The sequence below is a fragment of the Rhodococcus sp. P3_B8 genome (assembly GCF_056402775.1).
This window is the reverse complement of the sequence record NZ_JBFUGT010000043.1, coordinates 1-42,377: the sequence shown is the minus strand read 5'-3', so window position 1 is coordinate 42,377 and position 42,377 is coordinate 1. Positions and strand designations below refer to the sequence as shown.

55 protein-coding genes and 1 pseudogene are annotated in these 42,377 nt (G+C 65.9%); 11 read left to right on the top strand and 45 right to left on the bottom strand.

Features of this window, described 5'->3' with window-relative positions:
* Positions 1-24 precede the first annotated feature (24 nt).
* From rpsD to infA, 5 genes are all read right to left on the bottom strand, one after another.
* The gene (rpsD, locus tag AC1D1G_RS17010) at positions 25-630 is read right to left on the bottom strand and encodes a 30S ribosomal protein S4 (protein ID WP_005239683.1); all 606 of its coding nucleotides are present in this window, start codon (positions 628-630) and stop codon (positions 25-27) included.
* A 22-nt stretch (positions 631-652) separates the two neighbouring features.
* Positions 653-1,066 (bottom strand): 30S ribosomal protein S11, encoded by a 414-nt coding sequence (gene rpsK, locus AC1D1G_RS17005; RefSeq protein ID WP_005239680.1) that lies wholly within the window; start codon positions 1,064-1,066, stop codon positions 653-655.
* A complete protein-coding gene (gene rpsM, locus AC1D1G_RS17000; protein WP_005239677.1) occupies positions 1,066-1,440 on the bottom strand; it encodes a 30S ribosomal protein S13 in 375 nt (124 codons plus the stop codon). Before rpsM ends, rpsK begins: the two co-directional genes overlap by 1 nt.
* Positions 1,441-1,661: 221 nt before the next feature.
* Positions 1,662-1,775, bottom strand: a complete 114-nt coding sequence (rpmJ, locus tag AC1D1G_RS16995) for a 50S ribosomal protein L36 (protein WP_003938068.1) — start codon at positions 1,773-1,775, stop codon at positions 1,662-1,664.
* 86 nt (positions 1,776-1,861) lie between these two features.
* On the bottom strand, positions 1,862-2,083 hold the full coding sequence (gene infA / locus AC1D1G_RS16990) for a translation initiation factor IF-1 (RefSeq protein ID WP_003418601.1): 222 nt from the start codon (positions 2,081-2,083) through the stop codon (positions 1,862-1,864).
* Positions 2,084-2,347: 264 nt separating this feature from the next.
* On the opposite strand from infA, the gene dtd reads away from it, so the two are divergent.
* Positions 2,348-2,785, top strand: a complete 438-nt coding sequence (gene dtd / locus AC1D1G_RS16985) for a D-aminoacyl-tRNA deacylase (protein WP_280782639.1) — start codon at positions 2,348-2,350, stop codon at positions 2,783-2,785.
* A 21-nt stretch (positions 2,786-2,806) separates the two neighbouring features.
* Here the strand turns inward: dtd and map are convergent, their stop codons facing one another.
* The 24 genes from map to rpsJ form a co-directional block, all read right to left on the bottom strand.
* Positions 2,807-3,604 (bottom strand): type I methionyl aminopeptidase, encoded by a 798-nt coding sequence (gene map / locus AC1D1G_RS16980; RefSeq protein ID WP_280782638.1) that lies wholly within the window; start codon positions 3,602-3,604, stop codon positions 2,807-2,809.
* Complete coding sequence (locus AC1D1G_RS16975; RefSeq protein ID WP_009479373.1) at positions 3,604-4,149, bottom strand: adenylate kinase; 546 nt, start codon at positions 4,147-4,149, stop codon at positions 3,604-3,606. Before AC1D1G_RS16975 ends, map begins: the two co-directional genes overlap by 1 nt.
* Positions 4,146-5,459, bottom strand: a complete 1,314-nt coding sequence (secY, locus tag AC1D1G_RS16970; protein WP_005239668.1) for a preprotein translocase subunit SecY — start codon at positions 5,457-5,459, stop codon at positions 4,146-4,148. Before secY ends, AC1D1G_RS16975 begins: the two co-directional genes overlap by 4 nt.
* Before the next feature lie 190 nt (positions 5,460-5,649).
* Positions 5,650-6,093 (bottom strand): 50S ribosomal protein L15, encoded by a 444-nt coding sequence (gene rplO / locus AC1D1G_RS16965; RefSeq protein ID WP_280782637.1) that lies wholly within the window; start codon positions 6,091-6,093, stop codon positions 5,650-5,652.
* A 2-nt stretch (positions 6,094-6,095) separates the two neighbouring features.
* On the bottom strand, positions 6,096-6,275 hold the full coding sequence (gene rpmD, locus AC1D1G_RS16960; RefSeq protein WP_005239665.1) for a 50S ribosomal protein L30: 180 nt from the start codon (positions 6,273-6,275) through the stop codon (positions 6,096-6,098).
* Positions 6,275-6,931 carry a 30S ribosomal protein S5 gene (gene rpsE / locus AC1D1G_RS16955; RefSeq protein ID WP_477952978.1) on the bottom strand — a complete coding sequence of 219 codons (657 nt, stop codon included), beginning with the start codon at positions 6,929-6,931 and terminating at the stop codon, positions 6,275-6,277. The genes rpmD and rpsE overlap by 1 nt, the downstream gene beginning before the upstream one ends.
* A 31-nt stretch (positions 6,932-6,962) precedes the next feature.
* Positions 6,963-7,370 carry a 50S ribosomal protein L18 gene (gene rplR / locus AC1D1G_RS16950; protein ID WP_072945701.1) on the bottom strand — a complete coding sequence of 136 codons (408 nt, stop codon included), beginning with the start codon at positions 7,368-7,370 and terminating at the stop codon, positions 6,963-6,965.
* Position 7,371: 1 nt separating this feature from the next.
* A complete protein-coding gene (gene rplF / locus AC1D1G_RS16945) occupies positions 7,372-7,911 on the bottom strand; it encodes a 50S ribosomal protein L6 (protein WP_009479371.1) in 540 nt (179 codons plus the stop codon).
* A gap of 14 nt (positions 7,912-7,925) precedes the next feature.
* On the bottom strand, positions 7,926-8,324 hold the full coding sequence (rpsH, locus tag AC1D1G_RS16940) for a 30S ribosomal protein S8 (protein WP_477952976.1): 399 nt from the start codon (positions 8,322-8,324) through the stop codon (positions 7,926-7,928).
* Positions 8,325-8,472: 148 nt separating this feature from the next.
* Positions 8,473-8,658 carry a type Z 30S ribosomal protein S14 gene (locus AC1D1G_RS16935; RefSeq protein ID WP_005239644.1) on the bottom strand — a complete coding sequence of 62 codons (186 nt, stop codon included), beginning with the start codon at positions 8,656-8,658 and terminating at the stop codon, positions 8,473-8,475.
* 4 nt (positions 8,659-8,662) lie between these two features.
* Positions 8,663-9,229 carry a 50S ribosomal protein L5 gene (gene rplE, locus AC1D1G_RS16930; protein WP_005239642.1) on the bottom strand — a complete coding sequence of 189 codons (567 nt, stop codon included), beginning with the start codon at positions 9,227-9,229 and terminating at the stop codon, positions 8,663-8,665.
* Position 9,230: 1 nt separating this feature from the next.
* Positions 9,231-9,548 carry a 50S ribosomal protein L24 gene (gene rplX, locus AC1D1G_RS16925; protein WP_005239640.1) on the bottom strand — a complete coding sequence of 106 codons (318 nt, stop codon included), beginning with the start codon at positions 9,546-9,548 and terminating at the stop codon, positions 9,231-9,233.
* On the bottom strand, positions 9,548-9,916 hold the full coding sequence (gene rplN, locus AC1D1G_RS16920; RefSeq protein WP_005239639.1) for a 50S ribosomal protein L14: 369 nt from the start codon (positions 9,914-9,916) through the stop codon (positions 9,548-9,550). Before rplN ends, rplX begins: the two co-directional genes overlap by 1 nt.
* Positions 9,917-10,086: 170 nt before the next feature.
* Positions 10,087-10,368 (bottom strand): 30S ribosomal protein S17, encoded by a 282-nt coding sequence (gene rpsQ / locus AC1D1G_RS16915; protein ID WP_477952975.1) that lies wholly within the window; start codon positions 10,366-10,368, stop codon positions 10,087-10,089.
* A complete protein-coding gene (gene rpmC, locus AC1D1G_RS16910) occupies positions 10,365-10,601 on the bottom strand; it encodes a 50S ribosomal protein L29 (RefSeq protein ID WP_005239637.1) in 237 nt (78 codons plus the stop codon). The genes rpsQ and rpmC overlap by 4 nt, the downstream gene beginning before the upstream one ends.
* Complete coding sequence (gene rplP / locus AC1D1G_RS16905; RefSeq protein ID WP_005239636.1) at positions 10,601-11,017, bottom strand: 50S ribosomal protein L16; 417 nt, start codon at positions 11,015-11,017, stop codon at positions 10,601-10,603. Before rplP ends, rpmC begins: the two co-directional genes overlap by 1 nt.
* Before the next feature lie 3 nt (positions 11,018-11,020).
* On the bottom strand, positions 11,021-11,827 hold the full coding sequence (rpsC, locus tag AC1D1G_RS16900) for a 30S ribosomal protein S3 (protein ID WP_317569220.1): 807 nt from the start codon (positions 11,825-11,827) through the stop codon (positions 11,021-11,023).
* Positions 11,827-12,231, bottom strand: coding sequence for a 50S ribosomal protein L22 (gene rplV / locus AC1D1G_RS16895; protein WP_005239634.1), 405 nt, complete (start codon positions 12,229-12,231; stop codon positions 11,827-11,829). The genes rpsC and rplV overlap by 1 nt, the downstream gene beginning before the upstream one ends.
* Positions 12,228-12,509, bottom strand: coding sequence for a 30S ribosomal protein S19 (rpsS, locus tag AC1D1G_RS16890; protein ID WP_003940820.1), 282 nt, complete (start codon positions 12,507-12,509; stop codon positions 12,228-12,230). The genes rplV and rpsS overlap by 4 nt, the downstream gene beginning before the upstream one ends.
* 13 nt (positions 12,510-12,522) lie before the next feature.
* A complete protein-coding gene (rplB, locus tag AC1D1G_RS16885; protein WP_280782635.1) occupies positions 12,523-13,359 on the bottom strand; it encodes a 50S ribosomal protein L2 in 837 nt (278 codons plus the stop codon).
* A 40-nt stretch (positions 13,360-13,399) separates the two neighbouring features.
* Entirely contained in the window at positions 13,400-13,705 is a 306-nt protein-coding gene (rplW, locus tag AC1D1G_RS16880) for a 50S ribosomal protein L23 (protein WP_005239632.1), read from the bottom strand.
* Positions 13,702-14,391 (bottom strand): 50S ribosomal protein L4, encoded by a 690-nt coding sequence (rplD, locus tag AC1D1G_RS16875; protein WP_105412648.1) that lies wholly within the window; start codon positions 14,389-14,391, stop codon positions 13,702-13,704. The genes rplW and rplD overlap by 4 nt, the downstream gene beginning before the upstream one ends.
* Positions 14,388-15,044, bottom strand: coding sequence for a 50S ribosomal protein L3 (gene rplC, locus AC1D1G_RS16870; RefSeq protein ID WP_009479366.1), 657 nt, complete (start codon positions 15,042-15,044; stop codon positions 14,388-14,390). Before rplC ends, rplD begins: the two co-directional genes overlap by 4 nt.
* Positions 15,045-15,064: 20 nt before the next feature.
* Positions 15,065-15,370, bottom strand: coding sequence for a 30S ribosomal protein S10 (gene rpsJ / locus AC1D1G_RS16865; protein WP_003938093.1), 306 nt, complete (start codon positions 15,368-15,370; stop codon positions 15,065-15,067).
* A 466-nt stretch (positions 15,371-15,836) separates the two neighbouring features.
* On the opposite strand from rpsJ, the gene AC1D1G_RS16860 reads away from it, so the two are divergent.
* The 4 genes from AC1D1G_RS16860 (at position 15,837) to AC1D1G_RS16845 (ending at position 19,227) form a co-directional block, all read left to right on the top strand.
* On the top strand, positions 15,837-16,313 hold the full coding sequence (locus AC1D1G_RS16860; protein ID WP_280782634.1) for a hotdog fold domain-containing protein: 477 nt from the start codon (positions 15,837-15,839) through the stop codon (positions 16,311-16,313).
* A 288-nt stretch (positions 16,314-16,601) separates the two neighbouring features.
* Complete coding sequence (locus tag AC1D1G_RS16855; RefSeq protein ID WP_105412650.1) at positions 16,602-17,570, top strand: ATP-binding cassette domain-containing protein; 969 nt, start codon at positions 16,602-16,604, stop codon at positions 17,568-17,570.
* Complete coding sequence (locus tag AC1D1G_RS16850) at positions 17,567-18,382, top strand: ABC transporter permease (RefSeq protein ID WP_105412651.1); 816 nt, start codon at positions 17,567-17,569, stop codon at positions 18,380-18,382. Before AC1D1G_RS16855 ends, AC1D1G_RS16850 begins: the two co-directional genes overlap by 4 nt.
* Positions 18,379-19,227 carry an ABC transporter permease gene (locus AC1D1G_RS16845; protein WP_317569219.1) on the top strand — a complete coding sequence of 283 codons (849 nt, stop codon included), beginning with the start codon at positions 18,379-18,381 and terminating at the stop codon, positions 19,225-19,227. Before AC1D1G_RS16850 ends, AC1D1G_RS16845 begins: the two co-directional genes overlap by 4 nt.
* 18 nt (positions 19,228-19,245) lie before the next feature.
* On the opposite strand, the gene AC1D1G_RS16840 is transcribed toward AC1D1G_RS16845, so the two are convergent.
* The 13 genes and pseudogenes from AC1D1G_RS16840 to AC1D1G_RS16780 form a co-directional block, all read right to left on the bottom strand.
* Positions 19,246-19,620, bottom strand: coding sequence for a hypothetical protein (locus AC1D1G_RS16840; RefSeq protein ID WP_283332979.1), 375 nt, complete (start codon positions 19,618-19,620; stop codon positions 19,246-19,248).
* Between the two features lie 30 nt (positions 19,621-19,650).
* Complete coding sequence (locus tag AC1D1G_RS16835) at positions 19,651-20,838, bottom strand: MlaD family protein (protein ID WP_477952973.1); 1,188 nt, start codon at positions 20,836-20,838, stop codon at positions 19,651-19,653.
* A complete protein-coding gene (locus AC1D1G_RS16830) occupies positions 20,835-21,884 on the bottom strand; it encodes an MCE family protein (protein ID WP_477952972.1) in 1,050 nt (349 codons plus the stop codon). Before AC1D1G_RS16830 ends, AC1D1G_RS16835 begins: the two co-directional genes overlap by 4 nt.
* Positions 21,881-22,972 carry an MCE family protein gene (locus AC1D1G_RS16825; protein ID WP_477952971.1) on the bottom strand — a complete coding sequence of 364 codons (1,092 nt, stop codon included), beginning with the start codon at positions 22,970-22,972 and terminating at the stop codon, positions 21,881-21,883. The genes AC1D1G_RS16830 and AC1D1G_RS16825 overlap by 4 nt, the downstream gene beginning before the upstream one ends.
* Positions 22,969-24,009, bottom strand: a complete 1,041-nt coding sequence (locus tag AC1D1G_RS16820) for an MCE family protein (RefSeq protein WP_317569215.1) — start codon at positions 24,007-24,009, stop codon at positions 22,969-22,971. The genes AC1D1G_RS16825 and AC1D1G_RS16820 overlap by 4 nt, the downstream gene beginning before the upstream one ends.
* Complete coding sequence (locus AC1D1G_RS16815) at positions 24,006-25,022, bottom strand: MCE family protein (RefSeq protein WP_280782626.1); 1,017 nt, start codon at positions 25,020-25,022, stop codon at positions 24,006-24,008. The genes AC1D1G_RS16820 and AC1D1G_RS16815 overlap by 4 nt, the downstream gene beginning before the upstream one ends.
* The gene (locus tag AC1D1G_RS16810; RefSeq protein ID WP_317569213.1) at positions 25,019-26,071 is read right to left on the bottom strand and encodes an MCE family protein; all 1,053 of its coding nucleotides are present in this window, start codon (positions 26,069-26,071) and stop codon (positions 25,019-25,021) included. The genes AC1D1G_RS16815 and AC1D1G_RS16810 overlap by 4 nt, the downstream gene beginning before the upstream one ends.
* A complete protein-coding gene (locus AC1D1G_RS16805; RefSeq protein WP_009479359.1) occupies positions 26,071-26,931 on the bottom strand; it encodes an MlaE family ABC transporter permease in 861 nt (286 codons plus the stop codon). Before AC1D1G_RS16805 ends, AC1D1G_RS16810 begins: the two co-directional genes overlap by 1 nt.
* On the bottom strand, positions 26,931-27,740 hold the full coding sequence (locus tag AC1D1G_RS16800) for an MlaE family ABC transporter permease (protein ID WP_105412661.1): 810 nt from the start codon (positions 27,738-27,740) through the stop codon (positions 26,931-26,933). The genes AC1D1G_RS16805 and AC1D1G_RS16800 overlap by 1 nt, the downstream gene beginning before the upstream one ends.
* A gap of 64 nt (positions 27,741-27,804) precedes the next feature.
* A complete protein-coding gene (gene fadD5, locus AC1D1G_RS16795) occupies positions 27,805-29,397 on the bottom strand; it encodes a fatty-acid--CoA ligase FadD5 (protein WP_317569211.1) in 1,593 nt (530 codons plus the stop codon).
* 126 nt (positions 29,398-29,523) lie between these two features.
* Positions 29,524-30,306 (bottom strand): enoyl-CoA hydratase, encoded by a 783-nt coding sequence (locus tag AC1D1G_RS16790; protein WP_477952970.1) that lies wholly within the window; start codon positions 30,304-30,306, stop codon positions 29,524-29,526.
* Positions 30,303-31,292 carry an NAD(P)H-dependent flavin oxidoreductase gene (locus tag AC1D1G_RS16785; RefSeq protein ID WP_317569209.1) on the bottom strand — a complete coding sequence of 330 codons (990 nt, stop codon included), beginning with the start codon at positions 31,290-31,292 and terminating at the stop codon, positions 30,303-30,305. Before AC1D1G_RS16785 ends, AC1D1G_RS16790 begins: the two co-directional genes overlap by 4 nt.
* A 1-nt stretch (position 31,293) precedes the next feature.
* A pseudogene (locus tag AC1D1G_RS16780) lies at positions 31,294-31,719 on the bottom strand (3-hydroxyacyl-CoA dehydrogenase); the annotation flags it as partial.
* A 437-nt stretch (positions 31,720-32,156) separates the two neighbouring features.
* Between AC1D1G_RS16780 and AC1D1G_RS16775 the strand changes: the two are divergent.
* Entirely contained in the window at positions 32,157-33,395 is a 1,239-nt protein-coding gene (locus AC1D1G_RS16775) for a TetR/AcrR family transcriptional regulator (protein WP_283332970.1), read from the top strand.
* A gap of 38 nt (positions 33,396-33,433) precedes the next feature.
* Here the strand turns inward: AC1D1G_RS16775 and AC1D1G_RS16770 are convergent, their stop codons facing one another.
* A complete protein-coding gene (locus tag AC1D1G_RS16770) occupies positions 33,434-34,366 on the bottom strand; it encodes an oxygenase MpaB family protein (protein ID WP_477952967.1) in 933 nt (310 codons plus the stop codon).
* A gap of 23 nt (positions 34,367-34,389) precedes the next feature.
* Complete coding sequence (locus tag AC1D1G_RS16765) at positions 34,390-35,922, bottom strand: aldehyde dehydrogenase family protein (protein WP_477952966.1); 1,533 nt, start codon at positions 35,920-35,922, stop codon at positions 34,390-34,392.
* 156 nt (positions 35,923-36,078) lie between these two features.
* Between AC1D1G_RS16765 and AC1D1G_RS16760 the strand changes: the two genes are divergently transcribed.
* Positions 36,079-37,221 carry an acyl-CoA dehydrogenase family protein gene (locus tag AC1D1G_RS16760; protein ID WP_477952964.1) on the top strand — a complete coding sequence of 381 codons (1,143 nt, stop codon included), beginning with the start codon at positions 36,079-36,081 and terminating at the stop codon, positions 37,219-37,221.
* Between the two features lie 47 nt (positions 37,222-37,268).
* A complete protein-coding gene (locus tag AC1D1G_RS16755) occupies positions 37,269-37,964 on the top strand; it encodes a GntR family transcriptional regulator (protein WP_418342633.1) in 696 nt (231 codons plus the stop codon).
* Positions 37,965-37,991: 27 nt separating this feature from the next.
* Here AC1D1G_RS16755 and AC1D1G_RS16750 read toward each other — a convergent pair whose 3' ends face one another.
* Positions 37,992-38,927, bottom strand: a complete 936-nt coding sequence (locus AC1D1G_RS16750; RefSeq protein WP_418342634.1) for an esterase/lipase family protein — start codon at positions 38,925-38,927, stop codon at positions 37,992-37,994.
* A gap of 230 nt (positions 38,928-39,157) precedes the next feature.
* Here AC1D1G_RS16750 and AC1D1G_RS16745 point away from each other — a divergent pair, with 230 nt between their 5' ends.
* The 3 genes from AC1D1G_RS16745 to AC1D1G_RS16735 all read left to right on the top strand — a co-directional run.
* Positions 39,158-39,595 carry a chorismate mutase family protein gene (locus tag AC1D1G_RS16745; protein WP_317569268.1) on the top strand — a complete coding sequence of 146 codons (438 nt, stop codon included), beginning with the start codon at positions 39,158-39,160 and terminating at the stop codon, positions 39,593-39,595.
* Positions 39,595-41,667, top strand: a complete 2,073-nt coding sequence (pabB, locus tag AC1D1G_RS16740) for an aminodeoxychorismate synthase component I (RefSeq protein ID WP_317569206.1) — start codon at positions 39,595-39,597, stop codon at positions 41,665-41,667. The genes AC1D1G_RS16745 and pabB overlap by 1 nt, the downstream gene beginning before the upstream one ends.
* The coding region (locus AC1D1G_RS16735; protein WP_477952962.1) for a prephenate dehydrogenase/arogenate dehydrogenase family protein at positions 41,664-42,377 on the top strand (714 nt) is incomplete at its 3' end. The genes pabB and AC1D1G_RS16735, both read left to right, overlap by 4 nt.

Sequence of the window (42,377 nt, the reverse complement as noted above, 5' to 3'; positions counted from 1 at the left end):
GGAAAGGCGCACGAGCCGTCAGGCCTACTTCGAGTAGTACTCGACGATGAGCTGTTCCTGCAGAGGAACGTCGATCTGCGCACGCTCGGGAAGCTGGTGAACCAGAACCCGGAGACGTCCACCGACAACCTGCAGCCAACCCGGGATCGGGCGATCGCCCTGGGTCTCGCGCGCAACCTGGAAGGGAAGCGTGGACAGCGACTTGTCCTTGACATCGATGATGTCGTACTGGGAGACGCGGTAGCTGGGGATGTCGACCTTCTTGTTGTTCACAAGGAGGTGGCCGTGGGTGACCAGCTGACGGGCCTGGCGGCGGGTGCGAGCCAGTCCGGCGCGGTACACGACGTTGTCGAGACGCGACTCCAGGATGCGGAGCAGGTTCTCACCGGTCTTACCGGGGCGGTTGTTCGCCTCCTTGTAGTACAGGCGGAACTGCTTCTCCATGACGCCGTAGGTGAAGCGAGCCTTCTGCTTCTCCTGCAGCTGGAGCAGGTACTCGCTCTCCTTGATCCGCGCGCGGCCGTGCTGGCCCGGCGGGTAGGGACGACGCTCGAACGCCTGGTCGCCTCCAACGAGGTCGACGCGCAGACGACGCGACTTGCGGGTGATGGGTCCGGTATAACGTGCCATTTTCTTCTACCTATCCTTCCCGCTAGACCCGACGCCGCTTGGGCGGACGGCAGCCGTTGTGCGGCTGGGGGGTGACATCGGAGATGGTGCCGACCTCGAGGCCAGCGGCCTGAAGCGAGCGGATCGCGGTCTCACGGCCGGAGCCGGGGCCCTTGACGAAGACGTCGACCTTCTTGACACCGTGCTCCTGCGCCTTGCGGGCTGCGTTCTCGGCGGCCAGCTGAGCGGCGAACGGGGTCGACTTACGCGAACCCTTGAAGCCGACGTGTCCCGAAGACGCCCAGGAAATCACGTTTCCGGCGGGGTCCGTGATGGACACGATGGTGTTGTTGAACGTGCTCTTGATGTGAGCGGCGCCGTGCGGGACGTTCTTCTTGTCCCTGCGACGCGCCTTCTGGGTCTTCTTCGGACCGGTGCTACGTGACTTGGGGGGCATTACTTCGCCTTCTTCTTGCCTGCAATGGTGCGCTTCGGACCCTTACGGGTGCGGGCGTTGGTCTTGGTGCGCTGACCACGCACGGGCAGACCACGACGGTGGCGCAGGCCCTGGTAGCAGCCGATCTCGATCTTGCGTCGGATGTCGGCCTGGACCTCGCGGCGAAGGTCACCCTCGACCTTCAGCGACTCCTCGATGTACTCGCGGAGCTTGGCCAGATCCTCGTCCGAGAGATCCTTGCTCCGAAGATCCGGGCTGACGCCGGTGGCGTCCAGGATCTCCTTGGAGCGGGTACGGCCGATGCCGTAGATGTAAGTAAGTGCGATCTCCATCCGCTTTTCACGGGGAAGATCGACACCTGCGAGACGTGCCATGTCGGCATTTCCTATCGGTGTGCGGAGGTCTGCTCCCAGTCCATCCCCTGTGCCTCTTCAAACGTCGGCGGTCTCGCGACCGACAATGCTTCAACTAACTCAGTGGGGCCCCGGCCTCCGTGCCGGGGGTGAACCAGTACCTGCTCGAAAGCCGTGAGTACTGGCTGGTGCTGGGAGGTCATCTTTGCTTGTTGCCAAGCAGATCCTCGAAAAGCGGAGATCTAGCCCTGACGCTGCTTGTGGCGCAGGTTCTCGCAGATCACCATGACCCGGCCGTTACGACGGATCACCTTGCACTTTTCGCAGATCTTCTTGACGCTCGGCTGAACCTTCACGTCTTCTGATCTCCTGTTTTGTGGCAGCCCACTACGCAGAGCCGCAGCGGACGTACTTCTCCCCGACCTGGTCGGGCGGGGAAGCTTTACTTGTACCGGTAAACGATGCGTCCGCGCGACAAGTCGTAGGGCGAGAGCTCTACGACAACGCGATCTTCCGGGAGGATGCGAATGTAGTGCTGACGCATCTTTCCGCTGATGTGGGCGAGAACCTTGTGGCCGTTCTCGAGCTCAATGCGGAACATCGCATTGGGCAGCGGCTCGACTACTCGTCCCTCGACCTCGATGGCCCCGTCTTTCTTAGCCATATCCTCCGCGATCCATGTGGTTTGGCGTGCTTATTGCATCTGTTTCCGTTACCGTGGCGCCCAATGGGATCTTCACCGGCCGAAACATGAACAATCCGGATCGAATCCGGCACTGGGCACGCAGACAACCGGCACGCATAGCGCACCGTTGATCCATGTTACGGGAAATTGCTCACCAGGCCAAATGCGGTCCCTGACGGACCCGCAAGCCCGGCGAGAATTCGACTTCCGACACCCACGGCCACGATGCGAAGGATGGTGTGCGTGCGCGCCCTGGTACAGCGAGTGACGTCCGCGTCGGTCCGCGTCGACGGCGAGGAGGTCGGCCGAATCACTCCCCCGGCCGGCGGCCACGGGCTGCTCGTCCTGGTCGGCGTCACCCATACCGACGACGAGGCGAAGGCGGCCCTGCTCGCGAAGAAGGTGTGGACCATGCGCATCCTGGAGGACGAACGGTCCGCGTCCGACCTCGACGCCCCGGTGCTCGTCGCCAGTCAGTTCACGCTCATGGCGGACACCCGCCGGGGCCGGCGCCCGTCCTGGTCCGCCGCGGCGCCGAGGCCGGTGGCGGAACCACTGGTAGACGAGTTCACCGGCGCCCTGCGCGCGCTGGGCGCGACCGTCGAGACCGGCGTGTTCGGCGAACACATGGAGATCAGCCTCGTCAACGACGGTCCGGTGACGCTGCTCATCGACGTGTAGGCCCGCACCCGCGGGCGGCCGCTACTCCGGACGCAGGGTCAGGATGCGCGGCCCGTCCTCGGTGACCGCGACCGTGTGCTCCCAGTGGGCGGCACGGGTGCCGTCGGAGGTCACGACGGTCCAATCGTCCTCGAGGACAACGGTATCGGTGGTGCCGAGGGTCAACATCGGTTCGATCGCCAGAACGGAACCGACCACCAGTTGCGGCCCCTTGCCCGGAGCGCCCTCGTTGGCGAGGAACGGCTCCATGTGCATTTCCCGGCCGATGCCGTGACCGCCGTAGCCGTCGACGATGCCGTACTTACGGTCGTGCGCCACCTCGGCGGCGCGGGTGCCGAGTTCGATGGCGTGGGAGATGTCGGTGAGGCGGTTGCCGGGAAGCATCGCCGCGATCCCCGCCTCCATGGACAGCCGAGTGGCGTCGCTGAGCTGCTGGTCCGCTTCGATGATGTCTCCGACACCGAAGGTCCACGCAGAGTCGCCGTGCCAGCCGTCGAGAATGGCGCCGCAGTCGATGGAGACGAGGTCTCCCTCGGCGAGAATGTCTTCCGCCGAGGGAATCCCGTGCACCACACGATCGTTGACGGACGAACAGATCGATCCGCTGAACCCGTGGTAGCCCTTGAACGAGGGCACGGCGCCTGCGCCGCGGATGACCGACTCGGCCACCTCGTCGAGTTCGAGCGTGCTCACACCCGGCTTCGCCGCTTCGCGGACCGCCACCAGTGCCGCACCGACGATGGCACCGGCGGCCGCCATTGCGTCGAGCTCGCCTGCGGTCCGGAACGGAACGACCTTGCGCTTACGCCCGAAGCCCATTACTTACCCAACGCTGCCAGTGCGCGCGCGTTGACCTCGTCGACCTCGCCCAGGGCGTCGACGGTCACCAGCTGGTCCTTGTAGTAGTCCAGCAGCGGCGCGGTCTCCTCGCGGTACACCCGGAGCCGGTTGCGGATGACGTCTTCTTTGTCGTCGGCGCGGCCACGGGCGAGCATCCGCTCGACCACGACGTCCTCGTCGACGATGAAGGACAGCACCGCGTCGAGCTTGGTGTTCAGCTCGGCGAGGATCGCCTCGAGTGCCTGAGCCTGGTCGACGGTCCGGGGGAAGCCGTCCAGGAGGAATCCGTTGGCCGCGTCCGGCTCGCCGACACGGGCCTTCACCATGTTGTTGGTGATCTCGCTGGGAACCAGGTCCCCGGCGTCCAGGTACTTCTTCGCCTCGAGGCCGAGGGGGGTGGCCTGGCCGATGTTCGCGCGGAACAGGTCGCCCGTGGAGATGTGCGGGACGCCGAGCTTCTCGGACAGAATCGCGGCCTGGGTGCCCTTGCCTGCACCGGGAGGACCAAGGAGGACAAGTCTCACTTGAGGAACCCTTCGTAGTTACGTTGCATCAATTGACTTTCGATCTGCTTGACCGTGTCCAGGGCGACGCTGACGAGAATCAGCACGGCCGCACCACCGAAGATGCTGCTGGAGGTCTGGCTTCCGGACAGGAAGAAGTGGGGCAGCACCGCGATCAGGCCGAGGTAGATCGAGCCGGGAACGGTGATGCGGTTGAGCACGTAATTCAGGTAGTCCGCGGTGGGGCGACCGGGGCGGATACCGGGAATGAAACCGCCGAACTTCTTCATCTCGTCCGCGCGCTCTTCCGGATTGAACGTGATCGCGACGTAGAAGAACACGAAGAACACGATCAGCGCGAAATAGATGACGATGTACACCGGGTTGTTCGGATTCACCAGGTACTCGTTGATGATCCGCTGCCACCAGCTGGGATCGGCGGACGACGTGGCGCCGGTGAGCTGCGCGATGAGGTTCGGCAGATACAGCAGCGACGACGCGAAGATGACCGGGATAATGCCGGCCTGGTTGACCTTGAGCGGCAGGTACGTGGACGAGCCGCCGTACATCTTGCGGCCGACCATGCGCTTGGCGTACTGGACCGGGATCCGCCGCTGGCCCTGCTCGACGAACACGACGCCGGCGATGATGGCGAGGGCCGCGACGCAGATGATCGCGAAGATCAGTCCCCCGCGGCTGTCCAGGATGGCCTTGCCCTCGGACGGCAGGCGGGACGCGATACCCGAGAAGATCAGCAGGGACATGCCGTTACCGACACCGCGCTCGGTGATGACCTCACCGAACCACATGACGAGCGCTGCGCCCGCGGTCATGACCAGCACGATGATCACGAGGCCGAAGATGCTCTTGTCGGCGATGATCTCTTCCTGGCATCCCTGCAGCAGCTGGCCGCGCGACGCGAGCGCCACGATGCCGGTGGCCTGCAGGATCGCGAGGGCGATCGACAGATAACGCGTGTACTGCGTCATCTTCGCCTGGCCGGACTGGCCTTCCTTCCGGAGTTCCTCGAACTTCGGGATGACGACCGTCAACAGCTGGACGATGATGCTGGCCGTGATGTACGGCATGATGCCGATCGCGAAAATGGACAGCTGGAGTAGCGCGCCACCGGAGAACAGGTTGATCAGCGAGTAGATACCCGCGGAGTCACCGCCCGACAGCTGATCGACACAGGCTCGGACGTTCCCGTAGTCGACGCCCGGCGACGGAATCACGGCACCGATGCGATAGAGCGCAACGAGACCGAGCGCGATGAGGATCTTCCGCCTCAGGTCTGGGGTCCTGAGGGCCGAGACGAAGGCGGAAAGCAAAGATCCTCCTGGCACGACGGTGGGGAGACGAGTCGAAAGCAGACTTGTCCGTGAATGAACTCTAGAACTCTAACAGTGGCAACTGAACGCACAGTTGGGAGACCTGCGGCAGTGCTGCCCGTACAGCCGCAAATGGCCGCAGTACAGCGCGAGGCTGTACTGCGGCCATCTACTGGCTAGCGGTGATAGCTCACAGCTCGGTGGCGGTACCACCGGCAGCAGCGATCTTCTCCTTGGCGGAGCCGGTGAACTTGTCGACCGTCACCTGGACGGCGACAGTCAGGTCGCCGTCGCCGAGAACCTTGACGAGCTGGTTCTTGCGAACGGCACCCTTGGCAACGAGGTCCTCGACCGTGACCTGTCCACCCTCGGGGAACAGACGGGCGATGTCGCCGACGTTGACGACCTGGTACTCGGTGCGGAACGGGTTGGTGAAGCCCTTGAGCTTGGGCAGACGCATGTGCAGCGGCATCTGTCCACCCTCGAAGGCTGCGGGCACGTTCTTGCGGGCCTTGGTGCCCTTCGTGCCGCGACCGGCGGTCTTGCCGCGCTTGCCGCCTTCACCACGACCAACACGAATCTTGTTGGACTTGGCTCCGGGTGCGGGGCGCAGGTGATGCAGTTTGATGGTCATGGTTAGACCTCCTCAACTGTGACGAGGTGGCGCACCACGTTGATCAGACCGCGGTTCTGCGCGTTGTCCTCACGAACAACGGTCTGACGGATGCCCTTCAGGCCCAGCGTGCGCAGAGAGTTCTTCTGGTTCTGCTTGGTACCGATGGTGCTCTTGATCTGAGTGACCTTGAGTTCGGCCATTACTTCACGCTCCCAGCCTGTGCGCGTGCACGCAGCATGCCGGCGGGAGCCACGTCTTCGAGGGGGAGACCGCGGCGAGCCGCAACTTCCTCGGGACGCTGCAGGCCCTTGAGCGCAGCAACGGTCGCATGCACGACATTGATGGCGTTGTCGCTACCGAGCGACTTCGACAGGATGTCGTGGATACCGGCGCACTCCAGCACGGCACGCACCGCGCCGCCGGCAATGACACCGGTACCCGCGCTGGCCGGACGCAGCATGACGACGCCCGCTGCGGCCTCACCCTGAATCGGGTGCGTGATGGTGCCACCGATCATCGGAACGCGGAAGAAGCTCTTGCGAGCCTCCTCGACACCCTTCTGAATGGCCGCAGGAACTTCCTTGGCTTTGCCGTAGCCGACGCCGACCAGTCCATTACCGTCGCCGACGATCACCAGAGCGGTGAAGCTGAAGCGACGACCACCCTTGACGACCTTCGACACGCGGTTGATCGTGACGACGCGCTCGATGTGGTTCGACTTCTCGGCCGACTGTCCGCCGCGACGATCGTCGCGACCGCCAMCACGACGGTCGCCGCCGCCGCGGTTGTCCCCCGTGTTGGGGCCATTCTGTCCGGCGGGTCCGCTTCCGCCGTCACGCCTCTGACGTCCCGGCATCAGGCTGTCCTTCCGTTCGAAATGATGGTCATCAGAACTTCAACCCGCCTTCGCGAGCTGCGTCCGCCAGGGCCGCGATGCGACCGTGGTAGCCGTGTCCGCCGTGGTCGAAGACCACGGTCTCGACGCCGGCAGCCTTCGCGCGCTCGGCGATCAGCTGACCGACCTTTGCGCTGAGGGCCTTCTTGTCGCCGTCCGCTGCCCGCACGTCGGCCTCGGTGGTCGACGCCGCGGCCAGGGTGTGGCCTGCGAGGTCGTCCACGAGCTGGACGTGGATGTGGCGCGAGGACCGGTTGACGACCAGGCGGGGACGCTCGGGCGTGCCGGAGACCTTCTTGCGGAGACGGAAGTGACGACGCACCTTCGACAGGCGACGCTTCGTGGACGCATCCTTGCCGAGCGGAACCCGCTTGGCTTTCTGGTTTGCAGTCTGGCTCATATCACTTACCCGTCTTTCCGACCTTGCGGCGGATCTGCTCACCCTCGTAACGCACGCCCTTGCCCTTGTACGGGTCCGGACGACGGAGACGACGGATGTTGGCCGAGATCTGCCCGACCTTCTGCTTGTCGATGCCCGACACCGAGAACTTGGTGGGCGACTCGACCGCGAAGGTGATGCCTTCCGGAGCCTCGATCGGGACCGGGTGGCTGTAGCCGAGTGCGAACTCGAGGTCCTTGCCCTTGAGAGCGACGCGGTACCCGACGCCGTGAATCTCCATCTTGGTGGTGTAACCGTCGGTGACACCGGTGATGAGGTTCTGTACCAGGGTACGAGACAGACCGTGCAGCGCGCGGCTGCGACGCTCGTCGTCCGGACGGGTCACGCTGAGCGTGCCGTCGTCGTTCTTCGCAATGGCAATGGGCTCGGAGATCGTCAGGGCGAGTGAGCCCTTGGGACCCTTGACCGTGACGTCCTGGCCGTCGATCGAGACGTCGACGCCGCCGGGGACGGTGACGGGAATCTTTCCAATACGCGACATTGTGGTGGCCTCCCTTACCAGACGTAGGCGAGGACTTCCCCGCCCACTCCTTGATTGGCCGCCTGGCGATCGGTGAGCAGGCCGGTGGACGTGGAAATGATCGCCACGCCGAGGCCGCCCAGAACCTTGGGCAGGTTGGTGGACTTCGCGTACACACGCAGACCGGGCTTGGAGACGCGGCGCACGCCGGCGAGGCTGCGCTCACGGCTCGGGCCGTACTTCAGGTCGACGATGAGGGTCTTGCCCACCTCGGCGTCTTCGGTGCGGTAGTCGGCGATGTAACCCTCGCGCTTGAGGATCTCGGCGATGTTCGCCTTGATCTTCGAGTGAGGCAACTTCACCTCATCGTGGTACGCCGTGTTGGCGTTGCGCAGAYGCGTCAAGAAGTCTGCGATGGGGTCGGTCATGGTCATGAGGTTGACCTCTACCTTTCTCACAACGGTTCCCTCTGCCGTTTCCGGCGCAGGCCTATCGCGAAGTAGGTCTTACGTTTCCCGGTCCGAGGTTACGAACCGGAAGTCTGTGGGGTGACGCCGCCGCCGAGGCGACGGCGTCACCGGCTCACCAGGAGCTCTTGTGAACGCCGGGCAGCTCGCCGGCGTGCGCCATCTCACGGACGCAGATTCGGCACAGGCCGAACTTGCGGAACACCGAGTGCGGACGGCCGCAGCGCTGGCAGCGGGTGTAGGCGCGCACCGCGAACTTGGGCTTCTTGTTGGCCTTGTTGACCAATGCCTTCTTAGCCATTAGCTCAGTTCTCCTTGAACGGGAAGCCGAGGTGCTTCAGCAGGGCACGGCCTTCTTCGTTGTTGGTCGCGGTGGTCACCACGGTGATGTCCATGCCGCGCGGGCGGTCGATCTTGTCCACGTCGATCTCGTGGAACATCGACTGCTCGTTCAGGCCGAAGGTGTAGTTGCCGTTGCCGTCGAACTGGTTGCCCGACAGGCCGCGGAAGTCCCTGATGCGGGGAAGCGCGACGGACACGAGACGGTCCAGGAACTCCCACATGCGGTCGCCACGCAGCGTGACGCGGGCACCGATCGGCATACCCTCGCGGAGCTTGAACTGCGCGATGGACTTGCGTGCCTTGCGGATCTCGGGCTTCTGACCGGTGATCAGAGCGAGATCGTTGACGGCACCGTTGATCAGCTTGGCGTCGCGCGCGGCGTCACCGACACCCATGTTGACGACGACCTTGACGACGCCGGGGATCTGCATCACGTTGGCGTAGTCGAACTCGGTGTTCAGCGCAGCCTTGATCTCCTCGCGGTAGCGAGTCTTCAGGCGCGGCTGGATCTTGTTCTCAGTGGAGGTCATGTCAGATGTCCTTCCCGTTCTTCCGGGAAATCCGAACGCGCTTGCCGGACTCTTCGTCGGTCCGGTAGCCCACGCGAGTGGGGTTGCCGTCCGAGTCGACGACCGCGACGTTGGAAACGTGGATCGGGGCTTCCTGCGTGACGATGCCGCCGGAGGAGGCTCCGCGCTCGTTCGCGGAAACCGCGGTGTGCTTCTTGATGCGGTTCACGCCTTCGACGAGGACCTTGTTGGTCGCGGGATAGGCCTGGATGACCTTGCCCTTCGCGCCCTTGTCCTTGCCGGCGATGACCAGCACGGTGTCACCCTTGTGCACCTTCATCACAGCACCTCCGGGGCGAGCGAGACGATCTTCATGAACTTCTTCTCACGCAGTTCACGGCCGACGGGGCCGAAGATGCGGGTGCCACGGGGATCGTTGTCCGGCTTGATGAGGACGGCGGCGTTCTCGTCGAACTTGATGTACGACCCGTCCGGACGGCGACGTTCCTTGGTGGTACGGACGATGACGGCCTTGACGACCTCGCCCTTCTTGATGTTTCCACCCGGGATGGCGTCCTTGACGGTGGCGACGATGATGTCACCGATCCCGGCGTAGCGGCGAGACGAACCACCGAGAACGCGGATGCAGAGAATCTCCTTGGCACCCGTGTTGTCGGCGACGCGCAGCCGCGACTCCTGCTGAATCACTTACTTCTCCTTGACCTGGACTGTTGCACGGCAGATTTCCGACCCGACGTGCGCGGTCTGTACCCGTGCCCTGCGAGAGGGGCCGCCCGGGTGGGCGGCACAACGGTGGGGTTGCCGTGCGTCTGCCGCAAGGCAACCCCACCATCGTACTGGATACATTATTCGGTTTCTTACTTGGCCTTCTCGAGGACCTCGACGAGGCGCCAGTGCTTGGTCGCGGACAGCGGACGGGTCTCCATCAGCTGCACGCGGTCACCGATGCCTGYGACGCCGTTCTCGTCGTGCGCCTTCACCTTGCTGGTGCGCCGGATGATCTTGCCGTAGAGCGGGTGCTTGACCCGGTCTTCGAGCTCGACCACGATCGTCTTCTCCATCTTGTCGGAGACGACGTATCCGGTGCGGACCTTGCGGCTGCCGCGCTCTTCAGTGCTCACTGCTTTTTCCTCACTCATGCCGCGTCACCTGCGTCCGGACCAACGGCCAGCCCGAGCTCACGCTCACGCAGAACGGTGTAGATACGCGCGATCTCGTGACGAACGGTACGAAGTCGACGGTTGTTGTCCATCTGACCCGTGGCCATCTGGAAACGAAGGTTGAACAGCTCTTCCTTCGACTCACGAAGCCGGGTGACCAGCTCTTCTTCGGTGAGCTCGCGGAGCTCTGCGGCTGGGGTTCCAGTAGCCATCAGAACTGCTCCTCCCTTGTCACGATCCGGCACTTGCACGGGAGCTTGTGCATCGCGCGGCGCAGGGCCTCACGAGCGATCTCCTCATTGGGGTAGCTCATCTCGAACATCACGCGACCGGGCTTGACGTTCGCGATCCACCACTCGGGCGAACCCTTACCGGAACCCATGCGGGTTTCGGCCGGCTTCTTGGTGAGGGGGCGATCCGGGAAGATGTTGATCCAGATCTTGCCGCCACGCTTGATGTGCCGGGTCATGGCGATACGAGCGGACTCGATCTGCCGGTTGGTGATGTAGGCCGGCTCGAGAGCCTGGATGCCGTAGTCACCGAAGGTCACCTGGGTTCCACCCTTGGCGGCACCCGAACGGCTCGGATGGTGCTGCTTGCGGTGCTTGACCCGCCGTGGGATCAACATGCGTCAGCCCTCCTTCTGTTCAGTCGTAGAGGGTGCATCGGCAGTGGCGGTCGCTGCGCGGCCGGCCTCGGTGCTGGTCGCGGTGGTGCCGGTGGCACCGGAACGACGGGGACGGCTCGGACGCTCACGGCGCGGGCGGTCGCCTGCGGGAGCAGCCACGTTGGCGGCCAGCTCACGCTTGCCACCGACGATGTCGCCCTTGTAGATCCAGACCTTCACGCCGATGCGGCCGAAGGTGGTCTTGGCCTCGTAGAGGCCGTAGTCGATGTCCGCACGAAGCGTGTGCAGCGGCACACGGCCTTCGCGGTAGAACTCCGACCGGGACATCTCGGCGCCGCCGAGACGACCGGAGCACTGAACGCGGATGCCCTTGACGTTGGGCTGACGCATGGCCGACTGGATGGCCTTGCGCATGGCGCGACGGAAGGCGACACGGTTCGAGAGCTGCTCGGCCACACCCTGTGCGACGAGCTGAGCCTCGGCCTCGGCGTTCTTGACCTCGAGGATGTTCAGCTGGACCTGCTTGCCGGTCAGCTTCTCGAGCTCGGAACGGATGCGATCGGCTTCGGCGCCGCGGCGGCCGATGACGATGCCCGGGCGAGCGGTGTGGATGTCCACACGCACACGGTCACGGGTGCGCTCGATCTCGACCTTCGCGATGCCCGCGCGCTCCATGCCGGTGGCGAGGAGCTTACGGATCGCGACGTCTTCCTTGACGTACTCCGCGTACTGCTTGTCTGCGTACCAGCGAGACTTCCAGTCGGTGGTGATGCCGAGGCGGAAGCCGTGCGGGTTGATTTTCTGGCCCACTACTGAGCACTTCCCTTCCGGCGATTACGGGTCGATGTTCCGGTCTTCGGCAGGCTCTCCACGATCACGGTGATGTGACTGGTGCGCTTGCGGATACGGAACGCACGTCCCTGTGCACGCGGCTGGAACCGCTTGAGGGTCGCGCCCTCGTCCACGAACGCCGTGGCGACGACAAGCGTGCTCGGGTCGAGGTCGAGGTTGTTCTCGGCGTTGGCTGCTGCAGAGGCGATCACCTTGGCGACCGGCTCGCTCGCTGCCTGCGGCGCGAACTTCAGGATGTTCAGGGCGTCTTCAACCGAACGCCCGCGGACCAGGTCCACAACACGACGCGCCTTCATCGGCGTGACGCGCACGTGGCGCGCTACTGCCTTGGCGGTCGGGTTGGCGGTTTCGGTGTTGCTCATCGCCTCTTCGCCTTCCGATCATCCTTGATGTGACCCTTGAACGTGCGGGTCGGTGCAAACTCTCCGAGCTTGTGTCCGACCATCGAGTCGGAAACGAACACGGGGACGTGCTTGCGGCCGTCGTGAACCGCAAACGTGTGGCCGATGAAGTCCGGGATGATCGTGGAACGACGGGACCAGGTCTTGATGACCTGCTTGGTTCCCTTTTCGTTCTGCACGTCCACCTTCGCGAGGAGGTGGTCATCGACGAACGGGCCCTTCTTGAGGCTGCGTGGCATCCTTCACTCCCTCCTAGCGCTTGTTCTTGCCGGTACGGCGACGACGGACAATGAGCTTGTCGCTCGCCTTGTTCTTGCGGGTGCGGCCCTCGGGCTTGCCCCACGGGCTGACCGGGTGGCGACCACCGGAGGTCTTACCCTCACCACCACCGTGCGGGTGGTCGACCGGGTTCATCACGACACCACGGACGGTGGGGCGCTTGCCCTTCCAGCGCATACGGCCGGCCTTGCCCCAGTTGATGTTCGACTGTTCGGCGTTGCCGACCTCACCGATCGAGGCGCGGCAGCGAACGTCGACACGACGGATTTCGCCGGACGGCATACGCAGCGTGGCGTAGGTGCCTTCCTTACCGAGCAGCTGGATGCTGGATCCGGCCGAGCGGGCCATCTTGGCGCCGCCACCCGGGCGGAGTTCCACCGCGTGGATGGTGGTACCCGTCGGGATGTTGCGCAGGGGCAGGTTGTTGCCGGGCTTGATGTCGGCGCCTGCGCCGGACTCGACCGGAGCACCCTGGATCAGGCCCTTGGGGGCGATGATGTAGCGCTTCTCGCCGTCCGCGTAGTGCAGAAGGGCGATACGCGCGGTGCGGTTGGGGTCGTACTCGATGTGAGCGACCTTGGCCGGCACGCCGTCCTTGTCGTTGCGACGGAAATCGATCAGCCGGTAGGCGCGCTTGTGTCCGCCACCCTTGTGCCGGGTGGTGATACGACCGTGTGCGTTACGTCCACCGCGTCCGTGGAGCGGGCGAACCAGCGACTTCTCGGGGGTCGACCGAGTGATCTCGGCGAAGTCCGAGACGCTCGAGCCACGACGGCCCGGGGTAGTCGGCTTGTACTTACGGATTGCCATGAGTCTTCTCGTCCTCTATGTCTCGTCAAGTCCCGGGCGCTTACGCGACCGGTCCTCCGAAGATCTCGATGGGCTTGCTGTCGGCCGAGAGGGTCACGAGCGCGCGCTTGGTGTCCTTGCGCTTGCCGTAACCGAACCGGGTCCGCTTGCGCTTGCCCTGACGGTTGGCGGTGTTGACGCTGGTCACGGTGACGCCGAAGATCTTCTCGACGGCAATCTTGATCTGCGTCTTGTTCGAGTCCGGGTGCACCAGGAAGGTGTAGGTGCCTTCCTCGATCAGTCCGTAGGACTTCTCGGAGATGACCGGGGCGAGCAGGATGTCGCGGGGATCGGCGATGGTGCTCACTTGCCCTCCTCCTTGTTCTCTTCCTGGGCGGTCTCGGCGGGCCCGTGGATGAACGAGTTCAGCGCCTCGACGCTGAACACGACGTCATCGCTGTTGAGCACGTCGTAGGTGTTGAGCTGGTCGGGTGCAATGGGGTGCACGCCGTCCAGGTTCTGCACGCTCTTCCAGGCCGCGATGTCCTCGCGTCCGACGACGAGCAGGACCTTCTTGCGGTCCGAGATCTCGCCGAGGAAGGTGCGGGCGGACTTCGTGGACGGAGTCTGACCGGCAACCAGTTCGGTGATCACGTGGATGCGCTCGTTGCGGGCCCGGTCGGAGAGGGCTCCGCGCAGGGCGGCGGCCTTCATCTTCTTGGGGGTCCGCTGGCTGTAGTCGCGCGGCTGCGGGCCGTGGACGGTGCCACCGCCGGCGAACTGCGGTGCACGGGTCGAGCCCTGACGAGCGCGGCCGGTCCCCTTCTGGCGGTACGGCTTCTTGCCACCGCCGCGAACCTCGCCGCGGGTCTTGGTGGCGTGGGTGCCCTGACGTGCAGCAGCGAGCTGCGCGACGACAACCTGGTGGAGAAGCGCGATGTTGGCAGGCGCGTCGAAGATCTCCGCGGGGAGCTCGACGGTGCCGTTGGTCTTGCCGCCGGCGACCTTGACGTCCAGCGTCAGCTTGGTCGTCGATGTCTCGGTGCTGGTCATGCTCGTGCACCACCCTTCACTGCACTCTTGACGATCACGAGGCCACCCTTGCGGCCGGGGATCGCACCCTTGATCAGCAGCAGGCCGTTCTCGGCATCCACCTTGTGGACGGAGAGGTTCTGCGTCGTGATGCGGTCGCTACCCATGCGGCCGGACATGCGCATGCCCTTGAACACGCGGCCCGGAGTGGCGCAACCACCGATGGAACCGGGGCGACGGTGAACGGCCTGCGCACCGTGCGATGCACCCTGACCGGCGAAGCCGTGGCGCTTCATGGTTCCGGCGAAGCCCTTACCCTTGCTGGTTCCGGTGACGTCGACGTAGGCGCCGTCCTCGAAGACCTCGGCGGTAAGTTCCTGGCCGACCTCGTACTCCGAGGTGTCGGCAACGCGGAGCTCCACAACGTGGCGGCGCGGGGTGACGCCGGCCTTGGCGAACTGGCCGGAAGTCGGCTTGTTCACCTTGCGCGGGTCGATGGCGCCGAACGCGAGCTGCACGGCGCTGTAGCCGTCACGCTCTTCGGTACGAATCTGGGTCACGACGTTCGGTCCGGCCTTCACGACGGTGACCGGAACGACCCGGTTGTTCTCGTCGAAGACCTGGGTCATGCCGAGCTTGGTGCCCAGGATTCCCTTGATCTTGGTATCAGTCATTGTTTTTGTCTCCGCCGCGCTCACTGAATGTTGACGTCGACGCTGGCCGGAAGGTCGATGCGCATGAGCGCGTCAACCGTCTTGGGCGTCGGGTCGAGGATGTCGATAAGCCGCTTGTGAGTACGCATCTCGAAGTGCTCGCGCGAGTCCTTGTACTTGTGCGGCGAGCGGATGACGCAGTACACGTTCTTTTCGGTCGGCAACGGCACGGGTCCAACGACGCGGGCCCCGGTACGGGTCACCGTCTCGACGATCTTGCGCGCTGACGCGTCGATCGCCTCATGGTCGTAGGCCTTGAGCCTGATGCGGATCTTCTGTCCCGCCACGCTTAGTGTCCTTTTCTTGCCGCGTTTCGTAGTCCCACCCGAGTCGGGCCGAACTACCTCGTCTGCACAGTCCCTTACCTGGGCCGCAACTGTCCGAACGCTAGGCGACCGGGACACACCCGATCCGCTGCCGCTGTTCATCTGTCATGGTTCTCCGGTACACGCGGTCGGGCGTGTCGCCCTCCCACTCATTCTCCGACCCGGAACTTTTCAGCTTTTCGGGCCGGGAACGCGCACCGGATGCACTCGAATTCGAGTGCCAGTAGGTACTGCTTCCGTCTTGCATGTGGCCGCGAGCAGGTCATGTGATCTACACCGCGACGTTTCACCCCACCTGTTTCGGGCCGCAAACGATCGCGTCCCAGACAAGGCAACCCGACCAGTATGCCGTACCGGGCGGGAGACTTCAAACCGGGCTCGATTCCTCTCGTACTCGACCGAACTTACTCTGAAGTAAGATACGGGAGTGACTACCTCGAGTCCCACGTTCGCCGCGTGGCAAAAGCTCCCCGACAACACGCTCGGACACGTCCTCTTCTCTATCGGCATGTGTCTGCGCGTCCCCTACTTCGGCTCGGTACTCCCCCGCGTCGTCGAGATGCGCCCGGGCCGCTGCGAAGTCCGCGCACCGAAATGGTGGGGCGTGCGCAACCACCTGGGTACGTTCCACGCGATCGCGGCATGCAACCTCGCCGAGGCCGCCATGGGCATGCTGTCCGAGGCGACCGTGCCGTCGACCCACCGGTGGATCCCGAAGTCGATGACGGTCGACTACCTCGCCAAGGCGAACGGAACGCTGCGCGCCGTCGCGGAACTGCCGGAGCTGCCGGATTTTGCCGCGATCACCGAGGGCACCGACGTGGTGGTGCCCGTGCGCATCTTCGACCGACAGGGAGTAGAGGTGGTTCACGCCGACATCACGACGTGGGTCACGCCGCGGTAGAGCGCGAAAGGCGCATGTCGAAGCTCACATTCGTCTCGAAGTTCGCGGGAGTGACCCGAATTGCCGTGTGGCACTTCCCCGGAGCCGGAACGTCGCGGTACAGCACGACCTTCCGGCCGGACGGGATCGGTTTCCGCCGTGGTCGCCGAGGCCGAAGTGGTACAGACGTCCGGCATTTATCGTGTACCTGTCTTTACGCGTTACAGAAGTTTTTCCCACCCCTTCGTCGGGCACGAAGGTGTTCCCCGGTCTGCCTTGATCACCCTCTTCGCGTGACATACTCGGGACATGCCAGCACCTGACTCCGCCGTTCTTGTCGAGGGAATCGAGAAATCCTTCGGTGACGTAGCAGCGTTGCGGGGTGTGAGCTTCGAGGTGCCCCGCGGCACGGTCCTGGGCATCCTGGGCCCCAACGGCGCAGGGAAGACCACCACCGTCAACGTGCTGTCCACTCTGCTGCGCCCCGATGCGGGCCGCGCGTTCGTCGCCGGACACGACGTCGTCGAGGAGTCGGCGAACGTCCGGCGCAGCATCATGATGACGGGCCAGTACGCCGCCCTCGACGAGTCGCTGACCGGCCGCGAGAATCTGGTGCTGTTCGGCCGCCTGATGGGCCTGCCCAAGGCGTCCGCGAAATCGCGCGCACAGGACCTCCTGACACAGTTCGATCTGCTCGAAGCGGGTGACCGGAAGGTGTCCGGGTACTCCGGCGGTATGCGCCGGCGCGTCGACATCGCCTGTGGCCTCGTGATCCGTCCCGAGGTGGTGTTCCTCGACGAGCCCACCACCGGCCTCGACCCCCGCAGCCGCCAGGGCGTGTGGTCCCTCGTGTCCGCGCTGAAGGAGCAGGGCATCACGATCCTGCTGACGACGCAGTACCTCGAAGAAGCCGACCTGCTGAGCGACAACATCGTCGTCATCGACAAGGGCACCGTGATCGCCGAGGGCACGGCCGACGAACTGAAGGCCCGGACCGGCGGAAGCTACTGCGAGGTCGTCCCGGTGAGTCTCGACGACCTGCCGCGCGTCCGCGAAATCCTCTCGAGCCTCTGCCCACCCGGCCGGGCCATCGAGGAAGGCACCGACCGGCTGTCGATTCCCGCCGAACACGGCGCCCAGACCCTCGCCGAGGTTCTGCGCCGCCTCGACCTCGCCGGGGTCACGCTCGCCGACATCGCCCTGCGGCGCCCGTCCCTCGACGACGTCTTCCTCTCCCTCACCGGTCACGTCCGCGTCGACGAGAGCCTGCCGTCGTGACGGCGCCCGCCCAGCTCGGATTCGACAGTGCCCTCGAAGGCAGGCACCGGCGGCCGCAACCGTCGATCATCCAGCAGTGGATTGCGCTGTCCCAGCGGAATCTGCACACGATGTGGGTGTTCGGTCAGTTCTTCATCGCGGTGTTCGCCCCGCTGATCTTCACAGTCGGTTTCTATCTGCCGCTGCGTCTGGTGATGAAGTTCCAGGGCATCGACTACGCGCAGTTCGTCATGCCGATCATCGTCCTGCAGGCCATGGCGTTCACCGCGATCTCGGCGGCGCACCGCGCGGCCACCGAGGCGTCGAACGGCATGAATTCGCGATTCCAGACGATGCCGGTCGGGGCGGCGGTCCCGCTTGCCGCGCGAATGACAGCCTCCCTCGTGCACTCGACGATCTCACTCGTCGCCGCGATCGGCTACGGATACGCGATCGGCTTCCGGTTCGACGGCGGTTTCGGGCTGACCGCGGCGTTCTGCGGGCTGGCGATGCTGATCGGCTTCACGCTCACGACGGGTGCCGACGCCCTCGGCACCCTGACCCGGAGCCCCGAGGTCACCAGTCAGGCGCTGACGCTCCCCCAGCTGATCCTCGGCATGTTCTCGTCCGGTTTCGTTCCGGTGACGCAGTTCCCGGAGTGGGCGCAGGGTTTCGTGCGAAATCAGCCCATCTCGCAGTTCTCCTCGTCCATGCGTGCCATGACGGAAGGCACGATCACGTTCCACCAGCTGACACCCACCCTGTTGTGGTGCGGAGGGCTGGCACTGGTCTTCATTCCGTTGTCGATCTGGTCGAATGTGAGGCGCGGATGACCACCGAATACCGATCCGACACACCGGCGACGGTGACCTTCCCCGAGGTGCTCGAACCCCACCCGGAGAATTCCTTCGCCGCACTCTTCGCGCACAGCCTGCTGCAGACCAGACGACTTCTCCTCCGCTGGGCGCGCGACCCGTACACCATGCTGCAGGCGATCGTGTACCCGTCGTTGATGTTGCTGATGTTCTGGGCGGTGCTCGGGATCTCGATCACCAAGGCCACCGGGGTCAACAGCGTCTTCGGGACCGTTCCGATGATCACGCTCGTCGGCGCGATGTTCGGATCCATCGCGGGCGGTCTGTCGCTGAAGAAGGAATGGGCGGACGGGCTCCTGAGCCGGTTCTGGGTGCTGCCCGTGCACCGCGCGTCGGGCCTGCTCAGTCGCCTGATGGCCGAATCGGTGCGGATCATGCTCACGACGGTGCTGATCATCGCCGTCGGTTTCGCCATCGGGTTCCGGTTCGATCAGGGCATCCTCGCCGGTGTCGCGCTGATGCTCCTGCCGCTGCTGTTCGGGGTGAGTTTCGCGACGATGGTGACCGCCCTCGCCGTCAACGCGGCGAAGGCACCGCTCGTCGAACTCCTCTCCCTGCTGTGCACTCTCCTGCTGTTCTTCAACTCGGGATTCGTACCCACCGGCGCCTACCCCACGTGGCTCCAGCCGTTCGTGGAGAACCAGCCGATGTCGTGCGCGATCGACGCGATGAAGGGACTGTCGATGGGCGGTCCCGTCGCGGAGCCTCTGCTCAAGACCATCGCGTGGTCGCTCGCCGGGCTGCTGATCTTCACCTACCCCGCGGTGCGCGGCTATCGCCGGGCCGCGGGCAACCCGGCATAGCCCCTCGCATACCGGAGCTCAGAAGAATCTGATCCCGGCCAACCGGTGACGCACCGCCGTCGCGGGGGTCAGGAGCCAGTCGACCGTCTCGACGATCCGGCCGACGCGCAGCAGCAGCTCGTCGAGGTCCTGTTCGGGGGCCGTCAGCGACCCGACGACTCCGTCCACCGACCGGACCGTGCCTGCGAAGGTGTCGAGCCCGTCGGCGAACTTGTCCAGCAACGCGTCGAACCTGCCCAGCACGCGGGCGAATTCGTCGAGGGACGTCCCGATCTCGTGGGCCACCCCGTCGACGCGGCCGATCGTGACGTCGGCATTGAGTGCGGCCTGGGTGAGTCTCCTGATACGGCCGGCCGTATCGACACCGTCCGCCGCACCCGTCGGTTTGCTCATCGATGTTCTCTCCTCGGCTCGTGCACGGACCTAGCGCGGGGTGTGCCCCGTGAGTGGCGGCTCGATCACCAACGGATCGTCCGCGGCCGGTGGTCCGTAGACGCCGCCGTTCCTCGTCGCGTTCTCCTGACCCAGGTCGTCCGGTCGTGGAACGTTCACGGCACCCCGCTGCTCCAGGTACTGCTGCGACTGGCACGTCCAGTCCAGGGCGGGCGCACTCGGTTCCGCGTCGGTCACCAGACGGCGAGGGGCGTYGTACACGCACATCGGCCCCTGCGTTCCGACCAGGAAAAGGTCCGCGAGTCCGCCCTTCTCGATCGACGCGATCTTCGGCAGCGCGCCGGGCATGATCGTCAGGCCGTAGTCGAGGGAGGGTGTGCGGTCACCGACGATCCGGGTGGGGAGAACCAGATTCGTCATCAGGGCGCCCAGTGAGTCCCGATTTCCCGACAGCAACGAGTCCAGACTCGCCATCGTCTGCGGCGAGCGCCCGAGCAGGTCGACGAGGGCGGAGTCATGGGCCCGCAATTGCTCGAGAACGTTCCGCGCGGTGCTCGCCGATTCCGGCAGAGCGGCGGTGAGGCCGTCCGCCGTGTCCAGGAGCGGCATGCCCTTGTTCACGATGGTCGACAATGCGTCGGTGCGGGTTTCGAGTGTCCGGGCGATCTCGGCGGAACCGTCGAGCAGGTTCTGCAGGTCGGGCCCCGTGCCCCCGAAGGCGGTGCCGAACGTGTCGGCCAGCGACGACAGAGCGGTGATGTCCATCGAGTTCACGAGGTCCGTGGTCTCGACGAGGGTCGCGTCGAGCGAGCGCGGGATTCCCTCCTCCGGAACCTCGACGACGTCTCCGTCCGCGAGGTACGGCGGGTCCGCACTGTCGGGCATGATGTCGAGCGCCTGGATGCCGATCGCGTTCTCGGTGGTGATCTTCGCCGTCGATCCGGCCGGCACCTGGGTACCGGGATGCAGTTCGATGCCGAGGACGACGCCCGTCCCTTCGGGGTTCACGTCGACGGAGCTGATAGTGCCCACTCCGACTCCGCGATAATTGACGGACGCTCCCTGGGCGAGGCCCGCGGCGTGGTCGAGCCGCGCACTCAGGTGAATGGGACTTCCGAACGTGTCCGGGCCTGCGACGTACCGCAGCCCGAACAGCATCGCGGCGATCGAGATCACGAGGAACAGGACCAACTGCGCCACCACGTGACGTGTCATCATCGGACGCCTCCGCCGAGTACCTCGGGCAGCGTACGGGCTTCCGGCACCTCGAGCGGAGCCGATCCGGTGAGCAACTTGGCGATGACGGCGGTGACGTCGAACGTTCCGTCGAACGTCGTGTAATCGCCGGGTGTGGCCGCGGCGAATCCACCGAGGAACGTGGCCACCGAATTCAGTGTCGGCGCGAGTTGTGACTCGAACCCGTCGAGTGCCGTGAGCACGGCCCCCGCGTCGCTGATCTCGGCCGACAGTTCGGATCCGGCGCTGCCGAGGACATGTTGCGCCTCGCGGCTGAGACGGGACGCCTCCCCCATCAACGCGACGATCTGATCGCGTTGCGACACCAGGAGATCCACCGCAGGCGCCAGGCCGGTCATCGCCCGATCGAGGGTCGGTTGCCCGGCGGCGAGTTCCGCCGCGAAGGCATTGGACGCCACCATCGCCCGGTCGAGTTCGTCCCGATGGTCGTCGACGACGCCCAGTGTGTCGTTCAACATGTCCACCAGTTCCCGGACCTTGTCCGAGCGGCCCGCGAAGGCGACGGTCAATTCGTTCATGATGGCGTGCATCTGGTCTATGCCGCTGCCGTTCAGCACGGTGGCCAGCGCGGCCAGGCCACTCTCGATGTCGGGACCGCGCGACGTCCGGTCCAGTGGGATGGTGTCACCCTCGCTCATCGGCGCGCCCGCCGCGCCCCCGACGTCGAGTCGGACGAAGGGATTGCCGAGGGCCGTGGGCAATTCGATCCGAGCCGTCGCATCCTGCGGTATCGGAACGTCGTCGCGGATCCGCATCTCGATCCGAGCGGTGAAGTCCCGGGTCGACACGTCCGAGACTCGGCCCACCACCTCTTGACCCACCCGGACCTCGGCGCCCGGGACGACACGATCGACACCGTCGAACTGCGCGGAGATCTGATATGACGGACCGTCCGGCGAACGGCCCACCGACAGATCCTGCAGGCTCAGCGAACACCCCGCGACCGGCAGCGCCATACCGACGACCAGCGCCGCCGTCAGCGATTTCGTTCTCGCCCGGATCGTCATCGTCCTCCGACCATGAGTTCGCGCAGCCCGAACGGGTCGGACATGCTGGGCGGAAACTGAATCGGGTTGGTGATTCCCGCTCCGCGGCAGAGGATCGGATCGACCACCGCGCAGAGCGGGGACGTCGGCTCGGCCTGCGCCAGGTTGGTGGAGATGTTCAGCCGGATGCGGGCACGCTGGTCAGGAGTGACCRCACGCTGGATGTTGTCGATCAGCAAGGGCACCAGGTCCATGATCTCGGCGAGGTCGGTGTCGTGCCTCTGCAGCACCTCGCTCACTCCCGCGAGGTTGTCGATGCCGGCGGCGACGTCGCCGCCCCGGGCGGACACGAGTTGGTCGATCTGGTTCAGGAGCGCGGACAACTGGTTCACCGTGTCGCCGATCGCGAACTGCTGGCCGGCGAACTCGTCGCCGATCGCAGTGAGCGAACCGGCGAGTGAATCGACCTGCGCCYGACGCGACGAGATCGCGTTCACGAGCACCTCGAGGTTGTCGACGAGCGCGCCGACATCCGCGCTGTTGCCTGCGATCACCGAACTCGCCTGCGACAGTGTGCGGATGGCGTCGTTCATCGCGGGACCGAGGCCGTCCGAGGACGCGGCGGCAGCGGAGATCGCGGCGCCGGCATCGCCTCCGTCCGGACCGAGCGCCTTGACGACGGTGTCGACGCTGTCCATCAACTGGTCCCAGGTGATCGGCGAATGACTGCGCTCGGGTGCAATGGTCTGCCCGCTCTCGAACACCGGGCCGCCGGTGTACGCGGGGCCGAGTTCGACGAATCGCTCACCGATCGCGGACGTCACCAGCACGTACGCATTCGCGTCCGCGGGCAGCACGATGTCCGACGCGACGGACATCGTGACCATCACGGTCGCGCCTCTCGGCTCGACCGCCTCGACCGTGCCGACCGGAACCCCGAGCACCGAGACCTTGGTGCCGGGGAACACGCCGTTGACGTAGGCGAATTCGGAATGCACGACGGTGGACGACGTGCGGAAGATCAGCAGCCAGCCGGCCACGACGATCGCCACCACGAGCGCGAGCACGCCGCCGATCCCGGCGACCCGGCGTGCGATGCCCGCGTTCACGAGCACCCCGTGATCAGTCCGACGACGCACAGCAGGTTGTCGGCGATGACGGCCGACGGCGCGGAGACGTCGGCCCAGTCGCCGGTTCCGGTCGCGTTCACGAGGGCCCTCGCGGCCGGTGCACCCGTGGTCAGGAGCGAGTCGAGGTTCGCGAGGTTCGCCTGCAGCCGGTCCGTCACCTGTCTCGCGTTGGCGAGCAGTGAATCCAGCTCGGCGGTGTTCTCGCCGAGGAACTGGGATGCCTGTGCGACGAGTGCCTGGAGATCGTCGACCATCTGGCGGATGGCTGCACGCCGGGTGGCGAGTGTGTTCATCACGACGTCCGCGTTACCGAGCAGGGTGGTGAGCTGACCCTCCTGACCGACCAGCACGTCCGTGAGGGTCCGCGAGCTGTCGAGCAATTGCGTGACCTGGTCGGCGTTCTTCGCCAGGATCGTGGACGCCGCGCTCACACCCGCCAGTGCCTCCCGGTTGAGGTTCGCGTCCTGCGGCAATGTCTCCGTCACCACCGCAAGCATCTTCTGCAGTCCCCCGAGGTCGAGTTCGTCCGCCGTCTCGATCGCGGACGATCCGATGTCGTCGAGCGAATACGGAACGCTGGTGCGGCGGAGTGGGATCACCCCGTCATCCCCCAGGTCTCCCGGCCCCGACGGCGCGACGTCCAGATAGCGCTTGCCGAGGATGGTCGACAGCTTCACCCCCGCGGACGTCGTCGATCCGAGGTGACGTTCGCCGTCGAGCCGGAAGTGCACGACCACGTGATCGCCCGCCAGGTCCACTCCGGTGACCCGGCCGGCGGGGACCCCCGCCACGTACACGTAGTCCGAATCGGTCAGGCCCGCAGCGTTCGCGAGTTCGGCCGTGTACCCGTCGGTCCGCACGGCGAAGCTCACCCGCGGGATCACCAGAACCAGCGCCAGCGCCAGCGTTGCCGCGAGAATTCCCACGATTCCGACGATCAGCGGGTTGACGGGCCGCACTCGCTGATTTCCGGCCAGCGAGTCCCAGACGTCGCGCACGTTCTCGGTGACACTCATTGGCAGTACCTCGAATGCAGGTCGGGACCGAGGGCGCCTTCGCGACCGTCGACGTTGACGATGAAGGTGCACAGGTAGATGTTGAGCCACGAGCCGTACGAGCCCGAGCGGTCGACGGACGAGAAGAACTCCGGCATGGCCACCATGAGGTGATCGAATTCCGGGTTGGCGCCCAGCATCGCCCCCGTCAGCGAGTGAAGTTGTTCCACTGTGCGGCCGAGCTCCGGGACGCGCCCGTCCACGATCTGCAGCGCCGAGCGACTCACCGCCGCACTCTGATCGAGGGTGTCCATGAGAACCTCGTTGTTCTCGGCCAGCATCCCGGTGAACTGGGTGAGGCTGTCGACGAGGTGGGACAGCTCGGGACCCCGTGCCGCCGCCGTTCCCACCACCACCTCGAGGTTCCGGATGAGATCACCGATCAGCTGATCGTGATTCGCCAGGTTGCCGGTGACGTCCGCCACCCTGCGCAGCAGAGTTTCCATGCTCGCCTTCCTGCCGTCGAACACCGCGACGACTTCGGTGGCGAGTGCGTTGACCTGTTTCGGGTCGATGGCGTCGAACAGTGGCTTGAATCCGTTGAAGAGACTGGTGAGGTCGAGTGCGGGCGACGTTCGGTCGAGCGGAATCGTGTCGCCCTCCTCGAGGGTGCCCTCGCCCGACGGCCCGGCCGCGAGATCGAGATACCGGACCCCCAGGAGGTCGCCGTACCGGATGGCGACGGTGGTGTCGGCGGGAAGTTTCTGATCGCGCTGCACCTCGAAGTCCACCAGGGCGGTGGCACTTCCGGCGTCGCCGTCGACGATGTCGATCGAATCGACACGTCCCACCCGCACACCGGCGATGGTGACGTCGCTGCCGGGAGTGACACCCTGGGCGTCGGTGAACAACGCCTTGTACGTGACGGTCTGCCCCTCGACCGGGACCCGCAGCGTGTTCACGACGAGCACTGCCGAGAGGATGCCGAGGACGCCGAAGATCGCCAGTTTGATTGCCGAGTTCCGGACGCTCATCCTCCGCCACCTCCCCCGCAGTTCGGTCCGTCCATGCCGGGATACTGCGGGCAGTCGGCCGACGTGTAGGGCCGCGGGTTGGACAGGTCCGCGGCGACCCGGACCGCGAACTTGCCGGTGGAGAAGACGGCGGCGCCTGCCTCGCCGAACGGGCCTGCCTCGTCGAGGGTGGCCCGCAGCAGATCGGACTTGCTGGCCATGGTGCCCAGGGTCGGCGAGACGTTCAGGGCCACCGCGATCATGTTGTCCGCGTTCTGTTCCAGGACGTCGCCGGAATTCCTCGAGACGACGAGCGAAGCGGCGAGGAAACCGGTGAAGCTGTCGGTGTTCTCGACGAGTGTGTTCGACAGCGACACCGCGGCGTCCATGGCGGCGAGGACGTCCGGCGCGGCCGCGGCCAGTTGCTCACTGATCCGGGCGATCTGTGGCGTCCGCTCCCCGACCCACTCGACGAGTGGCGCGGTGGATGTCGCCACAGCGTGGAGGCTGTCGATGGTGTGCCCCAACTGCTCGCCGCGACCCCGCAACGCGTCGGCGACGGCACTGAGTGCGGCCTGCATCTGTTCGGGTTTCACCCGCGACAGCATGTCGTAGACCTTCGAGTACAGGTCGTACATCTGGACGGTCTCCGCCGAGTTGTCGGGTTGCAGCCGCGCCCCGGCCTCGAGTCGGGCGCCGCCGCTTCCGGCGGTCGACACCAGCTCGACGGTCTGGTCGCCGAACAGCGTGCGGGGAACGACCCGCACCTCGACGGAAGCCGGGATGTGACGCATCTGCTCGGGGCGGAGACTGATGTCCATGCCCGTCTCGTTCATTCCGGCGTCGACACTCGACACGGTTCCGACGGTCGCCCCCTTGTAGGACACCGTGGTGTGCGACTTCACGGCACCGGCGGCGGCCGGAAGTGTCGCTGTCACCACGGGATCGGTGACGATCGTTCCGGTGCCGAAACCGACCAGCAATGCCGATCCCAGAATCAGGACCGCCACTCCGATCACCCCCCGCACGGCGAGTGCGCCGGTGCCCGGACCACCCGGGCGGCCGCGCATCACGGCAACCCCAGGGCGGGGGCGGACGGGACGAGACCCCACAGCGAGAGCGTCAGCAGCAGATCGACGATACCGATGGCGAGGATGCTGGTCCGCAACGCACGTCCGGCCGCACGGCCGACGCCCTCGGGGCCGCCGTGCGCGTGGTATCCGTACGAGCAGTGGACGAGCGCGATGATCGTCGCGAACACGACGGCCTTGACGAACGAGTACACGACGTCGGTGGGGGTGAGCATGAGATGGAAGTAGTAGTCGTAGGTTCCGGCCGACTGCCCGCCGAACGTGACGATCACGAGCCGCGATGCCAGGTACGACGACAGCAGGCCGACGACGTACAACGGCACCACACAGATCAGGCACGAGACGAGTCGTGTGCTCGCGAGGAACGGCAGCGACCGGATCGCCATCGCGTCCAGCGCACTGATCTCCTCCGAGATGCGCATGGCGCCGAGCTGCGCGGTGAACCCGGTTCCGACCTTCGCTGCGAGCGCGATGCTGGCGATCACGGGCGCCAGTTCGCGGGTGTTGAGGATCGCCGACAGGAGTCCGGACAGCGATCCCATGCCGAGCAGGTCCAGTCCGCGCAGCCCTTCGATGCCCACCTGTGTCGCGGCGACGGCGGACATCGCGAAGACGACACCGATCGCGCCGCCGCCGGCGAGCAGCGTGGCACCGCCGAAGCTGATGTCGCCGATCTGACGCATGATGTGCCGCCAGTACTTCACGATCGCGAGGGGAACTCCGGCGATCACGCTGCCGTAGAACGTGAATTCCCGCCCCAGCCCCGTCATCAGGTCGAGGGGCTGACGTGCCCGGGCCCGCACCCAGTGCACTGCGGGCCATCTGGTGCTCACGACCATCAGTAACCACCTACCGGGACGACGAGAACGGAATAGAGCTGACTGAGCACGGTGTTGACGATGAAGACCAGGATGAAGGCCAGCACGACGGCCTCGTTGACGGCGTCGGCGACACCGCTGGGCCCGCCCTTGGCGTGCAGCCCCTTGAAACTGGCGACGAGCGCCGACGTCACCGCGAACGCCGTCGATTTGACGAGGGCGACCACGAAATCCGACAACCGCGTGTACTGCGACAGTGCGGTGAGAAAGCTTCCCGCCGAACTGTTCTGGACGATCACCTGGAAGAGGAAGCAGGCCGACACTCCGACGGCGGTGACCATCGCGCAGAGTGCGATGCCGACGATCACCGCTGCGAGCACGCGCGGGACCACGAGCCGCTCGATCACATTGAGCCCGAGCACCTCCATGGCCTCGACCTCTTCGCGGATCGTCCGCGAGCCGAGGTCGGCGCAGATCGCGGACCCTCCGACCCCGGCCAGCATCAGCGCGCACACCAGGGCGGACGCCTGCCCGACGATCACGAACCCCACGACCGCCCCGGTGTACCCCTCGGCGCCGAGCTGACCGGCGAGGCTACCGATCGTGACAGCGATGAGGACTCCGATGGGGATCATCAACAGCAGGGCGGGTGCCGACGTGACCGACGCGATCCGCCAGGCCTGATCCAGCAGTTCCCGCCAGGCCAACTTGCGCCGCACCAGAACTCGCACCGCGGCCACCGTGGTCGCGATAGAGAATCCGATGAGTGCGCCGACTTCGTTGGCGAAGTGACTCACGGGCCCTTTGGCGGGTGGCAACTCGAATGTCACGCGGTCCTCCCCCGTTGCCGGTCACCGCAGAGCGGGGACCGGCCTCGAGATGTTCGATACGGGGTCAGACGACCGCGACGCCGGATGCGCCGTGGGTCTTTCGGAGTTCGCCTTTGACGACCTTGCCGCTGGCGTTGCGGGGCAGCGCGTCGACGATCACGACGTCTTTCGGGTGTTTGTACCGGGCGAGCTTGTCGTCGAGCCACGCCGCGAGTTCGTCCACGGTGAGGTCGGATCCCTCGTCGTCGAGTGCGACGACGGCGACGGGCACCTCGGTCCACTTGGGATCGGGCCGGCCGACGACGGCGGCCTCCCGGATCCGCGGATGTCCGAACAGGACGTTCTCCACCTCGGCGCAGTAGATGTTCTCTCCGCCGGAGATGATCATGTCCTTCTTCCTGTCGACGACGTAGACGAATCCTTCGTCGTCCTGCCGCACCAGATCTCCGGAGTGGAACCACCCGCCGGCGAACGCGTCCGCCGTGGCGGCCGGGTTCTGCCAGTACTCGAGCATCATCGTCGGTCCGCGGTAGACGATTTCGCCGACGGTCCCGGGTGCGACGTCGTTCATGTCGTCGTCGACGACGCGCGTCTGGATCGTCGGGATCGGTTTGCCCACCGAACCCAGTTTGCGGATCGCGTCGTCCCCGTCGAGGACACAGGTGATGGGCGACATCTCGGTCTGCCCGAACACCGCGACGATGAGCGCCCGCGGGAACGTGTCCGCCATGGCGCGCAGCACCGTATCCGATGCGGGCGCGGCCCCCCAGCTGATGACGCGGAGGGCGAGATCGCGACCCCGGACGGTCGGGTCGGCGCAGACGGCCTGCCACTGCACCGGCACGAGGAACACCGTCGTGATCCGCTCCTGCTCCCACACGTCGAGCATCTCGGTGGGGTTGAACGCCTTGAGCGGGTGAATCACCGTGGTACCGCCGAGCATCAGCATCGGGGCGACGGAACCGAGCGCGGCCACGTGGAACACGGGGGACGCGAGGAACCCGATGTCGTCGCCGCGGTCGTAACGCATCGCGCGGATACAGGTGATGGACTGTCCGACCATGTTCGAGTGCGACAGCACCGCACCCTTGGGCGTACCCGTCGTTCCGGACGTGTAGAGAATCAGCGACGGTGTGTCCTCCGGCAGATCGACGGGGGCATGGGCCGGGCCGGACTCCGACACGAGTTCTTCGTAGCCGAGCATGTCGGCTTCCGTGTCGGCGCCGATGTTCACGACCAGGCTCAGTTCGGGAACGTCCTGCCGCACCGCCGCGACCAGCGGTGCGAGCGCGGGCTCGGTGAACACCGCACGAGCCCCGGAGTCACGGGCGATGAACGCGACCTCGGGCGGGGTGAGCCGGAAGTTGACGGGGACCGCGATGGCGCCGAGGGCATTGATCGCGAGAACCGCTTCGAAGAATTCGGTGCGGTTGAGGGTGAGCAGCAGAACACGGTCGCCGAACTTCACGCCTCGCCGGGACAGTGCGCCGGCGAGCGCCTCCGATCGGTCGTGCAATTCGCGCCAGGTCGTACTGTGGCCGAGAAAGCGGAACGCGGCCTGATCGGGCTTCATCTCCGCGTGCGACGCAACCCAGTTGTTCCAGTGGTTGCGGCGGGATTGCAGTGGCTGCTCCAGCAGCTCGCTACGTGACGACATGTGGTGGTGGTCCCTTCGCTGTACTCGTGCCCGGCGCCCGTCTGCCTGTTCGGACCCGCACCGAGCTGTGACGAGTATTACAGATCTCGACGTCTATCGGAACAGTCTTGTTAACCGCAATTCGCATCAGCTCCGGAAGTTCGGAGCGCGTTTCGCGAGCATCGCGGTGACCCCTTCGACGAAGTCGGGGGCCTGCAGCAGTTCCGCCTGGCCCGCCTTCTCGCGGTCGAGTGATGCGTCCAGAGCTGTGAGCGTCGCTGCGGTGAGTGCCCGCTTGGTGAGTTCGATGGCCCGCCTCGGACCACGAGCGAGCCGGGCCGCCACGGCATCGACGTGCGCGGCGAGTTCGTCCGGAGGGAGGACGCCCGCGATCAGGCCGTCCCGCTCCGCCTGCGCGGCGGGCAGGCGCTCTCCGAGGAGTGCCATCCGGGTGGCCCGTGCCCGGCCGATGGACGCCGCGATCAGCGCGCTGGAACCGCCGTCGGGCATCAACCCGATGTTGACGAACGCGAGGAGTAGATAGGCGTTCTCGGAGGCATACGTCAGGTCGGCCGTCAGCGCGATGGACGCCCCGACACCCGCGGCCGCCCCGTTCACCTGCGCGATGACCGGGACCGGCAWCTCGACGATGGCACGAACCACCCGGTTGGCGGAATCCATCACCACCTCCGCGGGCGCTTCCCGGCCCCCGGCCGCGGCGAGGTCCGCGCCCGTGCTGAAGGCCTTGCCCGCCCCCGCGATGATCACGACGCGAACCGAGGAGTCCGTGGCGGCTGCGGTGAGCACGTCGCCCAGTGCCGTCATGTGTGCCAGGTCGAGGGCATTCATCCGGTCGGGGCGGCCGATCGTGATCCGGAGGATCCCGGCCTCGTTGACGACGCGCAGCCCGTCGACCGCCGGGGCGGTCACGACACCGCTCCGATGCGCGAGTCGACCGTGCTCGCGAGCCGTCCGGTGATGATCGATTCCGCCTCCGTGACCATCCGGGTCACGAGTTCGCGCACGGTCGGGATGTCGTCGATCAGGCCCTGGCTCTGTCCAGCGGTCCAGATTCCGGCGTCGAGATCGCCCCTTTCGAACACCGTGCGTCCCCGGGCTCCGGCGACGAGATGCTGGATGTCGGCGAATTCGCAGCCACGGGATTCGATGTCGACCACCTCGGTGCTGACCGCGTTGGTCGCGACGCGGGCGGTGTTGCGAAGGGAGCGGAAGATGAGTTCGGTGTCGCGTTCGGTGTTGGCGACGATCTGTTCCTTGACGGCGTGTGCCACCGGGGATTCGACCGTGCACATGAATCGGGTGCCCATGTTCACGCCGTCGGCGCCGAGTGCGAGTGCTGCGACGAGACCACGCGCGTCCGCGATACCACCGGACGCGATCAGGGGGATCGTGAGCTTTCGGGCGGCCGCCGGGATCAGGATCAGGCCCGCGACGTCGTCCTCACCCGGGTGCCCTGCGCATTCGAAGCCGTCGATGCTGACCGCGTCGACACCCACCTGTTCCGCCTTCACCGCGTGCCGCACGCTCGTGCACTTGTGGATCACCTTGATCCCCGCGTCCTTGAGGTGCGGGAGGTGGTCCACCGGATTGGAGCCGGCGGTCTCGACGATCCCGATTCCGGAATCGATGATCGCCTGGCGGTACTCGGCGTACGGCGGCGGGTTGATCGACGGGAGGATCGTCAGATTCACACCGAAGGGCTTGTCGGTGAGCTCCCGTGTGCGGGCGATCTCCGCAACGAGATCTTCGGGAGTCGGCTGGGTGAGCGCGGTGAGAAATCCGAGCGCCCCCGAATCGGCCACGGCCGCTACGAGTTCGGCACGGCCGACCCACATCATGCCGCCCTGGACGATCGGATGCTCGACACCGAAGGCCTCGGTGAATTTCGTCCTCATCTCAGTTCACCTCTTCGAACGTGCCGCCTGCGGCGGCCTTGTCCAGCAGTAGTTGGGGTGGAAGGAATCGGTCGCCGTACCGCGCGGCCAGCAGCTGCGCCCGGGAGACGAATCCCTGGATCCCGCCCGGGTATTGGTCGATGTAGCGGGCCACGCCACCGGTCCAGCCGGGGTACCCGATGCCGAGAATGGAACCGACATTGGCGTCGGTGGTCGACTCGAGCACCCCCTCTTCCAGACATCGGACCGTCTCGACGGCCTCGATGAAGAGCATCCGCTCCTTGATGTCCTCGAACGGGATCTCGGTGTGCGCACCGTCGCGCCGGAATGTCTCGAGCCCGGACCACAATCCGACGCGCTTACCGTCCGCGTACTCGTAGAAGCCGGCGCCTGTGGAGCGACCCTTGCGGCCGAACTCGTCGATCAGCGCCGGGTCCAGATTCGGATTCCGGACCTGGATCTCCTCGATCAACCCGACCGCCAGGTCGATGGGCTTGGTGCCGTGGAGGGCACCGTTGCTCTTGCCCCGTCCGCGAGGGGTTCTGATCGCGTCGAAGATCAATGCCTGCCCGCTCTGCCGGGTTGCACTCATGTTCCAGCTACCTCCGATAGTTCGAAATGTGAGATCCAGGAGCGCACGACCGTCAGGAGACCGCGGACACATGCGAATTTCGGTTAACTTATTCCGCCTGTTCCTCACGTGTCAATACCCCCACAACACCTTGGCGGCCGGATTCACCGGCATTTTCCGAGAATGCGGCGTGACGATTTCTCCGAACGCAACCCTCAGCCGACCAGACGATGCGAAAGTCTCGGTTAAGATGATCGACAGTTAAACTGGCAGATGACTGCCGATTACTGGAGGTGACCGTGGCTCGGACCAGCACGACGGCCGGTGCCGCCACCGAGCGGCCGATCCGCCGTCGCCCGAAGAACCGCAAGGCCCAGATCGCGAACGTCGCTGCCGAGGCCTTCAGCGAGCGCGGCTACCACGCGGTCGGCGTCGACGAGATCGCGGCCACCATCGGGATCTCCGGCCCCGCCCTCTACCGGCACTACCCCAACAAGTACGCCCTGCTCGTACACGCCGCCACCACGACGGCCGACGCTCTGCAGGCAGCCGCGGACGGCGCGCTCGAGGGGATGGCCGAACGCGAGCCCGGAGACCGCCTCGACCATCTGATCTCCGCGCTCGTCGCGAATACCATCGAGAACCGCAAGGTCGCCGGGCTCTACCGCTGGGAGGGCCGGTACCTCGAGGCCGAGGATCGCACGCGAATCCGCGACGTCTTCGTTCACGTCACCCAGTGCGTGGCGGGCCCCCTGCGGGAACTGCGCCCCGAACTCACGTCCGTCGACGCCACGACACTGGGGGCGTCGACACTGAGCGTGATGGGAAGCATCAGCGCACACCGCACCACCCTCGCGACGCGCCGGCTCGGCGCGCTACTCGAGTCGGCGTGCGAATCGATCCTGCACGCGACACTGCCTCCCGCCGTCCCGGCCGACGGCAGGAACGCGGGCACAGGTGCGGTACGCGGCCTGGCGGTGACGTCCAAGCGCGAGTTGCTGATCAACGAGGCCGTGAAGATATTCGACCGGCACGGCTATCACGACTCGAGCATCGAAGAAATCGGCGCCGCGGCCGGCATCAACGCGTCGAGCGTGTACCGCCACTTCCCCAGCAAGGCCGACCTTCTCGCGGCGGTGTTCTACCGCGCGTCCGACCGGCTGGCTGTGGCTACCTCGGCGGCGCTGTCCACCGCCACCGGCCCCGAGGATGCACTCCGCACACTCGCGGAGTCCTATCTGGAACTCGCCTTCCGGAACCCGGAAGTGCTGTCGGTGTACTTCGCGGAGATCGGGAATCTCCCGAAGAACGAGCGGACCAATCTCCGCAACGTGCAGCGCCTGCACGTCGAGGAGTGGGTCCACCTGGTGACCACCGTGCGCTCCGAACTCTCGGCTCCGGAGGCACGGTTCCTGGTTCACGCGGCGCTGGGTTTGGTTCTCGATATCGGCCGACTGGTCCACTTCGACACCCGCGAGGAGTCGCGTGCGCGTCTCCACACCCTGATGACGGCGGTACTACTGGGCCACTGAGGCCGTGTCCCTGGACGAGTCACCCAGGGGCACAGCCGTCATGCGACCTGTCGACGGGCTCCACGGTGATTGTCGCTGTCCGCGCCCAGATCCCGGGGACGGTAGCCGACCGGGTATCCGGGATAGCTCCGGTTGTGCCGATCCCGRGCGGCCTTGGACTCCCGCCGCGGCGGCAGGAAGCGCACGAACCTCGCACGGGTCCGCAGCGCACGGCGGGACGCGTTCTGCAGCCAGATCGGGGCGGCGGGAAACCCGAACGCCGACAGCATCATCGGGTCGAGGAGGGCGTAGACCCCCTGAGCGACGAGCGGCCGGAGAGGCGCCGGAAACCAGGAACAGAACAGCTTCAGCGTGTAGGTGCCGACGCGATGGTTGTCGTCGGTGTACCGGAAATGCTTCCGCTCGTAGTCCACCTTGAACCGGTAGAAGTCCTCGAAATGCTCGGGAATGTTCTTGATTCCCATTCGGATTCCCACCTGGCGGTAGAAATGGAAACACGCGAGACGCTCGTTCGGGGTCAGCCGCCGCCACCCGAAGCGGTCGATCCAGTCGATCGGCTCGTAGATGAAGGTGGTCAGCACGTACAGCATGTCGTCGTTGTCGATGTCGTACTTGCCGTGCATGCGGTTCACGACGCGCAGCGATTCGACGCCGCGCTCGGAGTCGTAGCCGTGTTCGACGAGTTCGGCCATCAGCAGCGCGGTGTCGTCGTACCGCTTCTGTGGCCGTTTCTCGAACTCACCGGTGCGTTGCAGCAGTTCCGAAATGGTGGGGACGCAGTACGTCCGGAACAGCGCGAACTCGAGGGATCGCTGGTAGTCCCACGGAAATTCGTAGCCGGCCGTGATGCGATGGATTTCCTGGTGATCCCGAATCGGGTCGAGTTCCTCGATGCGGCGCCGCCAGCCGTGCCTGCCCCGCGGAACCTCGCCCGGCGCGCCGGTGTCGGCACGCTTGGTCTTCATCAGCATGTGAATACCCTCCTGCCGTGTGATCAGCGTCCGTGCCGGTTCTTCAACATCCAGGCCGAGATCTTCATGTCCCGCGACTTGCGCTGCATGGTGAGCAGGTTCAGCGGAGCCGCGAACTTCTGCCTGGCGATGGATTTGACCCGGCTGAATTCACGCAGACCGTCGGCGCCGTGGATGCGGCCGAAGCCCGAATCTCCGACACCCCCGAACGGCAGCGCCGCCACACCGGCGAACCCGAGCACCGAACCGATCGTCACGACTCCGGTCCTGAGCTTCTCGGCAGCCTGCATCGCCTTCGTCGCATCCTTGGTGAAGATGGATGCGCCGAGCCCGAACGTGGTGCCGTTGGCCTTCGTGACCGCTTCGTCGAGGCTGGCGACCTTGTTGATGACGACCGTGGGTCCGAACGTCTCCTCGCGGATCGCGGTGCTGTCCTCGGGAACGCCGGTCAGCACGATCGGCCCGACGTAGCCGTCCTTGATGGAGTCCAGTCCGCCGACCACCGCGGATCCGCCCTTGTCGAGTGCGTCCTGGACGTGGCCGCGGACGACGTCGGACTGGCCGGCCATCGTCATCGGACCGTAGGCGGCGTCCCGGGGGCCGGGGTGCAGGACCTTCGACTTCTCGGCGACCAGTCGGACGAACTCGTCGTACACCGAGTCGACGACGTAGATGCGCTCGACGCCGGCGCACGTCTGTCCGGCGTTGCCCATCGCGCCGAACACCGCGAAGCCGGCCGCCTCGTCGAGATTCGCGTCGGCGTCGACGAGCATGGCGTCCTTGCCGCCCGCCTCGACGACGAGGGGGGTGAGCGTTTCGGCGCACGCGGCCATGACGCGCTTGCCGGTGGYGGCAGATCCGGTGAAGGCGATCTTGTCGACCCCGGCCGAGACGAGAGCCGCGCCGGTCGACCCGTCTCCGGTGACCACCTGCAGCACGGGTTGGTTGGGAACGAGCGTCTTCCACTTGTCGGCGAGCCACACCGCGACCCCGGGGGTCAGCTCGCTGGGTTTGAAGACGACAGTGTTGCCCGCCGCCAGCGCATAGGAGATCGACCCCATCGGCGTGTACACGGGGTAGTTCCACGGCCCGATGACACCGACCACACCCATCGGCTCGTATCCGACACTGCTGGCCTGGTTCGCGCTGACCAGGCCCGACGGCACCTTGCGCCGCTTCAGGACCTTGCCCGCGTTCTTCGCGGCCCAGTCGAGGTGTTCGACGGCGAGCATCACTTCGAGGAGCGCGTCGTCGTACGGCTTACCGGTTTCGGCGGCGACGAGTGCGGCGAGCTGCTCACCGTCTCGCGCGACGGACTTCTTCCAGTCGAGGAGCCATTGCTTGCGGCCGTCGAATCCGAGAGCGTTCCACCACTGAGCGGCCGCTCGGGCCGCGTCGACGGCCTCGCGCACCTCCTGCTCCCCCTGGATCGGGTACTCGGCCAGGACGTTGCCGTTGCGCGGGTCCAGGGACGCGAACGTCTTCGGCGCCTGCTCCGTCGAGGCCGCGGGCTGCGCGCCGGCCGTCGTCTCGGTCGTCTCCGCCTGCTGTGGCATGGTCTGTCCTCCCTCGAGATCACATCAAATATATGTGATGTGATGTAATGTAGTGGACATCACAGTATGCGGCAGACCCCATCGCGGCAAGCCCCACACAGTCACCTCCGGCCGACCGATTCGCCGGCCGAATCAACCTCGAGGAGTCCCCCGGACATGAGCGTCGAATTCACCAGTGAACAAAAGGACTTCGCGTCGGCGATCGCCGATTTCTGCAAGCGCGAGAGCGGCACCCGCGAGCAGCGCGACAGGCTGACGAATCACGGCGAGCACAACCACAATCAGGACGTCTACGAGAAGATGGCCAAGCTGGGCTGGCTGGGCATCACCATTCCCGAGGAGTACGACGGATCGGCCGCCAGCCACGTCGACATGTGCATCCTGCTCGAGGAGGCCGCCAAGGGCATGGCCCCCATCGGCGGCATCGGTCCCACCCTGATCACGGGCGGCGCCTACGCGAAGTTCGGGACCGACGCACAGAAGGACATCGTGCTGCGCGGCATCGTGGCCGGCCGATCACAGTCCATCTCGATGTCCGAGCCGGAAGCCGGTTCCGACGTCGGCAACCTCAGCACCCGCGCGGAGAAGACCGCCGACGGCTGGGTGATCAACGGTCAGAAGACGTGGTGCTCCAACGCACACTTCGCCGACAACATCCTGCTCGTGGCCCGCACCGGGCGCGGCGACGGCAAGCACGAAGGCCTCACGATGTTCCACGTCCCCGCGGATACCGCCGGGCTGAAGATCAGCGGCATCRACACGATGGGCGGCAAGGAGGTCAACGATCTCTACTTCACCGATTGCGTCCTGCCCGAGGACGCGGTGGTGGGCGAGGTCGGCAACGGCTGGCGCCAGCTGATGACCGGCCTGAACTTCGAACGCCTGATCCTCGCCGCCATGATGCTCGGCACCGCGCAGCGCGCGTTCGCCGACACCCTCGACTTCGTCACCCAGCGCAAGCAGTTCGGGCGGCCCGTCGGATCGTTCCAGGCGCTGCGCCACCGCATCGCCGATCTCGCGACCGAGATCGAGTGCTGCAAGCTGCTCGTCTACAGCGTCGCCAAGGACGTCGACGCGAACCCGGACAAGATGCTGGCCCGCGAGGCGTCGATGGCCAAACTGAAGGTCACGGAGACGGCGAAGAAGGTCGCGCTCGAGGGCATGCAGATGATGGGCGGGTACGGCTACGCCACCGAGTTCGACATGGAGAAGCACGTCCGCTCCACCATCGTGTCGACCATCTACGGCGGTACCAACGAGATTCAGCGCGACATCATCGGCAAGACCTACGGCTTGTAATCATCCCCTGCGGTTTATGCTGGTTTGCCGCATCGAAGGAGTTCTCCATGGCATCGCCCTCCGTGTCACGATCCCCAGCGGGCCGCACCCTGCGCCGTCGACCCCAGCTGTCGGACGACGTCGCCGTGCACGTCCGTAACCTGATCATGTCCGGGGGCGTTCGCCCGGGTGACTTCATCCGCCTCGACGAGACCGCGGCGGACCTGGGGGTCAGCGTCACACCTGTCCGTGAGGCGCTCCTGACCCTGCGGGGCGAGGGACTCGTCGAACTGGTTCCCCACCGCGGGTACGTCGTCGCCCCGCTCAGCCGGGACGACATCCACGACCTCTTCTGGCTGCAGGGGCAGATCGCCGAGGAACTCGCGGTCCGCGCGACACGGTCGGCCACCCCGGAGGCCGTGGAAGAGCTGACCGCGATCAACGAGAAACTGCGGCGCGCCGTCGAGGACGGCGACGCCGACCGCATCGAGGACCTCGAGTTCTCGTTCCACCGGGTCATCAACCGGCTTGCCGACGCGAGCAAGCTGTCGTGGTTCCTGCTCAGCGCCACCCGATACACCCCGGTGCAGTTCTATTCGTCCGATCCGGCCTGGGGCGAGTCGGCGGTCGACAGCCATCGCCGTCTCATCGCCGCCCTCGCCGACGGGAAGACCGACGTGGTGGGTGCCGAGAACAAGGCCCACTTCATCGACGGCGCCCAGCGGCTGGTCGCGCATCTCGACGAGGTCGGCATCTGGGACTGACCGGCACCACCGGTCCCCGGCGCCGGGTCAGCACGGTGCGGGGTTGCGATCTCCGTACGTGGGGTCCAGCGCCCGCTGGATGATGTACACGGCCCGCGGATCGGTGGTCAGCTGATTGTGTTCGGCCGTGTTCGCGTCGCAGCCGTCCTGGAGCCAGATGTTGTGCACGACGGCCCCCGGACCGGCCGTCAGGAACGTGTTCTCCGGCGGGGTCGACACGGTATCGCTGCGACTCGCGACCACCGTGTACTCGATGCCCGGGTCGGTGTCGCCGCCCGCGTTGAGGAGCTGAAGGAAGGGCGAGCCCACCATCTGCTGGATGTAGGACGGTCCGACCGCGACACCGGCGAGCGTCGTGACCGGCACACCCAGTGCCTGCGCGATCGCGCCGAGCGATTGGACGTCCCCGAAGCTGGTGCCGTGGTTGGTGGCGCCGAGCGTGACGAGCGAGTGCACCTTGTTCAGCGCCGGGTTCGTGCGGTCCGCGCCGCCGTCGAACCGCAGGTACTGGCGGGACACCGTGCCACCGAGCGAATGCCCGATCATGTCGACCTGCGAAGCGCCGGTGGTGGTGCGGACCTGATCGACGAAGCCGGCGAGCTGCTGAGCGGACTCCGCGATGTCGGCGCCGCCGAACATGCGCATCATGTTGCCCTCGGTCAGACCGGCGGCCTGTCCGTAGTTGAGGGCGAAGACGCAGTAGCCCTCCGCGTGGAGCGCCAGAGCGAGGTCCTTCCACGTTCCCACCATGCCCGTCCAGGTGCCGTGCACCAGCACGACGGGACGCGGATGTGCCGCGGATGGCTTACAGCTCCAGTCGTTCGCCCCTGGAAGCACGGACGGATCGACCACGGGCGCGGGTTCCGCTTCCACGGGATCCGCTGCCGCTGGTGCCGCGCCGCCCAGCATCACAATGCCTGCCAGCACGAACATCAGAGCCCTACTGGCCGACGATATACGCATATTCCTCGTATCCTGAGTGAGCGGAAATAGACTTCAGGTTACGTTAGCCAACCGTCCATCAAAGTCTCAACTCGAGATCGAGACTCTGGGGGTGATAACCCACCTGGTTCGTATTCGGCCGATCGAACACGGTCCTCCCGGCCATCCGGGAGGCTCATGGAAACGAACCACCAACGACACACGATAGTCGGGAAGAGAAAGCTACTGCCGATCGAGTGAGTGGGGCGATTATGTACTTCTCCGTAGGACAGCGGAACGGCGACGATTCCGGAGAGCATTCTGACGCCTCGGCGCAGCAGGCACTCGACGGTCTGCGCGCGGAACTCGACGCAGTCGACGCGACCCTTCTCGACGCGGTCCGGCAGCGCTTGGAGGTGTGCCTGCGCATCGGCGAACTGAAGCGACGCGAGCACATCGCCATGATGCAGCCCGGCCGGATCCACATCGTCCACGAACGGGCGCGACAGTACGCGGACAGCCACTCACTGTCCCCGGAGTTCTTCGACTCGCTCTACGACCTTCTCATCGCCGAGACCTGCAGGCTCGAGGACCTCGTGATCAACGCGGAGCCCGCCGACGAGGGGCTCTACCACAACGGACACCACGACCACCGTGACAACCACCACGTTCGTCACAGTTCCGTGCCCTCTGCGAATGTCGAGTCGTGATGAGTACCCGGACGCTCCTGGTCGACAACTACGATTCCTTCACCTACAACCTGTTCACCCTCCTGGCCGAGGTGAACGGTGAACCCCCCACGGTCGTGCACAACGATGTGGAGTGGGATTCGATCCCCTGGTCCGACTTCGACAACATCGTCATCTCCCCCGGCCCCGGACGCCCGGAGCGGCAACGGGACTTCGGCATCAGTGCGCGCGTCATCACGGAGACCGCACTCCCCGTCCTCGGCGTGTGCCTCGGCCATCAGGGGTTGTGCCAGCTGTTCGGGGGCAGTGTGGTTCTCGCACCCGAACCGATGCACGGCCGGGTGTCCCTCGTCGAACACAACGGTTCCGAACTCTTCGCGGGCATTCCGTCACCGTTTCCGACGGTCCGCTACCACTCGCTGATCGTCGAGGATCTCCCCGACGACCTCGAGGCCACCGCCTGGACCGCCGACGGCCTGCTGATGGGTGTCCGTCACCGCACTCGTCCGCTGTGGGGCGTCCAGTTCCACCCCGAGTCGATCAGCACCGCCTTCGGTCACGAACTGCTCGCGAACTTCCGCGATCTCACGCAGACGCATTCCGGGACACCCACGCACGGTTCCATGCTCAGAATCCCGATTCCCCACGCGCCGTACGTGGTCCAGCAGGTGCGCGTCGACCACGAAGTCGATCCCCGCACCACATTCGAGGATCTCTTCGCGTCCGGGCCCAACGCGTTCTGGCTGGACGGGACGTCGGCATCGGAACCGAATTCGCGGTTCACCATCATGGGCAATTGCTCCGGCCCACGCGCCGAATACATCACGTACGACGTCAGCGAAGCGATCGTCCGGATCACTCGCGAGGGGTTGCCGGTCGAACAGGTACATGCACCGTTCTTCGACTACCTCGAGCGGCAACTGCAGGCCCGGTCGGTGCCCGGCCTCCCGGGTGTGCCGTTCGGCCTCGGCTACGTGGGGTACCTCGGCTACGAACTGAAGGCCGAGACCGGCGGCACGGCGGCCCACAAGTCGCCCACCCCGGACGCCGCGCTGGTGTTCGCGGACCGCGCCGTCGTCATCGACCATTCCGGCGAGCGCACCTACGCGCTGTGCCTGAGTGATCACCAGGACGATCCGGAGTTGCGCCGCTGGCTCGACGAGATGGAGGTGGCGCTGCATCGGCTGGCCGAGCCGGACAACCCGCCGACCGCAGTGTCGCCGATCCGGAAGCCGGAGTCCGCCGAGCTCGCCCTGCGCCACGAGCACGACAAGTACCTCGAACACATCGCGACCTCGCTCGGCGAGATCCGGACCGGCGAGTCCTACGAGGTGTGCCTGACCAACATGGCGACGGTGGACCAGTCGATCGATCCCCTGCACACGTTCGAGTTGCTGCGCTCCATCAGCCCCACCCCGTACAGCGCGTACCTCCAGTTCGCCGGACTGTCCGTTCTCAGCGCCTCCCCCGAACGGTTCCTCAGGATCGGCGCGGACCGGGTGGTGGAGTCCAAACCCATCAAGGGGACGCGGCCACGCGGCGCGACCCCCGCCAAGGACGCGGCGCTGCGGCAGGACCTGCTCGACAGCGAGAAGGACCGCGCCGAGAACCTCATGATCGTCGATCTGACCCGCAACGATCTGGCCCGGGTGTGCGTTCCCGGATCCGTGCACGTTCCCAAGCTCTTCGACGTCGAGACGTACGCGGCCGTGCATCAACTCGTGTCGACCGTGCGCGGGACCCTCAGCGCGGATGCCTCCGTCGTCGAGTGCGTTCGCGCCGCCTTCCCGGGCGGATCGATGACGGGCGCCCCGAAGATCCGGACCATGGAGATCATCGACCGGCTCGAGTCCGGGCCGCGCGGTGTGTATTCCGGGTCGATCGGCTACTTCTCACTGACGGGGACGGCCGACCTGTCGATCGTCATCCGCACCATCGTCGCCACGGACACCGAGGTGACGTTCGGCATCGGCGGCGCGATCACCGCCCTCTCCGACCCGGAGGAGGAATTCGACGAGGCGATGGTCAAGGCCGCCACCATGTTGCGAGCACTGACCGTGACGGCAGACCGGCCGAACGAGATCGGGCCGTGAACGTCCCGGCCGCATCCACCCGGACCGTCGCGCTGATCGGCGGCTCCGGCGATGTCGGCCGGATGATGGCGGCTCGGCTGCGTGCCGACGGAAACACGGTGCGCACCATCGACATCCGCTTCACCGACCGGTCCGACCCGGATCAGGTGAAGGGGGACGTCACCGAACCGTCGCCGGAGCTGCGGGCGGTGGTGCACGCCGCCGATGCGGTGATCCTCGCGATCCCCGAAAGCGTCGCGCTGGAGGCGATTCCGTTCGTCGTCGCGGAGCTACCCGAACACGCCCTGCTGGTCGACACACTGTCCGTGAAGTCCCGATTCGTCGCCGCCCTGCGTGACAGCGCGTTGCGCAACGGCGCGGTGGGCATCAACCCGATGTTCGCGCCTTCCCTCGGACCGGAGGGCCGCCCCGTCGCGGCGGTGACCTACCGGGACAGCGATGAGGTCGAATGGTTCCTGTCGGTGCTGTCCGGCTGGGGGTCGTCGGTGGTCCGCCTGGACGCCGAACACCACGACCGGCTCACGGCAGCGACCCAGGCACTGACCCACGCCGGCGTCCTCGCGTTCGGCCTCGCGCTCGCGGACCTCGGTGTCGACGGCGCCGAACTCACCGCGGTGGGGACCCCTCCCCATCTCGTGTCGCTCGCACTCCTCGCGCGGGTCGGCGGAGGTGTCCCGGAGGTCTACCGGGACATCCAGGCGGGCAATCCG

Coding starts and splice junctions, on each gene's coding strand:
- fadD5 (WP_317569211.1), bottom strand. CDS start 29,397: ATGTCGTCACGTAGCGAGCTGCTGGAGCAGCCACTGCAATCCCGCCGC.
- AC1D1G_RS16815 (WP_280782626.1), bottom strand. CDS start 25,022: ATGAGCGTCCGGAACTCGGCAATCAAACTGGCGATCTTCGGCGTCCTC.
- AC1D1G_RS16785 (WP_317569209.1), bottom strand. CDS start 31,292: ATGAGGACGAAATTCACCGAGGCCTTCGGTGTCGAGCATCCGATCGTC.
- rplP (WP_005239636.1), bottom strand. CDS start 11,017: ATGTTGATCCCACGGCGGGTCAAGCACCGCAAGCAGCACCATCCGAGC.
- rplV (WP_005239634.1), bottom strand. CDS start 12,231: ATGAGCAACACCGAAACCGCCAACCCGACCGCCAAGGCAGTAGCGCGC.
- rplB (WP_280782635.1), bottom strand. CDS start 13,359: ATGGCAATCCGTAAGTACAAGCCGACTACCCCGGGCCGTCGTGGCTCG.
- rpmD (WP_005239665.1), bottom strand. CDS start 6,275: ATGGCCGAACTCAAGGTCACTCAGATCAAGAGCACCATCGGTACCAAG.
- infA (WP_003418601.1), bottom strand. CDS start 2,083: ATGGCTAAGAAAGACGGGGCCATCGAGGTCGAGGGACGAGTAGTCGAG.
- rplE (WP_005239642.1), bottom strand. CDS start 9,229: ATGACCTCCACTGAGAACAAGATCCAGCCGCGCCTGAAGACTCGCTAC.
- AC1D1G_RS16810 (WP_317569213.1), bottom strand. CDS start 26,071: ATGCGCGGCCGCCCGGGTGGTCCGGGCACCGGCGCACTCGCCGTGCGG.
- rplD (WP_105412648.1), bottom strand. CDS start 14,391: ATGACCAGCACCGAGACATCGACGACCAAGCTGACGCTGGACGTCAAG.
- AC1D1G_RS16830 (WP_477952972.1), bottom strand. CDS start 21,884: ATGACGATCCGGGCGAGAACGAAATCGCTGACGGCGGCGCTGGTCGTC.
- AC1D1G_RS16755 (WP_418342633.1), top strand. CDS start 37,269: ATGGCATCGCCCTCCGTGTCACGATCCCCAGCGGGCCGCACCCTGCGC.
- AC1D1G_RS16750 (WP_418342634.1), bottom strand. CDS start 38,927: ATGCGTATATCGTCGGCCAGTAGGGCTCTGATGTTCGTGCTGGCAGGC.
- rplX (WP_005239640.1), bottom strand. CDS start 9,548: ATGAAGGTGCACAAGGGTGACACCGTGCTGGTCATCGCCGGCAAGGAC.
- AC1D1G_RS16820 (WP_317569215.1), bottom strand. CDS start 24,009: ATGAGTGTCACCGAGAACGTGCGCGACGTCTGGGACTCGCTGGCCGGA.
- rplC (WP_009479366.1), bottom strand. CDS start 15,044: ATGACTGATACCAAGATCAAGGGAATCCTGGGCACCAAGCTCGGCATG.
- rpsS (WP_003940820.1), bottom strand. CDS start 12,509: ATGCCACGCAGCCTCAAGAAGGGCCCGTTCGTCGATGACCACCTCCTC.
- AC1D1G_RS16745 (WP_317569268.1), top strand. CDS start 39,158: ATGTACTTCTCCGTAGGACAGCGGAACGGCGACGATTCCGGAGAGCAT.
- rplO (WP_280782637.1), bottom strand. CDS start 6,093: ATGACCATCAAACTGCATCACCTGCGCCCCGCACCCGGAGCCAAGTCC.
- pabB (WP_317569206.1), top strand. CDS start 39,595: ATGAGTACCCGGACGCTCCTGGTCGACAACTACGATTCCTTCACCTAC.
- rplR (WP_072945701.1), bottom strand. CDS start 7,370: ATGAGCCAGACTGCAAACCAGAAAGCCAAGCGGGTTCCGCTCGGCAAG.
- rpsK (WP_005239680.1), bottom strand. CDS start 1,066: ATGCCCCCCAAGTCACGTAGCACCGGTCCGAAGAAGACCCAGAAGGCG.
- AC1D1G_RS16855 (WP_105412650.1), top strand. CDS start 16,602: ATGCCAGCACCTGACTCCGCCGTTCTTGTCGAGGGAATCGAGAAATCC.
- rpsD (WP_005239683.1), bottom strand. CDS start 630: ATGGCACGTTATACCGGACCCATCACCCGCAAGTCGCGTCGTCTGCGC.
- AC1D1G_RS16805 (WP_009479359.1), bottom strand. CDS start 26,931: ATGGTCGTGAGCACCAGATGGCCCGCAGTGCACTGGGTGCGGGCCCGG.
- AC1D1G_RS16840 (WP_283332979.1), bottom strand. CDS start 19,620: ATGAGCAAACCGACGGGTGCGGCGGACGGTGTCGATACGGCCGGCCGT.
- rplF (WP_009479371.1), bottom strand. CDS start 7,911: ATGTCGCGTATTGGAAAGATTCCCGTCACCGTCCCCGGCGGCGTCGAC.
- rpmC (WP_005239637.1), bottom strand. CDS start 10,601: ATGGCTACTGGAACCCCAGCCGCAGAGCTCCGCGAGCTCACCGAAGAA.
- map (WP_280782638.1), bottom strand. CDS start 3,604: ATGGGCTTCGGGCGTAAGCGCAAGGTCGTTCCGTTCCGGACCGCAGGC.
- rpsM (WP_005239677.1), bottom strand. CDS start 1,440: ATGGCACGTCTCGCAGGTGTCGATCTTCCCCGTGAAAAGCGGATGGAG.
- AC1D1G_RS16845 (WP_317569219.1), top strand. CDS start 18,379: ATGACCACCGAATACCGATCCGACACACCGGCGACGGTGACCTTCCCC.
- AC1D1G_RS16935 (WP_005239644.1), bottom strand. CDS start 8,658: ATGGCTAAGAAGGCATTGGTCAACAAGGCCAACAAGAAGCCCAAGTTC.